At 71.1% G+C, this 56,115-nt stretch carries 53 protein-coding genes and 1 pseudogene (2 of these 54 running past the window's edge); 40 read left to right on the top strand and 14 right to left on the bottom strand.

Annotation, left to right across the window (positions count from 1 at the left end; genetic code table 11):
- Window position 1: a 1-nt sliver of an AbfB domain-containing protein gene (locus ACH4G3_RS26570; RefSeq protein ID WP_397626867.1), read on the bottom strand. Its footprint begins 830 nt before the window's first position; a 1-nt sliver of its 831-nt coding sequence is all that appears in the window; its start codon straddles the left edge of the window (only 1 of its three bases is visible, at window position 1); its stop codon lies off the left edge, out of view.
- Window positions 2-193: 192 nt separating this feature from the next.
- Between ACH4G3_RS26570 and ACH4G3_RS26565 the strand changes: the two genes are divergently transcribed.
- The 3 genes from ACH4G3_RS26565 to dapD all read left to right on the top strand — a co-directional run bounded on the left by ACH4G3_RS26565 (window position 194) and on the right by dapD (window position 2,171).
- A complete protein-coding gene (locus ACH4G3_RS26565; RefSeq protein WP_307174482.1) occupies window positions 194-514 on the top strand; it encodes a DMT family transporter in 321 nt (106 codons plus the stop codon).
- On the top strand, window positions 514-1,062 hold the full coding sequence (locus ACH4G3_RS26560; protein WP_397626866.1) for a TetR/AcrR family transcriptional regulator: 549 nt from the start codon (window positions 514-516) through the stop codon (window positions 1,060-1,062). The genes ACH4G3_RS26565 and ACH4G3_RS26560 overlap by 1 nt, the downstream gene beginning before the upstream one ends.
- A gap of 119 nt (window positions 1,063-1,181) precedes the next feature.
- On the top strand, window positions 1,182-2,171 hold the full coding sequence (gene dapD / locus ACH4G3_RS26555) for a 2,3,4,5-tetrahydropyridine-2,6-dicarboxylate N-succinyltransferase (protein WP_354739212.1): 990 nt from the start codon (window positions 1,182-1,184) through the stop codon (window positions 2,169-2,171).
- 142 nt (window positions 2,172-2,313) lie between these two features.
- Here dapD and ACH4G3_RS26550 read toward each other — a convergent pair whose 3' ends face one another.
- Window positions 2,314-2,793, bottom strand: a complete 480-nt coding sequence (locus tag ACH4G3_RS26550; protein ID WP_397626865.1) for a hypothetical protein — start codon at window positions 2,791-2,793, stop codon at window positions 2,314-2,316.
- A gap of 270 nt (window positions 2,794-3,063) precedes the next feature.
- Here ACH4G3_RS26550 and ACH4G3_RS26545 point away from each other — a divergent pair, with 270 nt between their 5' ends.
- The 3 genes from ACH4G3_RS26545 (at window position 3,064) to ACH4G3_RS26535 (ending at window position 5,223) form a co-directional block, all read left to right on the top strand.
- Window positions 3,064-3,294, top strand: coding sequence for a hypothetical protein (locus tag ACH4G3_RS26545; RefSeq protein ID WP_059419779.1), 231 nt, complete (start codon window positions 3,064-3,066; stop codon window positions 3,292-3,294).
- Between the two features lie 163 nt (window positions 3,295-3,457).
- Window positions 3,458-4,015, top strand: coding sequence for a SigE family RNA polymerase sigma factor (locus ACH4G3_RS26540; protein WP_397626864.1), 558 nt, complete (start codon window positions 3,458-3,460; stop codon window positions 4,013-4,015).
- Window positions 4,012-5,223 carry a WD40 repeat domain-containing protein gene (locus ACH4G3_RS26535; RefSeq protein ID WP_397626863.1) on the top strand — a complete coding sequence of 404 codons (1,212 nt, stop codon included), beginning with the start codon at window positions 4,012-4,014 and terminating at the stop codon, window positions 5,221-5,223. The genes ACH4G3_RS26540 and ACH4G3_RS26535 overlap by 4 nt, the downstream gene beginning before the upstream one ends.
- Here ACH4G3_RS26535 and dapA read toward each other — a convergent pair whose 3' ends face one another.
- Window positions 5,224-6,108 (bottom strand): 4-hydroxy-tetrahydrodipicolinate synthase, encoded by an 885-nt coding sequence (gene dapA, locus ACH4G3_RS26530; protein ID WP_397626862.1) that lies wholly within the window; start codon window positions 6,106-6,108, stop codon window positions 5,224-5,226.
- A gap of 175 nt (window positions 6,109-6,283) precedes the next feature.
- Here dapA and ACH4G3_RS26525 point away from each other — a divergent pair, with 175 nt between their 5' ends.
- From ACH4G3_RS26525 to ACH4G3_RS26515, 3 genes are all read left to right on the top strand, one after another.
- Complete coding sequence (locus tag ACH4G3_RS26525) at window positions 6,284-6,703, top strand: phage holin family protein (protein WP_397626861.1); 420 nt, start codon at window positions 6,284-6,286, stop codon at window positions 6,701-6,703.
- Window positions 6,700-7,104, top strand: a complete 405-nt coding sequence (locus tag ACH4G3_RS26520) for a DUF3618 domain-containing protein (RefSeq protein ID WP_397626860.1) — start codon at window positions 6,700-6,702, stop codon at window positions 7,102-7,104. The genes ACH4G3_RS26525 and ACH4G3_RS26520 overlap by 4 nt, the downstream gene beginning before the upstream one ends.
- A gap of 305 nt (window positions 7,105-7,409) precedes the next feature.
- Complete coding sequence (locus tag ACH4G3_RS26515; protein ID WP_397626859.1) at window positions 7,410-8,096, top strand: antibiotic biosynthesis monooxygenase; 687 nt, start codon at window positions 7,410-7,412, stop codon at window positions 8,094-8,096.
- A gap of 58 nt (window positions 8,097-8,154) precedes the next feature.
- Here ACH4G3_RS26515 and ACH4G3_RS26510 read toward each other — a convergent pair whose 3' ends face one another.
- Window positions 8,155-9,984, bottom strand: a complete 1,830-nt coding sequence (locus tag ACH4G3_RS26510) for an endonuclease/exonuclease/phosphatase family protein (protein WP_397626858.1) — start codon at window positions 9,982-9,984, stop codon at window positions 8,155-8,157.
- A 305-nt stretch (window positions 9,985-10,289) separates the two neighbouring features.
- On the opposite strand from ACH4G3_RS26510, the gene ACH4G3_RS26505 reads away from it, so the two are divergent.
- From ACH4G3_RS26505 to ACH4G3_RS26460, 10 genes are all read left to right on the top strand, one after another.
- Complete coding sequence (locus tag ACH4G3_RS26505) at window positions 10,290-11,708, top strand: hypothetical protein (protein WP_397626857.1); 1,419 nt, start codon at window positions 10,290-10,292, stop codon at window positions 11,706-11,708.
- 156 nt (window positions 11,709-11,864) lie between these two features.
- Entirely contained in the window at window positions 11,865-13,310 is a 1,446-nt protein-coding gene (locus ACH4G3_RS26500; RefSeq protein WP_397626856.1) for an alkaline phosphatase PhoX, read from the top strand.
- Between the two features lie 338 nt (window positions 13,311-13,648).
- The gene (locus tag ACH4G3_RS26495) at window positions 13,649-15,235 is read left to right on the top strand and encodes a TROVE domain-containing protein (protein ID WP_397626855.1); all 1,587 of its coding nucleotides are present in this window, start codon (window positions 13,649-13,651) and stop codon (window positions 15,233-15,235) included.
- A 90-nt stretch (window positions 15,236-15,325) separates the two neighbouring features.
- Entirely contained in the window at window positions 15,326-15,967 is a 642-nt protein-coding gene (locus ACH4G3_RS26490) for a GntR family transcriptional regulator (protein ID WP_397626854.1), read from the top strand.
- Window positions 15,968-16,004: 37 nt separating this feature from the next.
- Window positions 16,005-17,045, top strand: coding sequence for a 1-aminocyclopropane-1-carboxylate deaminase (locus tag ACH4G3_RS26485; protein WP_397626853.1), 1,041 nt, complete (start codon window positions 16,005-16,007; stop codon window positions 17,043-17,045).
- Window positions 17,046-17,144: 99 nt separating this feature from the next.
- Entirely contained in the window at window positions 17,145-17,549 is a 405-nt protein-coding gene (locus tag ACH4G3_RS26480) for a VOC family protein (RefSeq protein ID WP_020274036.1), read from the top strand.
- A gap of 57 nt (window positions 17,550-17,606) precedes the next feature.
- On the top strand, window positions 17,607-18,644 hold the full coding sequence (locus tag ACH4G3_RS26475; RefSeq protein ID WP_397626852.1) for a LacI family DNA-binding transcriptional regulator: 1,038 nt from the start codon (window positions 17,607-17,609) through the stop codon (window positions 18,642-18,644).
- Window positions 18,645-18,872: 228 nt separating this feature from the next.
- Entirely contained in the window at window positions 18,873-20,165 is a 1,293-nt protein-coding gene (locus ACH4G3_RS26470; RefSeq protein ID WP_397626851.1) for an ABC transporter substrate-binding protein, read from the top strand.
- A gap of 1 nt (window position 20,166) precedes the next feature.
- Window positions 20,167-21,186, top strand: coding sequence for a carbohydrate ABC transporter permease (locus ACH4G3_RS26465; RefSeq protein ID WP_397626850.1), 1,020 nt, complete (start codon window positions 20,167-20,169; stop codon window positions 21,184-21,186).
- The gene (locus ACH4G3_RS26460) at window positions 21,176-22,048 is read left to right on the top strand and encodes a carbohydrate ABC transporter permease (protein WP_397626849.1); all 873 of its coding nucleotides are present in this window, start codon (window positions 21,176-21,178) and stop codon (window positions 22,046-22,048) included. Before ACH4G3_RS26465 ends, ACH4G3_RS26460 begins: the two co-directional genes overlap by 11 nt.
- A 34-nt stretch (window positions 22,049-22,082) precedes the next feature.
- Here the strand turns inward: ACH4G3_RS26460 and ACH4G3_RS26455 are convergent.
- Window positions 22,083-23,200: pseudogene (locus ACH4G3_RS26455) on the bottom strand (RNA-guided endonuclease InsQ/TnpB family protein).
- Window positions 23,201-23,530: 330 nt separating this feature from the next.
- Between ACH4G3_RS26455 and ACH4G3_RS26450 the strand changes: the two are divergent.
- Complete coding sequence (locus ACH4G3_RS26450) at window positions 23,531-24,106, top strand: TetR/AcrR family transcriptional regulator (protein ID WP_397626848.1); 576 nt, start codon at window positions 23,531-23,533, stop codon at window positions 24,104-24,106.
- Between the two features lie 103 nt (window positions 24,107-24,209).
- Here ACH4G3_RS26450 and ACH4G3_RS26445 read toward each other — a convergent pair whose 3' ends face one another.
- The 8 genes from ACH4G3_RS26445 to ACH4G3_RS26410 form a co-directional block, all read right to left on the bottom strand.
- Window positions 24,210-25,421 carry a TerD family protein gene (locus tag ACH4G3_RS26445; protein ID WP_397627238.1) on the bottom strand — a complete coding sequence of 404 codons (1,212 nt, stop codon included), beginning with the start codon at window positions 25,419-25,421 and terminating at the stop codon, window positions 24,210-24,212.
- A gap of 86 nt (window positions 25,422-25,507) precedes the next feature.
- On the bottom strand, window positions 25,508-25,729 hold the full coding sequence (locus ACH4G3_RS26440) for a hypothetical protein (protein ID WP_306968023.1): 222 nt from the start codon (window positions 25,727-25,729) through the stop codon (window positions 25,508-25,510).
- Between the two features lie 64 nt (window positions 25,730-25,793).
- On the bottom strand, window positions 25,794-26,783 hold the full coding sequence (locus tag ACH4G3_RS26435) for a zinc-dependent alcohol dehydrogenase family protein (RefSeq protein WP_397626847.1): 990 nt from the start codon (window positions 26,781-26,783) through the stop codon (window positions 25,794-25,796).
- Window positions 26,780-27,631, bottom strand: coding sequence for a carbohydrate ABC transporter permease (locus ACH4G3_RS26430; RefSeq protein WP_354739251.1), 852 nt, complete (start codon window positions 27,629-27,631; stop codon window positions 26,780-26,782). The genes ACH4G3_RS26435 and ACH4G3_RS26430 overlap by 4 nt, the downstream gene beginning before the upstream one ends.
- Entirely contained in the window at window positions 27,628-28,569 is a 942-nt protein-coding gene (locus ACH4G3_RS26425; protein WP_397626846.1) for a carbohydrate ABC transporter permease, read from the bottom strand. The genes ACH4G3_RS26430 and ACH4G3_RS26425 overlap by 4 nt, the downstream gene beginning before the upstream one ends.
- Window positions 28,566-29,939, bottom strand: coding sequence for an ABC transporter substrate-binding protein (locus ACH4G3_RS26420; RefSeq protein ID WP_397626845.1), 1,374 nt, complete (start codon window positions 29,937-29,939; stop codon window positions 28,566-28,568). Before ACH4G3_RS26420 ends, ACH4G3_RS26425 begins: the two co-directional genes overlap by 4 nt.
- Window positions 29,940-30,028: 89 nt before the next feature.
- Window positions 30,029-30,796, bottom strand: a complete 768-nt coding sequence (locus ACH4G3_RS26415) for a DeoR/GlpR family DNA-binding transcription regulator (protein ID WP_397626844.1) — start codon at window positions 30,794-30,796, stop codon at window positions 30,029-30,031.
- A 290-nt stretch (window positions 30,797-31,086) separates the two neighbouring features.
- On the bottom strand, window positions 31,087-31,896 hold the full coding sequence (locus tag ACH4G3_RS26410) for an NAD-dependent epimerase/dehydratase family protein (protein WP_397626843.1): 810 nt from the start codon (window positions 31,894-31,896) through the stop codon (window positions 31,087-31,089).
- 222 nt (window positions 31,897-32,118) lie between these two features.
- On the opposite strand from ACH4G3_RS26410, the gene ACH4G3_RS26405 reads away from it, so the two are divergent.
- Window positions 32,119-33,060: a 5-dehydro-4-deoxyglucarate dehydratase gene (locus ACH4G3_RS26405; protein WP_397626842.1), complete on the top strand. Its 942-nt coding sequence runs from the start codon at window positions 32,119-32,121 to the stop codon at window positions 33,058-33,060.
- Window positions 33,057-34,223 carry a hypothetical protein gene (locus ACH4G3_RS26400; protein WP_397626841.1) on the top strand — a complete coding sequence of 389 codons (1,167 nt, stop codon included), beginning with the start codon at window positions 33,057-33,059 and terminating at the stop codon, window positions 34,221-34,223. Before ACH4G3_RS26405 ends, ACH4G3_RS26400 begins: the two co-directional genes overlap by 4 nt.
- Here ACH4G3_RS26400 and ACH4G3_RS26395 read toward each other — a convergent pair.
- Complete coding sequence (locus tag ACH4G3_RS26395) at window positions 34,160-35,398, bottom strand: MFS transporter (RefSeq protein ID WP_397626840.1); 1,239 nt, start codon at window positions 35,396-35,398, stop codon at window positions 34,160-34,162. The genes ACH4G3_RS26400 and ACH4G3_RS26395 overlap by 64 nt on opposite strands.
- Window positions 35,399-35,529: 131 nt before the next feature.
- Between ACH4G3_RS26395 and ACH4G3_RS26390 the strand changes: the two genes are divergently transcribed.
- The 18 genes from ACH4G3_RS26390 to ACH4G3_RS26305 form a co-directional block, all read left to right on the top strand.
- Window positions 35,530-36,123 (top strand): TIGR03086 family metal-binding protein, encoded by a 594-nt coding sequence (locus tag ACH4G3_RS26390; RefSeq protein ID WP_397626839.1) that lies wholly within the window; start codon window positions 35,530-35,532, stop codon window positions 36,121-36,123.
- A gap of 739 nt (window positions 36,124-36,862) precedes the next feature.
- A complete protein-coding gene (locus tag ACH4G3_RS26385) occupies window positions 36,863-37,615 on the top strand; it encodes an MBL fold metallo-hydrolase (protein WP_397626838.1) in 753 nt (250 codons plus the stop codon).
- A gap of 149 nt (window positions 37,616-37,764) precedes the next feature.
- The gene (locus tag ACH4G3_RS26380; RefSeq protein ID WP_354739271.1) at window positions 37,765-38,424 is read left to right on the top strand and encodes a GntR family transcriptional regulator; all 660 of its coding nucleotides are present in this window, start codon (window positions 37,765-37,767) and stop codon (window positions 38,422-38,424) included.
- A complete protein-coding gene (locus ACH4G3_RS26375; protein ID WP_397626837.1) occupies window positions 38,421-39,332 on the top strand; it encodes a dihydrodipicolinate synthase family protein in 912 nt (303 codons plus the stop codon). The genes ACH4G3_RS26380 and ACH4G3_RS26375 overlap by 4 nt, the downstream gene beginning before the upstream one ends.
- Window positions 39,329-41,059: an L-arabinonate dehydratase gene (gene araD, locus ACH4G3_RS26370; RefSeq protein WP_397626836.1), complete on the top strand. Its 1,731-nt coding sequence runs from the start codon at window positions 39,329-39,331 to the stop codon at window positions 41,057-41,059. Before ACH4G3_RS26375 ends, araD begins: the two co-directional genes overlap by 4 nt.
- Before the next feature lie 127 nt (window positions 41,060-41,186).
- Window positions 41,187-42,122: a carbohydrate ABC transporter permease gene (locus tag ACH4G3_RS26365; RefSeq protein ID WP_354739277.1), complete on the top strand. Its 936-nt coding sequence runs from the start codon at window positions 41,187-41,189 to the stop codon at window positions 42,120-42,122.
- Window positions 42,119-43,015: a carbohydrate ABC transporter permease gene (locus ACH4G3_RS26360; protein ID WP_397626835.1), complete on the top strand. Its 897-nt coding sequence runs from the start codon at window positions 42,119-42,121 to the stop codon at window positions 43,013-43,015. The genes ACH4G3_RS26365 and ACH4G3_RS26360 overlap by 4 nt, the downstream gene beginning before the upstream one ends.
- Entirely contained in the window at window positions 43,012-44,298 is a 1,287-nt protein-coding gene (locus ACH4G3_RS26355; protein ID WP_397626834.1) for a pectate lyase family protein, read from the top strand. Before ACH4G3_RS26360 ends, ACH4G3_RS26355 begins: the two co-directional genes overlap by 4 nt.
- A complete protein-coding gene (locus tag ACH4G3_RS26350; protein ID WP_397626833.1) occupies window positions 44,295-45,482 on the top strand; it encodes a Gfo/Idh/MocA family protein in 1,188 nt (395 codons plus the stop codon). Before ACH4G3_RS26355 ends, ACH4G3_RS26350 begins: the two co-directional genes overlap by 4 nt.
- Window positions 45,479-46,327, top strand: coding sequence for a DUF6807 domain-containing protein (locus ACH4G3_RS26345; protein ID WP_397626832.1), 849 nt, complete (start codon window positions 45,479-45,481; stop codon window positions 46,325-46,327). Before ACH4G3_RS26350 ends, ACH4G3_RS26345 begins: the two co-directional genes overlap by 4 nt.
- Window positions 46,324-47,832, top strand: coding sequence for a glycoside hydrolase family 43 protein (locus tag ACH4G3_RS26340; protein ID WP_397626831.1), 1,509 nt, complete (start codon window positions 46,324-46,326; stop codon window positions 47,830-47,832). Before ACH4G3_RS26345 ends, ACH4G3_RS26340 begins: the two co-directional genes overlap by 4 nt.
- Before the next feature lie 33 nt (window positions 47,833-47,865).
- On the top strand, window positions 47,866-49,857 hold the full coding sequence (locus tag ACH4G3_RS26335) for a pectinesterase family protein (RefSeq protein WP_397626830.1): 1,992 nt from the start codon (window positions 47,866-47,868) through the stop codon (window positions 49,855-49,857).
- Between the two features lie 48 nt (window positions 49,858-49,905).
- The gene (locus tag ACH4G3_RS26330; RefSeq protein ID WP_397626829.1) at window positions 49,906-51,255 is read left to right on the top strand and encodes an ABC transporter substrate-binding protein; all 1,350 of its coding nucleotides are present in this window, start codon (window positions 49,906-49,908) and stop codon (window positions 51,253-51,255) included.
- A gap of 131 nt (window positions 51,256-51,386) precedes the next feature.
- Window positions 51,387-52,184 carry a rhamnogalacturonan acetylesterase gene (locus ACH4G3_RS26325; protein ID WP_397626828.1) on the top strand — a complete coding sequence of 266 codons (798 nt, stop codon included), beginning with the start codon at window positions 51,387-51,389 and terminating at the stop codon, window positions 52,182-52,184.
- Window positions 52,185-52,216: 32 nt separating this feature from the next.
- A complete protein-coding gene (locus tag ACH4G3_RS26320; protein WP_397626827.1) occupies window positions 52,217-53,536 on the top strand; it encodes a pectate lyase family protein in 1,320 nt (439 codons plus the stop codon).
- Between the two features lie 114 nt (window positions 53,537-53,650).
- A complete protein-coding gene (locus ACH4G3_RS26315; RefSeq protein WP_397626826.1) occupies window positions 53,651-54,781 on the top strand; it encodes a pectinesterase family protein in 1,131 nt (376 codons plus the stop codon).
- Entirely contained in the window at window positions 54,782-55,813 is a 1,032-nt protein-coding gene (locus ACH4G3_RS26310) for a pectinesterase family protein (protein WP_397626825.1), read from the top strand.
- Window positions 55,806-56,115: the 5' end (the start) of a pectate lyase family protein gene (locus ACH4G3_RS26305; RefSeq protein ID WP_397626824.1), read on the top strand. 956 nt of this gene lie beyond the right edge of the window; only the first 310 of its 1,266 coding nucleotides appear in the window; its start codon is at window positions 55,806-55,808; the stop codon falls past the right edge of the window. The genes ACH4G3_RS26310 and ACH4G3_RS26305 overlap by 8 nt, the downstream gene beginning before the upstream one ends.

Here is a 56,115-nt window from a genome sequence, read left to right as displayed (position 1 = left end):
TGCGCTTTTTCCTCCGGCGGGCACCCTTGACGGCGGCGCAGTTGTGGTGGCCCGGTGTGTGATCGGGTGACACCGTAGTGGACCAGTGGGATTCCTGTGGGGCGTTTGTTGAAAGCGGTATCTCTTCTCTCGATGCGTCCTCGTCGCGTCCCCGTTGCGTACGGGTGTACAGATGTTGTGTACGCTCGTACATATGGGTTATCTGCTGCTGGCCGGGGCCATCGCCGCCGAGGTGGGTGCGACGACCGCCATGAAGTACAGCGAGGGCTTCAGCAGGCTCGGACCCTCGCTGCTGACGCTCCTCGGCTACCTCGTCTCCTTCGCGCTGCTCGCGCAGACACTGAAGACCGTCTCCGTCGGAACGGCCTACGCCATCTGGGCCGGCGTCGGCACCGCCGCCATCGCCACGATCGGGTTCGTCTTCCTGGGAGAGGGCATGACCGTCGCCAAGGCCGCCGGGATCGCGCTGATCATCGTCGGGGTCGTGGTGCTGAACCTGGGAGGTGCCCACTGATGCCCCGGCGTCACGACCCCGAGCGGCGGCAGCGGATCATCGACGCGGCGATCCGGGTCGTCGGGGCGAAGGGCATCGCCGGGCTGAGCCACCGCACCGCCGCCGCCGAGGCCGATGTGCCGCTCGGCTCGACGACGTACCACTTCAAGACCCTCGACGAACTGCTGGTCGCCGCCCTGCGGCAGGCCAACGAAGGCTTCGCCAAGGTCGTCGCCGGGCGGGGCGCGCTGGAGGATCCCCGGACCGATCTGGCCGCCGAGCTGGCCGCGTGGATGGGGGAGTGGCTCGCGGGCGACCGCACGGGCGTCGAGCTGGAGTACGAGCTCTACCTCGCCGCCCTGCGCCGGCCCGCCCTGCGGCCCGTCGCCGCCGAGTGGGCCGAGGGGGTCGCCGAGCTGCTGTCCCGGCGTACGGATCCGGTGACCGCGCGGGCGCTGGTGGCGGTCGTCGACGGCATCTGTCTCCAGGTGCTGCTGACCGGGGTGCCGTACGACGAGGCGTATGCCCGCGAGGTGCTGGGGCGGGTGGTGGCGGGGGCGGGGGAGTGAGGCCGGTGGGTGGGGACGTCGCTGGGTGCCGTCGACCTGCACCGAGACGTACCGCCCGGCACGTGAGACGTCCCCGCACCGGTTCGCATCGACCGCTGTCCGCCGGTTAGGTTGCCCTCATGACCGACACGACTGCTCCTCGTACCACCGGCGCCGTGGCCGCCGGCCTCGCCACGGTCGCCGCCGACGGCACCGTCCTCGACACCTGGTTCCCCGCGCCCGAACTGGCCGCCGAGCCCGGCCCGTCCGGCACCGAGCGGCTCTCCGCCGAGCAGGCCGCCGAGCTGCTCGGCGGCGGTGCGACCGCGGCGATCGGCCCGGACGCCCGCCGGGGCGTCGAGGTGGTCGCGGTCCGCACGGTCATCGCCTCGCTCGACGAGAAGCCGATCGACGCGCACGACGTCTACCTGCGCCTGCACCTGCTCTCCCACCGCCTGGTCAAGCCGCACGGCCAGAGCCTGGAGGGCATCTTCGGCTTCCTCGCCAACGTCGCCTGGACCTCGCTCGGCCCGGTCGCCGTCGACGACCTCGAGAAGGTGCGGCTGAACGCGCGCGCCGAGGGCCTGCACCTCCAGGTGACCTCCGTCGACAAGTTCCCGCGCATGACCGACTACGTGGCCCCCAAGGGCGTCCGGATCGCCGACGCCGACCGGGTCCGCCTCGGTGCGCACCTCGCCGAGGGCACCACCGTCATGCACGAGGGCTTCGTCAACTTCAACGCCGGCACGCTCGGCACGTCGATGGTCGAGGGCCGTATCTCCGCGGGCGTCGTGATCGGCGACGGCTCGGACATCGGCGGCGGCGCCTCGACCATGGGCACGCTGTCCGGCGGCGGCAACGTCATCATCTCCATCGGCGAGCGCTGCCTGGTCGGCGCCGAGGCGGGCGTCGGTATCGCCCTCGGCGACGAGTGCGTCGTCGAGGCCGGCCTCTACGTCACCGCCGGCACCCGCGTCACCATGCCCGACGGCCAGATCGTGAAGGCCCGCGAGCTGTCCGGCGCCTCCAACATCCTCTTCCGCCGCAACTCGGTCACCGGCACCGTCGAGGCCCGGCCGAACAACGCGGTGTGGGGCGGACTGAACGAGATCCTGCACAGCCACAACTGACCATCGACGGCCGTGACCTGCGGCCGCCTTGTCGATCAACGTCCTGACCTGCTGCTGAGCTGTCGGTAGCCGTCGACGTCGGTCATCGTTGAGCGCCCTTCCACAGCCCATGGCGGGCTCGGGAGGGCGCTCATGCATTGACTCACGTGCCTCGCTGAGCGTCCGAGGGGTCAGAGGCGGGCGGGAAGAGTGGCTCCACTTCGCCCGTCCAGACGCGATAGAGGTGACGGATAGCCGTGATGTCGGCGTGATCCTTGGGCCTGGCAGCGGCGATCTTCCACCGCAGGATGTCACCCAAGCGCATGAAGGGGACGCCATCGATGACGTCCGCATCATCGATGAGCCGGTCCGTTGACCAACCCGGGGTCCAACGGTCCATGATCTCTATCGAGGCAGTCGGGTGGACGACTCTGAGTCCGTACCCGGAGACGGTGGGCTCCGGTGCGCCGAGACGAAGGGCGCACTGCCAGGCCTCGCCGCGTGCGAGGACATCAAGGTCGCCCATGCGCGCGCGTAACCCACGTACGTAGAGGGCCGCAGAGCCGCACACCACGTAGTCGCTGCGGGGGAGTTTCAGAGCAGCCAAGGCAGCGAAGAGCCCATCGGCATCGCTGAGAAGCAACTGTTCTCCTCGGATGGACGGAAGGAGCTGTGGCTCGAAGGCGGCCCACAGACAGTGACGCTTACATCGTGTACGACAGCGCACTGCCCAACAGGGGAGACTGAGAAAATCAGACCTCGAGGAGTGCCTGTCGGCGGCGAGCGAGGTCGGTGCCCGGTTGTCATCGGCCACGTACGAGTTACCCGGCGTGACCTCGTGGTGGCTTTTGCAGATGAACGGGTGGACGCCGTGTCCGATCAGAAGCCGAAGCTACGAAACGAGGACCGGGGCATGAGGAACGAGCGGGGGCGGGCCGTGGCGCGCTGTCTGGCCGGGGCGGTCACGGCGCTGGTGGTGTGCTGGCTTCCGGCGGGGGCCGCGCACGCCGACGAGACCAACACGGGCTCGCACAACGGCCACCGGGTCGGGCTGGTCAACGTCAACGTCGGCCAGGTCGACGACCCGGCGGAGGACGTGCTGGAGCACACGCTGCTGTTCGGTGACGGGTACGCCTGGAACTGAGCCGGCAGTTCGACGGGCCGGGGCCCGTACCGCACACACTTGCGGTACGGGCCCCGGCCCGTTTTTCGTGTCCGGCAGGTGGCATAGCGGGAGGCTCCCGCGCGCGTCACAAGGGGTACGGGGGCGGACAGCGGGTCTGCCCCGGGGGAAAGCGAAGGTGACGATGGATGCCGAAGCGCAGGAGAGCTTCCGGGAATTCGTGGCGAACAGATCGTCCGCGCTGCTGAAGACCGCGGTCCTGCTGAGCGGCGGCGACCGGCACACCGGCGAGGACCTGCTCCAGAACGCGCTGCTCAAGGCGGCGGGCCGCTGGCACCGGATCGACGAACCCGAGGCGTACGTCCGGCAGATCCTCTACCGCCAGCAGGTCAGCCGCTGGCGGCTGAAGTGGCCGAGGCGCGAACTGAGCGTCGCCGAACCGCCGGAGACCTCCGCCGCCCCGGACGCCTCCGGCGCGGCCGAGCTGCGCCTGGTGATGCGGGGCGCGCTGGCCCGGCTGACCGCGCGGCAGCGCACCGTGCTCGTGCTGCGCTACTTCGAGGACCTGCCCGAGGCCGAGGTGGCCCGCATCCTGGGCTGCTCCGTCGGCACCGTACGGTCCGCCACCCACCGCTCCCTGGCCCGGCTGCGCGCCCTCGCGCCCGAGCTGGCCGCCCTGGGTCCGGCCGCCGCGGAACAGCGGCCGTCCCATGACTACTCGCCCGTGGAGGTGCGTCAGTGAACGTCGACGAACTCGTGCGCGACGCGCTGCGCGACCAGGCCGACGGGCAGCCGCCGGCGGCACCCGGCTTCGCCGACCGGGTGCTCGCGGTCCGCCGGCGCCGCCGCAGCCGCCGGCTCGCCTCCGCCGCCGCGGCGGCCGCCGCCGTGGTCGCCGTCGCTGTGGCCGTGCCGATGCTGGACTCGGGCAAGCAGGACGTGCGTCCCTCGGGCGGCGTGGAGCAGACCGGCATCACCGCCCGTCCGGACCAGTCGCCGCCGCGCGATCTGATCGCCGCCGGCCGGGTCGCCCTGGCCGCGTACTTCACCAGATCGATCGTCGAGCAGTCCGCCGACCGGGCCGTTTCCAAGCGCACGTACTGGCTGCTGAACCCGAAGACCAACAAGTATGTGAAGGACGACCGGTGGTCGTACGTCGCCGTCGCCCCCGGGATGACGACCGCCGCCGTTCTCGAACGGGACCTGCCCGTGCCGCGTATCGGGCTGCTCGACCTGGCGAGCGGTCAGGTCAAGCGGTGGATCCCGGTCGACCGGCCCGTGGCGGGCGTGGAGTTCTCCACCGACGGCAGGAAGCTCGTCGCGACGACGTACAGCGAGAACCCCGACCGCCGGGTGAAGATCGACGGGTCAGAGGGCTGGGACGCCCCCTTCATGGAGTCGGACCGGACCGGGTTCCACGTCATCGACGTGGCCTCCGGAAGCAGTTCCTGGGCGGGGGTGGAGATCGGCGGGGGTGCGCACAACCCCGATGTGTTCATCAACTCGCGCCAGGACTTCGCGTTCACCCGCGACGGCCGTCTCGTCTGGTCGGGGATGCCCACCGAACCCGGCAAGGAGTTCTACGACTTCACCGGCAGGGAGGTTCCCGCGCCCGCGCTGGAACGGTACCGGGACTGGTCCGTCGAAGCGGGCGTGTCCCCGGACGGGCAGCTCGTCGCCGGCCCGTTCGCGGGACAGAGGTGGAAGACGTCCTCCTTCGTGCTCGACGCGCGCACCGGGAAGCAGCGCGAGGTACGCGGGCAGCAGTTGCTCGCCTGGGCGGACGGGAACTCGCTCGTCGCCTGGGACATCGGGCCGGACGGGAACGAGTACCACCAGCGGCTGGTGCTGGTGTCCATCGGCGGCGAGAAGACGACCCCGCTCAGTGATTTCCGGTCGCCCAAGGACAACACCGAGGGGCGGTGGGAGCCGGTGTTCGCGGAGCGGTGATCAGGTCCGGGTGAGGTCCGCGTGGAGCGCCAGCAGGGCGTCGGTCGTGGCGGGGCCGGCCGGCCGGAGCGGGGCGCGGACCGGGCCCGCGGGGAGGTCCAGGGCGGTGAGGAGCGCCTTCGTCGTCACCGTGCCCGGGAGGCCTGCCGACATGATCGCCTCGATGAGCGGGGTGGCCTGCTGCTGGAGGCGGGCCGCCCGGGTCGTGTCGCCCGAGTCGAACGCGTCCAGGACGGCTCGCAGCCGGGCCGGAATCACGTTCGACACCGTGCTGACGTAGCCGGACCCGCCCACCGCGTACAGGGCGAGGTTGTGCTCGTCACAGCCCGCGTAGTACGCCAGGTCCGTGCGGGCCAGCACCTTCTGGGCGGCCAGGAAGTCGTAGGAGCAGTCCTTGACGGCCACGATCCTGGGGTGCGCGGAGAGGCGGAGGATCGTCTCCGCTTCGACTCGGACGCCGGTGCGGTTCGGGATGTCGTAGAGCATGAGCGGGAGCTCACTGGCGTCGGCGATCTCGCGGAAGTGCGCCTCGATCGCGTCCTGCGGGGGTCTGCTGTAGTACGGCGCCACCACCAACAGGCCGTCCGCGCCCGCCTTTTCCGCCTCCCGGGCCAGGTCGACGGTGTGGCGGGTGTCGGGCGTGCCGACGCCCGCGACGATCGACGCCCGGTCGGCCACGGCCTCGCGGACGGCTGTGATCAGGGCCGACTTCTCGGCGTCCGTGGTGGTGGGTGACTCGCCCGTCGTGCCGGACAGGACGAGGCCGTCGCATCCCTGTGCGACCAGGTGGGCGGCGAGGCGCTGGGCGCCGTCGAGGTCCAGTGCGCCGGACGTCGTGAACGGGGTGATCATGGCGCACAGGGCGCGGCCGAAGGGGGTCGTCATGTGAGTAGTGTCGGCAGCGCGACTGTGTAGCTCTAGTTAATTCTGCTACCTGGTATTCCTAAGGGATGCTTTCCGGCCGTGCCGACTCCGGGGATCGCAGCCAGGCCGTCTGCAGGGGTAGCCGGGGAGGGGCCGGGTACTCGGGGGTTCCTACTTCGAGAGGAGGCGGAACACCGTGACCGGGACCATCGATCATCGGGCCGTGCACGACGAGCACCGCTCAGTGGGCGAACTCGTCTCACAGGCCACCGAGCAGCTCTCCCGGCTCCTGCGGCAGGAAGTTGCTCTGGCCAAGGAAGAACTGGCCGAGAAGGGGCGGCGTGCGGGGCGTGGCGGTGGGCTGCTCGGTGCGGCGGGTGCCGTCGCATACGCCGGGCTGCTCGCGCTGGCCGGGACGGGGGTCGCCGCCCTCTCGCTGGTGCTGTCCGTCTGGGCCGCGGCGCTCATCGTGACGGGAGTGCTGTTCGTGATCGCGGCCGTGCTGGGTGCTGCCGGCCGGGCGCAGTTGCGCCGGGCCACGCCTCCCACGCCTGAGGCGGCTCTGGGCAGTGTCAAGGCGGACGTGGAGGAGATCAAGGAAAGGGCACATCGATGACGGAAGCGACGGGTGGAGCCAAGGGGCCCGATGAGCTGCGGCAGCAGATCGAGCGGACCCGTGGTGAACTCGGGAACACGGTGGAAGAGCTGGCGGGGAAGGCGGATGTGAAGGGACGTGCGCGGGCGCGGGCGGCCGATCTGCGGGACAAGGCCGGGGCGATGACCGTGCAGTTGCGCAGCAGCGCCGCGCAGGCCGGGCATACGGTGCACGACAAGGCGACCCATGTGACGCATGCGGGGCCTCGGCCGGTGCGGGGTGTCGTTCAGGCCGGGGTGAAGCATCCCAAGCCGGTGCTGGTTGCCGGGGCGGCTGCGGGGGCTGTGGTGGTGACCGTCGGGGTGCTGCGGCGTCGGCAGCAGGCTGCTCACGGGCGTCTCTGGCATCTCGTGCATCGCTGAGCGGTGTCCGCGTGCGCCGTTTGCGCCTGACGCCGGGTGGTGGGTCGGGGCCGCGCCGGGGGGTGTCCGTCCTCGGAACGGCGCGATGGGGTTGCGTACCGGCTGACCGTCCGTTGACGCGCCAACCGCTGCGGGCGGACACCCCCCGACACGTCCCCTTTCTCGCCGTCGGCGGGTGCGCGTACGTCTCGGCCGCCGTAGCTGCCGGCCGGCCGCTGCGTCGGTGTAACCCTCGCTTGACCTCAAGCTTGGTCGAGGTTGAAAGGTGAGGGTGCAGCAACCGGCGCATACGACTGGAGTGCTCAATGAGCCTTCAAACCGAGCAGCACCCCGACCTCACCGACCCCCGGATCGGTGCTCCCTTCTTCAGCACCTGGCGAGTCGGCACACCCGAGCGGCAGCAGCAGACCGTGGAGGTGATCGGGCGGACGTGGGAGCGGCGGCCCTGGCCCGCCGGTGATCTGCTGGGCTACCACGTCTACACGGGGCACGACGGCTCCACGCTGATGCACCACTCGCAGTGGAGTAGCGAGCAGGGATACGAGGCCTTCGTCAAGACTCATCGGCAGGAGCGGGTCGACGAGATCGACACCGCCGTGCCGGGGATCGAGCGGGTGGGGCTCGGGCGGTACCGGCGGTATCGCAGCCTGGAGCGGAGCATCGCGGACGTGCGGGTGCCGGGAGTGATCGTCACCGTGCGGATCGACTTCGAGGAAGGAGGCGGGGAGCGGCGCGAGGAGTGGGTCGATCTCGTGCTCAAGGCCCTGGGTGACGATCCGGTGGGCCATGCCGGGCTGATCTCCGCCCATTTCCATCTGAGTACCGATGGCGGGCACGTGCTGAACTACGCCGAGTGGGAGAGCGATCAGGCCTATGACGAGGCCTTGGCGGCGCCCGGGACCGGCACGTGGGAGCGGGTGCGGACGTACCCGGGGGTGGGCGCGGTGAGCGGGAGCCGGTGCCGGCATGCCTTGGGGCTCGTGCCCGGGTGAGAGGGGTGTGCCGTGGGGCCGGCTGGACCCATGGTGCAGCCGGCCCCTGGGGCCGTGATTACGGGCGGAAGCGCAGGACCTGCGGGTCGTGGTCGCTGATCTGGTCGTTGAACTCCGCGTTGACGTGCACGCTGTCGTACGCGAAGTCGCAGTCGCGGCGGACCGAAGGACTGATCAGGATCTGGTCGAGGACCTGGCTGTTGCCCTGGTAGACGTACGAGTAACGCTCGCTCCTGGGCAGCGACTTGATCGCCGACCAGAGTTCGCCGCGGCCTTCGAGGAGCCGGGTGGTCTGCGAGAACTCGAAGTCGTTGATGTCGCCCAGGGCGATGACGTCCGCGTTCTTCTGGGTGTCGAGGATGTCCTTGACGAAGGCGTTCACCAGCGTGGCCTGCCGGTGGCGCTGGGTCTCGGAGCTGCGGACCGGCGGCTGGTACTGGGAGGTCAGGCCCTGGTCGCCGCCCTTGGAGTTGAAGTGGTTGGCGATCACGAAGACCGTGCGGCCGCGGAAGGCGAACTCGCCGGCCAGCGGCTTGCGGCTGTTCTTCCAGGCCTCGTCGGCGGGCGCGATGCGGCCGGGGCTGAGGGTCAGGTGCGCCTTGCCGTGGATCTTCGTCACGCCGGTCGCCGTCGTGGCGTCGCCGCCCGCGCGGTCCGTGAAGGAGACCCGCTCCGGGTTGAAGAGGAAGGCCTGGCGGATGTTGCCGCCGGGCTCGCCGCCGTCCGTGTTGTCGGCCGGGTCGATCGAGCGCCAGTCGTACCTCGGGCCGCCGGCCGCGACGATCGCGTCGATCAGCTTGCCCATGGTCTGGTCGGCGGCGACCGTACCGTCGTTCTTCGCGCCGTTGTTGTCCTGGATCTCCTCCAGGGACACGATGTCCGGCGACTTCAGGTTGTTCACGATCGCGGAGGCGTGCTCGGCGAAGGTGTCGTCGGTCGGGTCGAGGTTCTCGACGTTGTAGGTGGCGACCGCGAGTTCCGAGGAGCGCTGCTTGCGCGTCGTCTCGCGCTCCAGGCCAGCGGACTTGAGGCTGCCGAGTTCGCTCGCGACCAGGGTGTAGCCGCCGAACTGGTTGTAGTCCAGCGGGCCCGCCGTCGTGCCGGTGAGCGTGTCGCCGACGTTCGCCTTCGGGAAGTCCGCCGTCGAGCCGAGGGACTGGATCTGGAGCCGGCCGGTGTTCTGGGCGTCGTAGGAGCCGTAGACCGTGCCGCCGTGGCGGTTGGGGTTCTCGTGCGGCTTCACCGTCACCCAGAGTTCGGTGTACGGGTCGGTGGCGCCCACGACACGGGTGTCGCTGACGCGGACGGTCATGCCCTCCAGCGCCTCGTAGTGGTCCAGGGCGTACTTCGAGGGCTTGAGGGGGAGGGCGTTGACCGAGCCGTTCGCCGTGGTGTCGCCGGCCGGTGCGTAGGCGGCGGGGACCGACCTGGCGTCGATCGTCGTGGCGGCCGGGAGCTGGTTGCCGCTGGAGACGACCGTGGTGGTCGGCTTGGTGATCTCCGTCAGGGACTGGTTGCCGGAGGCGGTGCCGCCGGGGACGTACTCCGAGACGGTGCCGCTGACGGTGACGGAGTCGCCGACGGCGACCCCCTTCGGCGTCGAGCTGGTGAAGACGAAGACGCCTTCACTGGTCGCCGGGTCGGCGTCCGGGTTCGGGTCCTGGATCCAGAACCCGCGGGACGAGCCGTAGGTCCGGATGCCGGTGACGATTCCGGTCACATCCGTGACCTGCTTGCCCGCGTACGGGGATATCCGGGTGCTGCCCTGGATGTCGTGGATGCGGACCGAGTCCGCGTGGGCAGGGGTGGTGAGGACGATCGTGGATGCCGCGGAGCACACGGCGGCGACGGTGAGCGCGGCGAGGCGCGCGGACGACTTGCTCGGCAACGGGAATCCCTCCGGGGACGTGACAGGGCGCCGGGACGAGGGTGGTGCGTGGACTGTCTGCCGCTACCTGTGGGGCGGGCGGTGTGACGCGCGTAGAGGACGGTGGACGGCGGGACTGGTGGGGCCGGCCCGGTAAACAAGTGTCCGCCGACTTCTACGCGCGTCAATCTCCAGCCTGCTCAGGTCACTTGTCAAGGTTTCGGCCATGTACAGCACCTGACGGGGACATGAAGTAGGCGGCATGGGTGTAAATCCGTCTAGGCTGAGCGGCTGAGTCGTATGAGGCGCCCTAGGAGAAACCCCCGATGTCAGACAGCTCCCCCCTGCCGCCGGTGCGGCTGACTTCCGAAGCGGAGCTGGCGCGCGACGCGCTGTCCACGCCGTTGCTGTCCCGGGCCGCCCGGCTGGCCCGCTGGGCCGGGCCGGAGACCCGGGTCGACGCCGGGGGAGGGCTCGTCGACGAGCAGTTGCCCGCAGCCGCCGAGGTGCTCGGACTGAGCGGGGACGACGCCGCCGCCGACGCCAGTGAGGCGTGGCGGGTGGCCGTGGACACCGGGCTCGTCGAGATCGTCGACGAGGAGGAGGGCACCGTCACGGCGGGCGAGGACCTCGCGTTGCTCACCGGCGGTTCGCCGCAGGACGTGCTCGCGGTGTGGCTCGCCGCCCTGGAGACGGTGCTCGCCGACGCGAGCGTGCCCGACCTGGACGGACTCGTGGCCGAGGACGGCGAGGTCGACCTCTCCGCCCTCGACTGGGACCCGGAGGCCGAGGCCGAGTTCCTCGACGGTGTGCTCGGCAACCTCTACCTGCTGACCGTCGGCGAGGACACGCCCGCCGGGGCTCCCGTGCCGCTGCCCGCGCTGGCCGCGTCGGTGATCGTGCCCAGCGACATGAGCGAGCCGACCAACGACGTCCTGGAGCAGGTGTCCGACGCGATGATGCGGCTGGACGGCCAGTTCCGGATGCTGGAGCCGGTGGGGCTCGTGGCGTACCGGCCCGTGGACGAGGCGCTCATGGCCGATGCCGACGAGGAGCCCGCGGCGCCCGTCGACGACACCGACGTCTCCCGGTACGGCATGGTCCGGCTCACCCCGCTCGGGCTCTACGGCCTGCGGGCCCGGCTGCTCGAGGCCGGGTTCGAGGCGCCGGCCGTCGGGGACCTCGCGGACAAGGGAGCCGACGCGCTGCTCGACGGCACGGCGGCGTTCCCGCCCGGTGCTGCGCAGGCGGAGACCGAACAGTGGCTTCAGCACCGGGAAGCGCTCGCCGCGGCACGCGAGCTGCTGGCGGCGGCGCGGGGCGCGGATGCCGGGGCGCCGTTGCGGCGACTGCGGTGCCAGCAGGCCTTGTCGCTGGTGGGTGCTTCGGCCGAGCCGGCGTTGCGGGAGGTGCTCGACGACGCCGAGCTGGGCGGGCTCGCCCGGGTGTGGCTGACCGAGCACGGTGCGGCGGACGTGCCCGCGCCGTCGGAGGCGATGGTGTACTGGCTGACCATCGACACGGTGGCGGCGCAGCTCGCGGCGGAGGGCAATTCCGAGGAGTTGCGGGCGTTGGTCGAAGGGCTCGCACGGCAGCACGGTGGGTTTTTCGAGGCTGTGTGGCGGGTTGATCATCCCGCTACCGCTGATGTGCTGGAGGCGATGGGGCGGTTGCATCCCGACAAGAGGGTTGCGAAGGAGGCGCGGAAGGCTGCGTTCAAGGCGCGGTCGCAGCAGGGGGGCTGAGCCCGGCTCGCGGGTGCGGGTCCGTTGTGGCTGGTTGCGCAGTTCCCCGCGCCCCTGTTGGGCGTTGTTCAACCCTCGTTCATATATGAGCGGGACGGTTTCGCCGAACGAGGTCCGCCACCCTCCACGGCATATCCACCGTCACAGGAGACACCCATGTCGCTCACCCGCAGGGACTTCGCCAGAACCTCCGCGATCACCGGTGCCGGTGTCGCGCTGGCGGGCAGCGTCGGCGCCCTCGCCACCGCGCCGAACGCCCTCGCGTCCTACGACACCGACAGTGCGGAGGGCGCGGCGGACGCCCGGCACGGGGTCGGCTACGGGCCGCTCGTCCCGGATCCCAAGGGGATCCTCGCCCTGCCCGCGGGTTTCACGTACCGCATCATCACCTACAGCGGAAAGACCAAGCTGGAGTCCGGTGAGTTCACGCCGTCCAACCACGACGGCACCGCCACCTTCGACGGCCCCCGCGGAACCACCCTGCTCGTCAACAACCACGAGCTGAAGGGCCCGCGCGCCAACTGGAAGTACCCTGTTCCGCTCACCGAGGGCCTCGTCTACGACCCGGCCGCCGCCGGCGGCTGCACGGTCGTCGAGGTACGCCCCGACGGACGGGTCGCGGAGTGGGTCGGCATCGCGGGAACCTCCACCAACTGCGCCGGTGGCAGCACGCCGTGGGGCACCTGGCTCACCTGTGAGGAGAACTCCGACAAGGCCGGCGTCAACGGCATGACCAAGGACCACGGCTACGTCTTCGAGGTCGACCCGAGCGACCGGCGCGCCAACCGCAGCCCCAAGCCGCTGAAGTTCTTCGGCCGTTACGACCACGAGGCCGTCGTCATCGACCCCAGGCGCGGCCACGCCTACCTCACCGAGGACGCCGCCGGCCCCAACGGCCTCTTCTTCCGCTGGACCCCGCCCAAGGGCTTCGAGTACGGCCCCGGGAAGTTCCGCGAGCTCGCCGACGACGCCGGTGTCCTCCAGGCGCCCAAGTGCTTCGACTCGGGCGGGAAGTTCGTCGACGACCTGTCCCGCGCCACGAAGATCGGCACCGTCTACGGCGTCGACTGGGTGGACGTACCCGACCGCGACGCCCGCACCACGCCGGTCCGCAAGCAGTTCGCCGCCGACGAGGTCACCCGCGCCCGCAAGCTGGAGGGCATGTGGTGGGGCGACGGGGGCGCCTACATCGTCTCCTCGTACGCCCGCGAGGAGAGCCCCGGCCGGCACGACGGCCAGGTCTGGTTCTACGACCCCAGGCGCCGGACGCTGACGTTGAAGGTCCTGCTCGGTGTGAACCCCGACCCGTCGAAGGACGGCGCGTTCGACGGCCCCGACAACATCACCGTCTCCCCGTACGGCGGCATCGTCCTGGCCGAGGACGGCGAGGGCGTCTCGCACCTCTTCGGCGCCACCGAGAGCGGCCGCACGTACCCGATCGCCCGCAACGACCTGAACGTCGGCACCGAAGAGGAGCCGGAATACAGCGAGTTCGCCGGCGTCACCTTCTCGCCCGACGGCAAGACCCTTTACGCCAACATCCAGACCCCGGGCATTCTGCTCGCCATCACCGGCCCCTGGAAGCGGCAGAAGCGTAATTAATTCGCTCGCAGGGCCCGCGCTGCGCCTCCTACAGTGAGATCACAACGTCACGCACCTCCCGGTGCGATGGCAGCGGCTACTTCTCTTCCAAAGAATCCGACGCCGCCGCCGACTTGATCTCGGGAGGCGCAGCATGTGGTGGGTGCCCGGTGCGCAGGCAACGGTTACTTCCTTTGATCGGAATGTTGCGGGTTCGAGTCCCGTCAGCGACTTCGGGTCGCTGTAGCTCAATCGGCAGAGCATCCGGATGAGTCCGTCGCCGACTTCTGTTCTCGGGCACCCACCTTTCTCATGCGCGCTTCCCTCGGAAACCGGTAAAGAATTCGGGGGAATTCATCATGGCGCGATTCAACAGCAAGGCGGCGCGGGCGCGTCCCGTCTCCCGTGTGACGTCCACCGGGCGAGTGCTGCGCACCTACGAGGGCGGCCGGGGCCGGGAGCGCGACGCCCGCTCGGAGCTCTTCCTGCTCGCGGTGTCGAACTTCGTGTCGCAGCAGACCTTCTACGAGACCGGCGCAGACCGAGACGACCGCTTCGCGAAGCTCGTGCGTGAACTCGCCGTCACCGACCCGGCGTGGACGGCCGGCCTGCTCGGCTGGCTGCGCGGCGAGGGCAACCTGCGGACGGCCTCCGTCGTCGGCGCCGCCGAGTACGTCAAGGCCCGCCTGGACGCGGGCGTGACCGGCGACGGCCCGACGGGACGGCAGGTCGTCGCCTCCGTGCTCCAGCGGCCCGACGAGCCCGGCGAACTGCTCGCGTACTGGACGGCGACGTACGGCCGCAACGTGCCCAAGCCGGTCAAGCGCGGCATCGCCGACGCCGTGCGCCGGCTCTACCACGGCAAGGCGCTGCTGAAGTACGACACCGCCTCCAAGGGCTACCGCTTCGGCGACATCCTCAACCTCGTGCACGCCGCGCCGGACCCGGACAAGCCCTGGCAGGGCGAGCTGTTCCGGTACGCCCTCGACCGGCGGCACCACCCCGACACCGCGGTGCCGCCCGCGTCGGACCGCGTCTTGACCGCCCACCGCGAGTTGATGGCGCTGCCGGTGGCTCAGCGGCGCGCGGTCGTGACCGCCGAGGGCGGTGCCGAGCGGCTGGCCGAGGCCGGGATGACGTGGGAGACGCTGGCGGGCTGGCTCCAGGGGCCGATGGACAAGGCGGCCTGGGAGGCCGTGATCCCGTCCATGGGCGTCATGGCGCTCGTGCGCAACCTGCGGAACTTCGACGAGGCCGGGGTGTCCGACGAGGTGGCCGAGCGGGTCGCCGCGCGGATCAGCGACCCGGCGGAGGTCGCGCGCTCGCGGCAGTTCCCCTTCCGGTACCTCGCCGCCTACCAGCACGCGCCGTCGCTGCGCTGGTCGTACGCGCTGGAGCGGGCGCTCGGCCACTCGCTGGCCAATGTGCCCGCGCTGCCCGGCCGGACGCTGGTGCTCGTGGACCGCTCGGGCTCGATGTTCTGGTCGCGGCTGTCCGACCGCTCCGAGCTCACCCGTGCCGACGCCGCCGCGATCTTCGGCACGGCGCTCGCGCTGCGGGCGGAGCGCGCCGACCTGGTCGAGTTCGGATCGACGAGCGACCGCGTTAGGTTCCGCGGGGGCGAGTCGGTGCTCAAGATCCTCGGCCGCTTCGGCGACCTGGGCGGCACCGACACCACCGAGGCGGTGCGCCGGCACTACCGGAAGCACGACCGGGTGCTGATCGTCACCGACGAGCAGTACACGCACCACCACCGCGGTGACCCGACCGAGCAGGTCCCGGCCGACGTGCCGGTCTACACCTGGAACCTCGCCGGATACCGGGCGGGCCACGGCCCGTCGGGAACGGGGAATCGGCACACCTTCGGAGGCCTCACGGACGCGGCCTTCCGGATGGTTCCGCTGATCGAGGCCTCCCGGGACGCCGACTGGCCCTGGGCGGCCTGAGGGACCGTGGCCCGCACCGCGAGGGGAGTGCGGGCCACGATCGTGTCCGGGCCCTTGTTCTCATTGAGGCTGACATCTAACATTTCAGTTATGGAGGCCATCCGGCCCGTGCCCCGGACCCTGCTCAGGGACCGGGCGTACGAGGCGATCCGGGACGCCATCGTGGCCGGGGAGATCGAACCCGGCGCGGTGGTGCGGGACGCCGAGCTCGCGGAGCGGCTGGGGCTGTCCCGGGCGCCGGTGCGGGTGGCGTTCTCCCGGCTCGTGGACGAGGGGCTGCTGGAGAGCAAGCCGCAGAGCTACACCCGGGTGACCCCGCTCGTGGCCTCCGACGTCCGGGACGCCGCCGCCGTGGTCGGCGCCATGCACGAGCTGGTGACGCGGGTCGCCGTGCCCCGGCTGGGTGCCGCGGACATCGAGGCGATGCGCGCCGCCAACCAGCGGTTCGCCGCCGCCGTCGGCACCGGAGACGTGGACGGGGCCCTGCGTGCGGACGACGGGCTGCACGACGTCCTCGTCCGGGTGAGCGGCAACAGAGCGGCGGCCGCGACCGTCGCCCGCTACACCCCGCTCATCCGCCGCCTGGAGCGACAGCGCTTCGGCGAGGGCGGCAGCTGCCGTTCGGCCGGACTGCACGAGCGGCTGATCGAGGCCTGCGCGGCCGGTGACGTGGCCGAGGCGGTCCGCGTCACGGCGGAGATCTGGCGAGGGCTCGAAGAGCTCGCCGACTGAGACCGATCCCCATCCCGTCCCGACCCCGGGAGGACCCATGTCCCTTTCCCCGTCCCCTTCCCCGTCCCTTGCCTCGTACGAGCGTTACCCCCTGCTCTTCGGGCCCTCGCCCGTCCACCCCCTGGAGCGGCTGACCGCGCACCTCGGCGGTGCCGCCCTGTGGGCCAAGCGCGAGGACTGCAACTCCGGTGTCGCCTACGGCGGCAACAAGACCCGCAAGCTGGAGTACCTGGTCGCCGACGCGCTCGCCCAGGGCTGCGACACCCTCGTGTCGATCGGCGGGGTGCAGTCCAACCACACCCGCCAGGTCGCGGCGGTCGCCGCCCGGGCCGGGCTCAGTTGCGTCGTCGTGCAGGAGAGTTGGGTGGAGTGGCCGGACGCCGTGTACGACAAGGTCGGCAACATCCTGCTCAGCCGCCTCGCCGGGGCCGACGTACGGCTGGTGAAGGCCGGGTTCGGGATCGGGTTCAAGGAGAGTTGGGAGCAGGCGCTCAGGGAGGTCGAGGATGCGGGCGGCAAGCCGTACGCCATCCCGGCCGGGGCTTCCGACCATCCGCTCGGCGGCCTCGGTTTCGCCGGATGGGCGTACGAGGTCGCCGAGCAGGAGCGTGAGCTGGGCGTCTTCTTCGACACCGTGGTCGTGTGCTCGGTGACCGGCTCCACCCAGGCCGGCATGGTCGCCGGGTTCGCTGCGCTGGAGGAGGCGGGCGGGCGGCCCCGGCGCGTGCTCGGCGTCGACGCCTCGGCGAAGCCGGCCGCGACCCGCACCCAGGTCGCCCGGATCGCGCACCGGACCGGGCAACTCATCGGCGTCAAGCGTGAGTTGACCGAAGCCGACGTCGAACTCGACGAGCGGTACCACGCGGGCACGTACGGCATCCCCGACGAGTCCACCCTGGCGGCGATGCGGCTCGCGGCCCGGACGGAGGGGATGGTCACCGACCCCGTGTACGAGGGGAAGTCCATGGCCGGGATGATCGACCTGGTCTCGCGGGGCGAGATCGGCCGCGACTCCACGGTGCTCTACGCCCACCTGGGCGGACAGCCCGCGCTGAACGCGTACAGCGCGCTGTTCTGACTCCTGACGGTGGGGGCTCCTTCCCCCGGCCGGGCCCGGGAATCAACCGTCCGTCCCCCGGGTTGTCTGCGGTTACCCGAGACCCCGAAGGAGCCCCCCATGCCCGACGAACCAGCCGTGCGAGAACTCCGCCTGGTCGTCACCGCGGACGACTACGACGCCGCGCTGCACTTCTACCGGGACGTGCTCGGCCTGACCGAGCAGGGCGCGTTCGCGTCGGAGGACGGGCGGGTCACGATCCTCGACGCCGGGCGGGCCACCCTGGAGCTGACCGACCCGAACCACGCCGCCTTCATCGACGAGGTCGAGGTGGGGCGGCGGGTCGCCGGACATGTCCGGGTCGCCTTCCAGGTGGACGACTCCGTCGCCGTCACGGCGAAGCTGGCCGCCGCCGGAGCCGAGGTGGTCGCCGAGCCCACGCGCACCCCCTGGAACTCGCTGAACTCCCGGCTCGAAGCCCCGGGCGCCCTCCAGCTGACGCTGTTCACGGAGCTCGACGGCTGAGGCGCCCGCTCGGTCGCCCCTGCCGGACGGCCTCCCCCGCCGGATAAGGTGCTCAGCGTGTGGACCGACAATCAGGGCGCCGAGCCGGGTGCCGAGCGGCCCGGCAGTGCCCGGCGCCGGGCCACGATCCACGACGTCGCACGACTGGCGGGGGTGTCACGGCAGACGGTCTCCCGGGCGGTCAACGACAAGGGTGAGATCGACCCGGCCACCAAGGAACGGGTCCTGGAGGCGGCCCGGCTCCTGGACTACCGGCCCAGCCGTTTCGCGCGCGGACTCGTCCAGAAGGGGGCGGTGACGGCGGGCCTGGTCATCCCGGACCTGCGCAACCCCTTCTTCCCCGAGGTGGCCGCCGGAGTGCTGGAGGCGGCCGAGCAGCGCGGCTGGCAGGTGGTCGTGTGGGACTCCCGCATCGACGAGGCCAGGGAGCGGCAGGCGCTCGACGTGCTCTCCCACCAGGCGGACGCGGTCGTGGGCTACTTCAAGGACCCGGACGATGTCCTCACCCGGCACCTCGGGGGCGTGCCGCTGGTGCTCCTGGAGCGCGGCCCGCAGCAGACCCGGTTCGCGGCCGTCGGCATCGACGCCGCCACCGGAGTCGAGCAGGGCATGAACCACCTGTTCCGCGCGGGGCACCGCAGGATCGGCATGCTGGACGGCGTGCACGGCCCCGGCCCCCGCAGGCTGGCCTTCCTGGAGCAGGCGCGGCGGCTCGGACTGCCGGCCGACGAGGACTGGGTCACGGTGTGTCCCGAGCACAGCGTGGCAGGCGGCGAGGCCGGCATGGAACGGCTCCTGGCCGCGCGGCCCGAGATCACCGCGGTCTTCGGCTTCAACGACCTGATCGCCGTCGGGGCGATGCGCGCCGCCCGCCGCCGGGGCCGGAGTGTCCCGGACGACCTGGCGGTGCTCGGCTTCGACGGTCTCTCCCTGGGCGAGCTGGTGGACCCCGCCCTGACCACCCTGCACATCGACAAGCGGCGGCTGGGACGGCTGGCCGTGGAGCAGGTGGCCCGGCTGCGCGCGGGTGAGGAGCCGCTGCGGGGCGCGGACGCCTGGGTGGTGCCCGAGCTGGTGATCCGCGCCTCCGCCTGACCCGTCCGGCCTTGGTCCGTGCAGCTCCCTTGACACCGGTTTTCGGGCGTGCCGATACTCGACGGCAACGTTCACGTGAACGTTCACGAGCCCCAGAACCCCCACACCGCGAGACTGTCGGCCCGACCACCACGCACCCGCCGACATCGTTGTCTTCACTTCCCTCACGAGGGGAAGCCTCCCCCCCATCCCCGTGAGATGCGAGTGCGCGCCATGGAACACCGAACGATGTCCCGCAGACGCTTTCTGGGGGCCTCCCTGGGCGGTGCGGGCGCGGGCCTGCTCGGACTGACCGGATGCGGGTCCGCGCAGGGATCGGCCTCCGCCGGCACCGACCACCTGAGCCTCTGGTACTGGAAGGGCTCGCTGAGCGACAAACTGCTCGCCACCGCCAGGCGGGGCGTCCCCGGGGTGCCGGGGCTGAAGGTGCGGGGCTCGCAGATCCCCGACGGCGACATCGACTCGAAGGTGCGCACCAGCCTCGCCGCGCGCGCCTACGTGCCGGACGTGACGGTCGTGAACAGCGACAACCTCGCCACCTTCTTCCCCGACGAGAACGAGTTCCTCGACCTGCGGGAGCTCGGCGCCCAGTCCGTCCGCGACCAGTACCTCGACTGGAAGTGGAAGGCCTGCTTCACCCCGACGGGCAGGATGATCGGCTTTCCGCTGGACGCCGGCCCCACCGCGCTCTACTACCGCAGGGACCTCTTCCGGGAAGCCGGACTGGCCCACGAACCGGCGGACGTCGCCGAGGAGCTCCCCACCTGGGAGAGGTTCATCGCCGCCGGGCGGACCCTGCGGGCGAAGGGGCCGGGCAAGCCCTACCTGGTCAGCAACATCGGCAACGTCTTCCAGCAGGTCCTGCTGCAGAGCTCCCGGCAGTTCGTGGACGCCGACAACCGCTTCATCGGCGACCAGGAGCACATCCGGCGTGCCTGGGACCTGTCCGTGGACATCCTCCGCCAGGGACTCAGCGCCAAGATCACGGACGGCACCCCCGACTTCAACGCGGCCATGAGCGGAGGCCGGATCGCCACGATGACCACGGCGGTGTGGGCCATCAACGGCCTGAAGGACACCGCCCCGAAGACCGCCGGCTCCTGGCGGCTCACCACCATGCCGGACGGCCCCGCCAACTACGGCGGCTCGTACATGACGCTGACCCGCTACTGCCGGGACCCCGAGGCGGGCTTCGCCTTCCTGAAGTGGCTGCTCAGCCCGGCGAACCAGCTGAAGAGCTACCAGGAGATGGCCCTGTTCCCCACCACTCCGGCCGCGTACACCGACCCGGCGATGCACAGGCCCGACCCTTTCTTCGGCGGTCAGCAGCCCATCGACGTCTTCGGCCCGGCCGCCGAGAAGGCCCCGGTCGTCTACTTCAGCCCCTACGAGGAATCCGCCAACACCCCGTTCTTCCAGGAGCTGACCAACGTGGAAATGCTCGGCAAGAACCCCGACCGGGCCTGGCGGGACGCCGTGCACACCGCCGAGACCACGCTGTCCCGGGTGGGGGTGAGCTGACATGGCGACCGTGCTCGAACCGGCCGGAGCACCGGCGGCGAACGAGAAGCCGCCCGCCGGCCGTACGAAACCCACCACCCCGGGCGGACGCCGGCGGCACCTCCCGCCGCTGCTCGCCATCTCCCCGTTCTACGTGCTGTTCGCCGTCTTCGGCGCCTTCCCGATCCTCTTCTCCGTCTACCTGTCCTTCCAGGACTGGGACGGCATCGGCGACATGCGCTACGTCGGGCTCAAGCAGTACGGCTGGCTGCTCCAGGACTCGGTGTTCTGGCACGCGGTGCTCAACACCTTCGAGATCTGGTTCCTGTCCACGGTGCCGATGCTGTTCCTGGCCCTGGTGCTGGCGTTCCTGCTGCACTCTCAGGTCCGCTTCGCCGGTGCCTACCGGGTGGCGTACTTCGTCCCCAACGTCACCTCGATGGTCGCCATGACCGTCGTCTTCGGCTCGGTCTTCGCCCAGGCGGGCCTCGCCAACTCGGCGCTGCGGGCGATCGGGCTGGACGGGGTCGGCTGGCTGTCCTCGGAGTGGGGCATCAAGTCGTCCGTCTCCATCATGATCATCTGGCGGTGGGTCGGCTACAACGCGCTGATCTTCCTCGCGGGCCTCCAGGCCATCCCCACCGAGCACTTCGAGGCCGCCCGCGTCGACGGCGCGAACAGCAGGCAGACCCTCTTCCGGGTCGTACTGCCGCAGCTGCGCCCGGTGGTGCTCTTCGCCGCCGTCACCTCCACCATCAACGGCCTGCAGATCTTCACCGAGTCACAGGTGCTCTTCCAGTCGACCGACGTCGGAACCACGGGCGGGCCGGGACAGGAAGGGATGACCATCGTGCTCTATCTGTGGCAGAAGGCCTTCAAGGAGCACCAGTTCGGCTACGGCGCCGCCATGGGCTGGGTCCTCTTCGCGATCATCGCGGTCTTCACCGTCATCAACTGGCGTCTGGTCGCCGGCTCGGACGACGACCGCCGGCCGGGCATCGCCGGTCTGCTGCGCCGCAAGGGGGCTCGCCGTGGCCGCTGAACAGAGGTCGACCGGGAGCGCGGGCCTGGCCATCGGCTCCGGCAGCAGGCTCAGCCGCATCTGCGTCCGTGCGGTGCTGCTGCTCGGTGTGCTGGTCTCGCTGTTCCCCTTCTACTGGCTGGTGGTGCTGGCCTCCGGCACCACACAGGACATCTACCGCTACCCGCCGAAGCTGGTGCCGGGGCCGCATCTGCTGGACAACATGGGGCGGGTGCTCGACACCGTCGACTTCTTCGGCTCGCTGTTCAACACCGTCGTCGTCGCCGTGCTCGGGACCGTGCTGGTGCTGTTCTTCGACTCGCTGGCCGCGTTCGCCTTCGCCAAGTACGAGTTCCCGGCGAAGAAGTTCCTCTTCGGCATGCTGCTGGTGACGTACATGATCCCTGCGCAGCTCTCCCTGGTGCCGCAGTTCGTGACCATGGCCGAGTTCGGCTGGGCGGGCTCCCTGAAGGCGCTGATCATTCCCGGCGCGGCGAACGCCTTCGGCATCTTCTGGATGCGCCAGTACGCGCAGAACTCGCTGCCGGACGAGCTGCTGGACGCCGGGCGGATCGACGGCGCCGGTTTCTTCCGCCTCTACTGGGCGGTCGTCCTGCCACTGTTCCGGCCGGCCCTCGCCTTCCTCGGCATCTTCACGTTCATCGGCCTGTGGAACGACTACATCTGGCCCCTGGTCGTCATGATCGACCCCGACAAGGTCACCCTCCAGGTCGCCCTGGCGAATCTCAACGTCCTCTACAACACCGACTATTCGCTGGTGATGGCCGGGGCGCTGATGAGCGTCGTCCCGCTGATCGTCGTGTTCCTGATCGGGGCGCGGCACTTCCTGCGGGACCTGGCGGCGGGGGCGATGAAGATTTGAATCCTCCCCTTCCTGAAGGAAGGGGATTCCTGGCTCAGGCTGCCTCCTGGAGCAGCGCTCCAGGAGGTCTTGCGCCATCAGCACCAGCCGGGTTGAGACCAGCCCGGACGAGCATCACGCGTGCGGAGTTCTTGTCCCTTGGGGACACGGCTCCGCATGTGGTGCAGGTGTAGGTGCGCTCACCCAGCGGCAGGGCATGCTTGGCTCTCGTCATGCACTGCGCGCAGTCCATCGTGGTGTGCGCCGGGTGGACCAGGCGGATGTCCCGCCCATGTTTGCGGCCCATCGAGATCAGAGCGGTCTTGGTGGCGCCGATGGCGGCGTCCGCCGCCTTGCGGGCCATGATGGTCTTGGAGAGGAACTTGGGACGGAAGTCCTCAACTGCTACGGCGTCGTGGTCGCGGACCACTTTCTTGGCCCACTTGCGGCCGGTGTCCTGGCGCTGCCGTGCGACCTTCTTGTACGCCTTCGCCCGCAGCTTCTTCGCCTCGCGGTATCCCTTTGACCCGGGCTGCCCCTTCTTCGGCCTGCGACGGGCCATCATGCGGTCATAGCGGGTCAGCTTCTTCTGGGCCTTCCTGCCGTGCCCGGTGTGTGGCAGGTCGTGCGCGTCGGATGTGGTCGTCGCAGTCTCCCTCACGCCCCAGTCGACACCGAGCACCCGGCCGGTCGGCGACAGGGGCTGTACCTCGGCGGATACGACGAAGGAGCAGTACCAGTGCCCGAGGCTGTCCTGGTACACGCGCACCGAGGACGGCTCAGCGGGCAGTTCCCGCGACCACACCACTCCCACGACGACGCCCCCAGCCAAGTGCAACCGGCCGCCCCGCAGGCAGAACCCACGCCGGGTGTAGTTCAGGGTCGGCAGTGTCTCGCGCTTTTTCTTGTGCGTGGGCATCCCCGCCCGGCGTGACCTGGGCAGGCGTTCCTTCATGTCCTTGAGGGCCTTGGCGCGGGAACGGCCGAAGTCGCGGATGCTCTGCTGCTGGACAACCGAGGAGCCCTCCCGTAGCCACGGAATCGTCCTCCGGGCCTCGGTCAACAACGGTCCCACTCCGCCACCAGCGCCCTGCGGGCGGCGGAGGACACACGCAGCCGGAAGGTAAAGCGGGCATGCCCGGCCGCCTCCGAGGCCGCGCCCACGTGCGCCATCCCTCCCCTCCGTAACGACAAGGCATCCCGAACCTTGCAAAAGACCATACGCACGATCTCCGCACACACATTCTGGATCCCGCAGTCACCACCCCGACCAGCGACAGCAGGCACGCGCGTTCGCATCACCACGGAAACACCGGTCAGCGACACGGGCACTCCGCGCCCTGCACAGGATGCGGCGACGTTCCGCGTCGCAACACCCGCATGCGACTCCTCCCCGGCGTGAACGTCGGGGCACCCTTGCGAGAAACAGATGAGGGGCCGGGCTCCTCGGGCTTCGTCTCGGTAAGGTGCGGAGAGGGTCCCCGGTTCGTGAGGAGTGGCTGCATGGCGCAGGTCAGGCCCATGCGGGCGGATGCTCGGCGCAACTATGAGCGGTTGCTGAGCGTGGCCGTGGAGGCTTTCGCCGAGCACGGGGAGGGCGCGTCGCTCGACGACATCGCCAAGCGTGCCGGGGTCGGCTCCGGCACGCTGTACCGGCATTTCCCGACCCGGCACGCGCTGCTGGAAGCCGCGTACCTCGACCGTGTCGAGGCGATCGCGGCCCGGGCCGACGAGCTCGCGGCGGAACTGCCGCCGGGTGAGGCGCTGGTGGAGTGGCTGTACGAACTCGGCGCCGGGATGCTCCGGATGCGCGGCCTCAGGGCCCTGCTGGGCCCGGCCGTCACGCAGAGCGGCCCGGCCGCGGCCACGACCTGCGGCGACTCGGTGAAGAGCGCGGCGGGGCGCCTGGTCCGGGCGGCACAGGAAGAGGGCACGCTCCGGCGGGACGTCGACCCGATCGACCTCCTGCGACTGGCGCACGGTGTGTCGACGGCGGCGGAGCTGGCCGACGGGGAGGGCGGGCACATCCGGCGGTATCTGGCGCTGCTGACGGAGGGCCTGCGGCCGCGGGGCGGGTGAGCGACGGGCCACGCCGGCGTGGCAGGACGGTGTCGCGTGCCCCCGGCGGTCCGGCTCGTGGGACGGGCCCGGGCCGGGGGCGTCGCTTCGTCGCGCGGGGCCGTTACAGAGACTGGGCCGCCGGCTTCACCATTCCCCTGACCGTGCGGGACTTCACGAAGTCGCCGATCGCCGTCATCTCCCACTCGCCGGAGAACTGGCGGATCAGCTTGGCCATCATCACGCCGGTCTGCGGCTCGGCGCTGGTGAGGTCGAAGCGGACCAGTTCCTCGCCGGTGGTGCCGTCCAGGAGGCGGCAGTAGGCCTTGGCGACCTCCGTGAACTTCTGGCCGGAGAAGGAGTTGACCGTGAAGACCAGGCCGGTGACCTCCTGCGGGAGGCGACCCAGGTCGACCGTGATGACCTCGTCGTCGCCACCGCCCTCGCCCGTGAGGTTGTCGCCGGAGTGCCGGATCGCGCCGCCGACGATCTGGAGCTTGCCGAAGTAGCAGCTGTCGATGTGGTTGCGCTGCGGCCCGTAGGCGATGACCGAGGCGTCCAGGTCGATGTCCTTGCCGCGGTAGGCCGGCTCCCAGCCGAGGCCCATCTTGACCGAGGCGAGCAGCGGGCGGCCGCCCTTGACCAGGGAGACGGTCTGGTTCTTCTGGAGGCTGACGCGGCCCTTGTCGAGGTTGATCTTCCCGGCGCCGGGTGCGGGCGGCGGAGGCGTGGCCGGAGCCGCGGGCGCCGCGGGCGTGGTGACGGGCGGGGCCGGCGGAGCCACCGGCGGCTGCGCCGGGGCCGGCGGCGGGGTCACCGGCTGGGCCGGGGCTGCCGCGGCCGGTTCCTCCACCGTGACACCGAAGTCCGTGGCGATGCCCGCGAGGCCGTTGGCGTATCCCTGGCCGACGGCCCGGGCCTTCCACTGGCCGTTGCGCAGGTAGATCTCCACGATCACCAGGGCTGTCTCGTCACCGAGCTGCGGGGGCGTGAACGAGGCCAGGACGGAGCTGTCGTCCGCGTTGCGGATCGTGGCCGTCGGTTCGATGCCCCGGAAGGTCTGGCCCGCGGCGTCCGGGCTCGCCGTGACGACGATCTTCTCGATGCCGGGGGGCACGGCCGTCGTGTCGACCACGATCGCGTCGGGCGTGGCGCCGCCGCCCGAGCGGTACGTCACGCCCGGGCCCGAAGGCTGGTTGTAGAAAATGAAGTCGTCGTCGGAGCGCACCTTGCCGTCGGCGGTGAGCAGCAGGCCCGATACGTCGAGCCGCACCGGGGCGGCGACGTCCACCGTCACGCGGGCGGCGGACAGGGGGATGTTCGAGCCGGGGGTCATAGCTGTCATGACCCGTGAACGAGCGAGGTGGTTTTGCCGTTCCCTTACCTTGCCGCCAATCGGGTCACCGGGCGATCGCGGGGGTCTCAGCGGCGATTGCGGGGGTGGTCCCGGGCGGTGCGTTCGTTGCCCCGCTTGTAGTTGCCGGTCCAGCGGGCCATGACGAGCTGCGGGTCGGAGGTCTCCACCTCGGCCAGGAACTGTGCGGCCCGGGGGCCGTTCAGCGTGGTGGCGGGGCGGCCGTGGTGGGTGATGCGGACGGTTCCGCCCGCGTGCTGCTCGTAAGCGAATCCGTGGGGTCTTGGCATGCCGTGAGCGTACGAGGGGGCGGGGGCAGGCGCCCAGCGGATTTCGCCTGCCCCCGCAGCGGTCCTACGGCACCACCACGATCTTGCGGCCGACCCCGGACGCGAACTGCTCCAGCGCCTGCGGGTAGCGCTCCAGCGGGATCCGGTCGCTGATGAAGATCTCGGGGTCGAGGACACCGTTCGCGAAGAGTTCCGCCGCCCGCTCGAAGCTGTGCAGCACCGCCATCGAACCCGTGATGGTGATCTCCTGGTTGTAGATGCGGTACGGGTCGATCGTCACGCGGGTCGCGTAGTCGGCCACGCCGAACTGGAGGAACGTGCCGGCCTTCGCCACCCGGTCCAGGCCGTCCTGGATCGCCGCCGCGTTGCCCGTGGCGTCGACGACCAGGTCCCAGCCCTGCGGGCGGTCCAGTTCGTCCGGACTCGCCGCCGACGCCGAGACGCCGAGGCGGCGGGCCGTCTCCAGACGGGCCGGGTTCACGTCGACGACGTCCACGCTCGCCGCGCCCGTGCGCTTGGCCAGCTCCAGCATCATCAGGCCCATCGTGCCGGAGCCGTAGATCAGGACGTGCGCGCCGAGGCGGGAGCGGAGCACGTCGTAGCCGCGGACCGCACAGGAGAGGGGCTCCACCAGGGCCGCGTCCTGCGTGCGGACGTGCTCGGGGAGCTTCACGCAGTTCGCCACGGGGGCGACCGCGTACTTCGCCGCGCCTCCGGCCGTCGTGACGCCGATCGCCGCCCAGCGTTCGCAGAGGTTGTTGTGGCCGGTACGGCAGTAGCGGCACTCGTAGCAGTACAGGGACGGGTCGACCGCGACCCGGTGGCCCACCGACACCTCGGTGACCTGGGTGCCGACCCCGACCACCTCGCCCGCGAACTCGTGCCCGGGCACGATCGGCAGCTTCGGGGCGAACTCGCCCTGGAGGATGTGCAGGTCCGTGCCGCACAGCCCGCAGGCCGCGACCTCGACGACGACCTCGCGCGGCCCTGGCGTCGGGTCCGGGACCTCGGCGACGACGGCCTTGCCCACGGACTCGATGACGGCGGCCTTCATTTGACGGCTCCCAACGACAGGCCCTGGACCAGCTTGTCCTGGGCGGCGAACCCCGCGGCGAGCACCGGCAGGGAGATGACGAGCGACGCGGCGCACACCTTCGCCAGGAACAGGCCCTGGCTGGTGATGAAGCCGGTCAGGAAGACGGGGGCGGTCTCGGCGACCACACCCGTGAGCACCCGGGCGAACAGCAGCTCGTTCCAGCTGAAGATGAAGCAGATCAGGGCGGTGGCGGCGATACCGGGGAGGGAGATCGGGGCGACCACGCGCGCGAGGATCGTGGGCAGCCGGGCCCCGTCCACCTTCGCCGCCTCGATCACCGCGACCGGGATCTCGGCGAGGAACGACTGCATCATCCACACCGCGATCGGCAGGTTCATGGAGGTGTAGAGGATGACCAGCAGCCAGATGTTGTCGAGCATCCCGGCGTTCTTGGCGAAGAGGTAGATCGGGAGCAGGCCCGCGACCGCCGGCAGCATCTTCGTGGAGAGGAAGAAGAACAGCACGTCCGTCCACTTGCGGACGCGGTTGATCGACAGCGCGTACGCCGCCGGGAAGGCCAGCAGCAGGACCAGCAGGGTCGAGGCCACCGACGCGACCGTGGAGTTGATCAGCGCCGGCCAGGGGCTCGCACCGCCGCCCGCGCCGAAGAACTCGCGGTAGCCGTCCAGGGTCAGGGCGGCGGCGAAGGACGGCGGGTTGGTCGCCGCGTCCTGCTCGGAGTGGAAGGACGTCAGCGCCATCCACGCGATGGGCAGGAAGAACGCGACGCCGAGCAGCCAGGCCAGCAGGCCCAGGCCCGCACCTTTGCCACGGACACGGCGGACACGCAGGGCGTTCGTGCTCATGCGCGGGACACCTCCTCGCGGAACAGGGACGACACCACGCGCAGGGCGAAGGTCGCGATGACGATCGAGCCGATGACCACCAGGACGCCCGCGGCCGAGGCGAGGCCGTTCTCATGGGCCTGGTAGAAGCTCTGGTAGACGGTGTAGGGGAGGTTGGCGGTGCCCAGGCCGCCGGACGTGATCGTGAAGACCGCGTCGAAGTTCTGGACGATGTAGATCGAGCCCAGCAGGGCGCCCAGTTCGAGGTAGCGGCGCAGATGCGGGAGCGTCAGGTGGACGAAGATCTGCCAGTCGCTCGCGCCGTCGACCCGGGCCGCCTCGATCTGCTCGTGGTCGCGGCTCTGCAGGCCGGCCAGCAGGATCAGCATCATGAACGGCGTCCACTGCCAGACGAGCGACGCCTCGACCGCGAGCAGCGGGGTGTTGGAGATCCAGTCGGGCTGTGGGCCGCCCACATAGTGCAACAGCCCATTGAACAGGCCGTATTCGGGGTTGTAGAGCACATGCTTCCAGAGCAGGGCCGCCGCCACCGGGACCACCAGGAACGGGGCGATCAGCAGCGTCCGTACGATGCCCCGCCCGCGGAACCTCCGGTCCAGCAGCAGGGCGAGCACGAGTCCCAGCACCAGGCTGGCCAGGACCACCGCCACCGTCAGCAGGACGGTCGTCCACACCGACTGGCGCAGGTCCGCGTCGGTGAGGACCTCCTGGTAGTTGCCGAGGCCCGTGAAGTGGCGGGCGTCGGGATAGAGGGAGTTCCAGTCGAAGAAGGAGATCACCAGCGTGGCCACGAAGGGCAGCTGGGTGACGACGATCATGAAGATCAGGGCGGGGAGCAGCGGGGCTCGGGTGGCCCAGGCGCGCAGGCGGGCGGAGGGCCGGCGGACCGGGGTGCGCGTCTCGGGAGCGGCCAGGGGGGCCGTTGTCATGGCGGTCATCGTCCCTCGTACTCCTCGGAGATCTTCTCGGCGAGCGCCTGCGACTTCTTCAGGGCCGACTCGACGGACTGGCGTCCGGCGATGGCCGCGCTGATCTCCTGCGAGACCTTGGTGCCGAGGTCGGTGAACTCGGGGATGCCGACGAACTGGATGCCGGGCGCGGGCCGCGGCTGCACGCCGGGATCATTGGGCCGGGCCCCCTCGATGGCCTCCTTGGTCATCTCCTGGAAGGCGGCGGCCTCCTTGCGGTAGTCGGCGTTGGCGTAGGTCGACGCCCGCTTGCCGGCCGGGACGTTGGACCAGCCGATCCGGTCGCCGACCAGCTGCTCGTACTTCTTGCCGGACGCCCAGGAGACGAACTTCCAGGCGTCGTCGGAGTTGCGGGAGGCCTTCTGGATGCCCCAGGCCCAGGTGTAGAGCCAGCCGGAGGACTTCGTCTTCTCGACGGGGGCCGGGGCGTAGCCGACCTTGCCCTTGACCGGGGAGTTCGCCGCCTCCAGGGATCCGGCCGCGGAGGTGGCGTCGTACCACATGGCGACCTTGCCCTGGGTCATGTTGTTCAGGCACTCGGCGAAGCCGGACTGGGCGGCGCCGGACTCGCCGTGCTCGCGGACCAGGTCGACATAGAACTTCGTCGCCTTCACGAAGGCGGGGGAGTCGAGCCGCGCCTTCCAGTTCTTGTCGAACCAGGTGCCGCCGAAGGTGTTCACGACGGTGGTCAGCGGGGCCATCACCTCGCCCCAGCCGGGCAGTCCGCGCAGGCAGATGCCCTTCATACCGGGCTCGGCGCCGTCCGCCTTCGCCGCGAGGTCCGCCACCTGCTGCCAGGTGGGGCGCGCGGGCATCGTCAGGCCCTTCTTCTCGAAGACGTCCTTGCGGTACATCAGGAACGACGACTCGCCGTAGAAGGGCTGGCCGTAGAGCTTGCCGTCGTCGCCGGTGAGGGACTGGCGCATCGGCTTCAGGACGTCCTGCTCGTCGTAGGCCGGGTCCTTGGCCACATAGCCGTTCATCTCGTGCAGCCAGCCGTTGCGGGCGTAGATCGGGATCTCGTAGTTGGAGAGTGTGGCGACGTCGTACTGGCCGGCCTGGTTGGCGAAGTCCTGGCTGATCTTGTCGCGGACGTCGTTCTCGGGCAGGACGGTGAAGTTGACCTTGATGCCGGTCTCTTTGGTGAAGTGGGCGCGGGTGAGCTTCTGGAGCTCGACCATCTGGGGGTTGTTCACCATCAGGACGTTGATGGCGTCGCCGCCGGATCCGGCCCCGCCCGCGCCGACCCAGCAGCCGGAGAGCAGCGGGGCGAGCAGCGTCCCTGCGGCGGCCATGGCGAGCGTGGCTCGCGGTGGCCGTCGTCGGCTCTGGGTTCGCATGGATCGCTCCTGGATGTATGGGGAGATAAGGGGCATCGCAGGGCGTGGAGGTGCCCTGTGGGGACAAGGGGTGAAGGGGCGGTGGGTGATCAGACCCGGATGACCTGCGGTCCGAGCAGTGAGTAGCGGTGGGCCTCGGCGGCCGGCAGCAGGGTGCTCGTCACGATCGTCTCCAGCGCGCCGACCTCGGCGAACCGGCAGAAGCTGACCGCTCCGAACTTGGTGTGCACGCCCGCGAAGACCGTGCGGCGGGCGGCCCGGATCGCCTGGGTCTTGACCTCGCTGACGGCCGGGTCGGGGGTGGTGAGGCCGTGTTCGCGGGAGATGCCGTTGGCGCCGATGTACGCCAGGTCGACGACGAAACCGGCCAGCATCTTGGTCGTCCAGTGGTCGACGGTGGCGAGGGTGCCGGAGCGGACCCGGCCGCCGAGCAGCAGCACGGACACACTGTCGGTCTCGGCGAGGGCGCCGGCGACCGGCAGGGACGCGGTGACCACGGTCAGCGGCCGGTCCCGGGGGAGTGCCTCGGCGATGAGCTGCGGGGTGAAGCCCTCGTCGACGAAGACGGTCTCGGCGTCGCCGAGAAGCTCGGCGGCGGCGGTCGCGATCCGGCGCTTCTCGGGGACATGGCTGGTGGCGCGGAAGGCGAGCGTCGTCTCGAAGCCGGCGCTCTCCACCGGGTAGGCACCGCCATGGGTACGGCGGAGCAGGCCGTGGTCCTCCAGGACGCGCAGGTCCCGCCGGACGGTCTCCTTGGCCACACCCAGTTCGGCGGCGAGGGCGGTGACGTCGACGGAGCCGGCACGCCGTGCGGTCAGCACGATCTCGCGCTGGCGTTCCTCCGCGGTTCTGGTCATGGCCGTCACCCGCCTTCCTGCTGTGCTGCCCGTTCGGACCCTCGGTGGGTCATGGGGGAAGTTCTACAGCGGGTGTTCCGCGGTGGCCAGGTCTGTTGCGGGCGCGATCCTGCCCGTGTGTGCCCGTTCGGTCGTGGGCGTGCGCGGGCGCTCGCGGGGAGGTCATGGCCGTCTGCGGGTGCGTTGTGGCTGGTCGCGCAGTTCCCCGCGCCCCTCAGGGCGTTGCCCGAATGACCGAGCGGGCAGGCCCGTGTCCTGCCCGCCCGCCCTGTCGCGACGACTCTTTCCGGTCAATACGGCCAGATCGGCGGGTCCGTCACGAAGTGGCCGCCCAGGTAGGCGTGCGCCTCGTTCTCCGGGTCGAGCTCGCCCTGCTCGGCGATGAGCTTCTCCGCCCACGGCTCGGAGTCGTCCTGCGGCTCGTAGCCGAGCGCCCGGGCGGTGGTGAGGTCCCACCACAGCCGGGTGTTGGCGGAGGAGCCGTGGACGACGGTGTGGCCGACGTGCTCGGCGGTCAGGGCCGCGTGGAAGAGGCGGGCGCCGTCGGCGGGGCTCATCCACACCGAGAGCATGCGCACGCTGGTCGGCTCGGGGAAGCAGGAGCCGATCCGCACCGAGACCGTCTCCAGGCCGTGCTTGTCCCAGTAGAGCTGCGCGAGGTCCTCGCCGAAGCACTTGGACAGGCCGTAGAAGGTGTCGGGGCGGCGCGGGGCGTCGACCGGGATCAGGGGGTCGTCACCCTGGGGGCGGGGGGTGTAGCCGACGGCGTGGTTGGAGGAGGCGAAGACGATCCGGCCGACGCCCTCCTCGCGGGCGGCCTCGTACAGGTGGTAGGTGCCCTCGATGTTCGCCTTGAGGATCTTCTCGAACGGGGCTTCCAGGGAGATGCCCGCGAGGTGGATGATCGCGTCGACGCCGCGGACCGCCTCGCGCACCGCGTCCCGGTCGGCGAGGTCGGCGGTGATCGCGTCCGGCGCGCCCTCGACGGGGCGCATGTCGAGCAGGCGCAGCTCGTAGCCGTAGTCCGGGAGCAGCTCCCGCATCAGGGTGCCGAGGCCACCGGCGGCGCCGGTGAGCAGGACGGTGCGGGGAGCGGGCATCCTCGGTCTCCTTGAATCTCCCACCGTGCAGATGGGTGCACGGCATTCATATTCGTGGACACGCTAAGGATCTGGAGCGGAGCCCGTCAAGTATGCCGCGGAAAGAGCGAATCCGCTGGTGCGTGGCGGGTTCGCGCGCTTGACCGGCGCCGAAGCGGCGCTTTAACGTGGGGTTGTTCAGAAATGTAGACGGCAATCATGAATATGGAACCGGGAGAGCTCGTGACGTCAGCCCCTCTCGCCGCTCGACTCGACATCCCCAGCGGACCGCTGTTCTTCCCGGTCACCGCCTACGGCCCCGACGGCTCCGTGGACCTCGACACCTACCGCACGCACGTGCGCCGCGGGGTCGAGGCCGGAGCCGCCGCCGTGTTCGCCTGCTGCGGCACCGGCGAGTTCCACGCGCTCACGCCCGAGGAGTTCGAGGCGTGCGTACGGGTCGCCGTAGAGGCGGCCGAGGGGCGCGTGCCGGTCGTCGCGGGCGCCGGGTACGGCACCGCGCTCGCCGTGCGCTACGCCCGGCTCGCCGGGGCGGCCGGGGCGGACGGGCTGCTCGCCATGCCGCCGTACCTCGTCGTCGCCGGGCAGGAAGGCCTGCTGCGGCACTACCGGGAGATCGCCGCCGCGACCGCCCTGCCGGTCATCGTCTACCAGCGGGACAACGCCGTCTTCACCCCGGAGACCGTCGTCGAACTCGCCCGTACCGACGGGATCATCGGCCTCAAGGACGGGCTCGGCGACCTCGACCTCATGCAGCGCGTCATCAGCGCCGTCCGCTCCGAGGGCCCCGGCGACTTCCTCTACTTCAACGGCCTGCCGACCGCCGAACAGACCCAGCTCGCCTACCGCGCCCTCGGCGTCACGCTCTACTCGTCCGCCGTGTTCTGCTTCGCGCCCGAGATCGCCCTCGCCTTCCACCAGGCGCTCCGCAGCGGCGACGACAGCACCGTGGAGAAGCTGCTGGACGGCTTCTACCGCCCCTTCGTCGAGCTGCGCGCGCAAGGGCGCGGCTACGCCGTCGCCCTCGTCAAGGCCGGCGTACGGCTGCGCGGACTGGACGTGGGGGAGGTGCGGCCCCCGCTGCACGAGCCGACCGAGGATCATGTCAAGCAGCTCGCCGAAGTGATCGAGCGCGGCTACGCGCTGCTTGAGGAGGCCAAGTGAAGGCGTCGGCATTCGTCTACCCCTGGGACGTCAACGGGGACCCGGAGGCGCCCGCGCGGATCGCGGCGCTCGGCGTCGAGCAGGTGACGCTCGCCGCCGCCTACCACTCCACGCGCGCGCTCACCCCCCGCCACCCGCGCCACCGCATCGTCACCGCCGAGCACGCCGCCGTGCTGTACCCGGCGGACGACCGCTGGGAGGGACGGGAGCTGCACCCCTACCCGGCCGGTGACTGGGCCCCCGGGGACGCCTTCGGCGAGGCCGCCGCCGCGCTCACGGACGCCGGCCTGGAGGTCCACACCTGGGTCGTCCTCGCGCACAACTCCCGCCTGGGCGCCGAGCACCCGGGCACCTCGGTCGTCAACGCCTACGGCGACCGCTACCCCTGGGCGCCCTGCATCGCGCAGCCCGCCACGCGCGCGTACCTGACCGACCTGGCGGCGGAGGCGGCCGTACGGCCCGGGGCGCGCGGCACCGAACTGGAGTCGCTCGGCTGGTACGGCCTGCAGCATCTGCACGCCCACGACAAGACCGGCGGCGTCGGCCTCGGCGACGCCGGGCAGTACCTGATGGCGCTGTGCTTCTGCCCGGCCTGCCGGGAGGGCTACGGCCGGCACGGCCTGGACGGCGACGAGCTGGCCGCCGCCGTACGGACCGCGCTGGAGCCGGTGTGGCAGGGGGTGACGCCCTCCGACGGAGGCTGGACGGGCGTCGAGAAGCTCCTGGGTGAGACGCTCGCGAACACCACGCGCGCGTACCGGGACGAAACCGCCCGCACACTCCAGGAGACGGCGGTCCGGGCCGTGCGCGAGGCCGCGCCCGAGGGCTTCCAGGTGCTGCTGCACGCGGACCCGGTGTCCTACCACGTCGGCGCGAACCCCGGGGTCGACCCGGCGCACATCCTGTCCGTCGCCGACGGTGTGGTCGTGCCCTGCGCGGGTGGCACCGGCACCCTGACGCCGTTCGCCCGGCAGGGCAGGCAGGGCGCGGTCATCGCCGCCAACTTCACCGTCGTCTCCGGCATGGGCGGCAGCCCCGGCACCCTCGCCGCCGACGCGTCCGAGGCGCGGCGGCTCGGCGCCACCGAACTGCGGCTGTATCACGCCGGGCTGGCGTCCGACGACGACCTGGAGACGGTCCGTTCCGCTCTCGCCGGGCGCTGAAACAGCGGGGCCGCCGTCACCAGCAGGGCCACGCCCAGGGCCACCAGCACCAGCCGGTGGCTCGCCAGCTCGACCAGGGCGGCCCCGGCGGCCAGTCCGACCACGTTCGGCGTGTACACGAGCGTCGTGGCCGTGGCGGTGACCCGGCCCAGAAGCGGCCCCGGCGTCTCGCGCTGCACCGAGGTCAGCGCGGCGATCAGCACCGCGGGCAGCCCCGCCCCGATCGCCGCGCTGCACACCAGCGCCAGGGGGTCGGACGGCACCGCCCGCAGGGCCACCGCGACGGCCAGCAGGGCGATGCCGTACGCCGCGAAGCGCCGCTCGCCCAGGCGGCGCAGGGCGGTGCCGGAGCACAGGCCGACCACGACCGACCCGGCGCCCTGCACGGCGTACAGCACACCGGCGTACGCGGGGGAGCGCCCGAGGTCGTCGACGACGGCGTAGGCCATCGCCCCGTTCAGGCCGGCGCACAGCATGGTGGCGCTGCCCGCCAGAACCAGAGGGCGCAGCACGGGGTGCGCCCACAGGTGGCGGACGCCCTCGGCGGTCCGCTCCCGACGGCTGCCGGTGGGCGGCGCGGGCTTGTCCTCCCGCACCCGCAGCAGCGCGTACAGGCCCGTGGCCAGGACGAACGTCGCCGCGTCCAGGAGGGCGACACTCGCGCCGCCGTACGCCGCGTACAGGCCCGCGCCCGCCAGCGGGGCCAGGAGCTTCATGCCCTCGGTGGCCGTCATGCGCAGGCCGTTGAAGTCGCCGAGCAGGGACGGGTCGACGGCGGTCGCCACTAGCGCCGACTCGGCCGCGTCGTGTACGACGCCCGCCGCGCCGTACACGAACAGAACCGCGTACAGCAGCCACAGATCGCCCGGGGCGTCGACGCCCACGAGGGTGAGCAGGAGGGTGGCCAGGAGCAGGTTCACGCCGATCAGCAGCGGCTTGCGGCGGCCCCGGTCGGCGAGGGTGCCCAGCAGCGGTCCGGCCAGGGTCGGCAGCCACATGGCGAGCATGCACAGCGCGGCCAGGCCGTCCGAGCCGGTGAGGTCCTTGACCCACACGCCGGACGCCAGCCACAGCGCCGAGGTGCCGAAGCCGGAGACCACCACGCCGAAGAGGTAGAGCCCGGCGTCGCGGTCGCGCAGGACACGCACCACGGGCCAGGTCGTTCTGGTCGTCATGCCTGGTCATCGTGGCGCTAAGGCCCGCGGGCCGGGATCGGGAAAGTGCCGTAGAAAGCGGGCGGCCGCGCGATGAGTTCCGCGGTCGCCGTCGGTCTACCTCCCAGGAACGAAACCAGGAGGCACAGCGGATGACCGACACCACCCCGACCCTCGACCTCGGACCGCAGACGGCGGTCCTGGCGCACCTGGCCGAAGGCGTCACCGACGAGCAACTGGCGGACCCGACGCCCTGCCCGGAGTACACGGTGCGCAACCTGCTGGGCCACCTGGTCGGGCTGACCGTCGCCTTCCGCGACGCCGGCCGCAAGGACCTGGGCGTCACGACCGACACCAGCCCGGGCTCCGCCCTCCCGGACCTCGGGCCCGGCTGGCGGGAGGAGTGGCCCAAGATCCTCGCCGAACTGGCCGAGGCCTGGCGCGACCCGGCAGCCTGGACCGGCATGACCCGGGCCGGAGGCGTGGACCTGCCCGGCGAGATCGCGGGGCTCGTCGCCACCGACGAGCTGGTGATCCACGGCTGGGACCTGGCCCGCGCGACCGGCCAGGCGTACACCCCCTGCCCGGCCGCGCTCCAGGTCTGCCACGACTTCCTCGCCGCGTCGGTCGACGACCCCGGCCGGGGCGAGATCTTCGCCCCCGTCGTCCCCGTCGAGCCGGACGCGCCCCTGCTGGACCGGGCGGTGGGGCTGAGCGGGCGGGAACCGGGCTGGACGCGGCGGTGATGAGGGCGCAGGGCCGGGCACCGGACTGAGCGGCCCCGCGGCCGCTGCCGCTCGCACCGGCGAGGCGGCGGGAGGCGGGCTGAGTGCGCGGCCGCGGGGTTTCGGCCGCTCGGGGAGTATGCCGGGGCGAGGGTGCGTGACGGGAAGCGGCCGGCCACGACCGGCCCGGGGTGGCGTCCCCGCCGGGCGGGCCGTCGGGATCGCCGAGGCCTCCCGCCCCGGGGGGCGTCCTAGCCGGGCGGGCCGTCGGCGCGGGTCCGGCAGGGCGGACGGATCGCCGAGGCCCCTGCCCCGGGGGTGGGTGGTGGTGGGCTGGGGGCCGGGCGTGGGGTTTCGGCCGCTCGGGGAGTATCGCGTGGCGAGGGGCGCGTGACGGGGAATGGCCGGCCGCGACCGGCCGGGGGTGGTGTCCCTGCCGGGCGGGCCGTCGGCGCGGGTCCGGCAGGGCGGGCGGATCGCCGAGGCTCCCGCCGCGGGGGTGGGTGGTGGTGGGCTGGGGGCCGGGCGTGGGGTTTCGGCCGCTCGGGGAGTGTCCCGGGGCGAGGGGCGCGTGATGGGAAGCGGCTGACCGCGACCGGCCCGGGGTGGCGTCCCCGCCGGGCGGGCCGTCGGGATCGCCGAGGCCTCCCGCCGCGGGGGTGGCCGGTGGTGGGCTGAGGGCCGGGCGTGGGACTCACCGTTCCGTATCCCCGGGAAAATCAGGCGGCGCGTACGGTGAGGCGGCACGTAGCCTCCCCGCATGTCCCTCACCCTCACCGTCCTCGGGACGGCCTCCCCGCACCCGCGGCCCGACCGTCCCTGCTCCGGATACCTGCTGCGCGGCGGGGGCGCCGAGGTGTGGGTGGACGCGGGGCCCGGGACCTTCGCCGAGTTGCAGCGGCACACCGATCCGGCGCGGCTCACCGCTGTGTGGATCTCGCACCTGCACGCCGACCACTGTGCCGACCTGCTGTCCGCGGTGTACGGCCTGGCGTACGGCGGGCTCACCCCGCCCGTACCCGTACCGGTGTACGCCCCGGCGGGGTGCGCGCAGCGTCTCGCCGGGTTCTTCGGGCGGCCCGACGTGGACTTCCTGAAGGGCATCCTGGACTTCCGGAGCCTGCACGACGGACACCGGGCGCACCACGGCGACCTGGTCCTCACGGCCCGGGCCGTCGATCACGACGTCGAGGCGTACGGCCTGCGTGCCGAGGCCGGCGGGCGGGTTCTCGCCTACTCCGGCGACAGCGGCCCCTGCCCGGGCCTGACCGGACTCGCCCGGGACGCCGACCTGTTCCTCTGCGAGGCAGACATCGACGAGCATCGCGAGGGCGAACAGGTCCATCTCACCCCTGAGGACGCCGGCACGACCGCCCGCCGGGCGGGCGCGAGGGAGTTGCTCGTCACGCACGTCGGGCCCACGCTCACCCCCGAGGAGGCGACCGCACGAGCCGCCTCCGCCTTCGGCGGGCCCACCGCCACCGCGCACCCGGGTCTCACCAGGAGCGTGTGAACGGCGGCACATCTTCTTCGTCAGAAGCATTGACGAAACAAACGCGCCCTCCTACCGTCATCGCGTCGTACTTCGTACGTCATATATGAGACGCGATACGCGAGATCCGATACGCGATCCCTCCGGGGCGCGAGATCCGAGAGGCGCGCATGACCTCTGTGCCCACGCCGATCCCCTCCCGCACGCAGTACGTGCTGGAGGGGATCAAACACCGCATCCTCACCGGGCAGTTGACGCCGGGCCAGGCCCTGGTCGAGACCGAGCTCGCCGCGCAGTTCGGGGTGTCGAAGACCCCGGTGCGCGAGGCGCTCAAGACCCTCGCCGGGACCGGGCTCGTCGTGATGAGCCAGTACAAGGGCGTCACGGTGCGCATGGTGGACGCGGACATGGCGCGCGAGGTCTACGACGTCCGGCTGCTGCTGGAGCCCGAGGCGCTGAAGCGGGCCGTGCACCGCGGGGCCTCCCTGGAGGCCGCCCGCACTGCGCTGACCAGGGCCGACGCCGCCACCGACACCGCCGAACGCTCCCTGGCCAACCGGGAGTTCCACCGCGCCCTGTACCTGCCGTGCGGCAACCCGCTGCTCGGCCGGATGCTCGACGAGGTCCGTGACCAGGCCGCCCTCGTCTCCGCCGTCGCGTGGGCCGCCTCGCCCTCCTGGGAGCGGGAGGCCGGCGAGCACCGCGAGATCCTCCGGCTCGCCCTCGACGGCGACGCCGACGGCGCGGCCCGCGCCCTGCACTCCCACATCGCGTCCTTCGTGCAGCGTGCTTTCCCCCAGGCAGGACTGGAACAGGAAGGTCAGGAATGAGCAGCGTGGCGTTCGAGACCCAGCGGGCGGCCCTGGCCGACGTGGTGGCGATCCCGGTGACGCCGTTCGCCGAGGACGGCTCCGTCGAGCAGGACACCTACCGGGCCCTGCTGCGCCGTCTGCTCGACGGCGGTGTCACCACCCTCACCCCGAACGGCAACACCGGCGAGTTCTACGCCCTGACCCCCGAGGAGCGCCGGCTCGTCACGGAGCTGACGATCGACGAGGCAGGAGAGCGGGCCGTCGTCCTGGTCGGTGTCGGGCACGACATCCCGACCGCCGTCGCCTCCGCCCGGCACGCCCGTGACCTCGGCGCCCAGATGGTGATGGTCCACCAGCCCGTCCACCCGTACGTCTCCCAGGCCGGCTGGGTCGACTACCACCGGGACATCGCACAGGCCGTGCCGGAGCTGGGCGTCGTCCCGTACATCCGCAACGCGCAGCTCCCCGGTGCCCGGCTCGCCGAACTCGCCGACGCCTGCCCGAACGTCATCGGCGTCAAGTACGCCGTCCCGGACGCCGCCAAGTTCGCCGCCTTCGCCCGGGACGCCGGGCTGGAACGGTTCGTGTGGGTGGCAGGACTCGCCGAGCCCTACGCGCCCTCCTACTTCTCCGCGGGCGCCACCGGCTTCACCTCCGGGCTGGTGAACGTGGCCCCGGCCGTCTCCCTGAACATGATCGAGGCGCTGCGCTCCGGCGACTACCCGGCCGCCATGAAGGTCTGGGAGCAGATCCGCCGCTTCGAGGAACTGCGCGCCGACAGCGGCTCCGCCAACAACGTCACCGTCGTCAAGGAGGCCCTCGCCTCACTCGGGCTGTGCCGCCGCGAGGTCCGCCCGCCGAGCCGGACCCTCCGGGAGGACGAGCGCGCCGAGGTAGCCGCGATCGCCGCGGGGTGGTCGATATGACCGGCCGACTGCGTCCCGAGGACCTCAGGAGCCACCAGTGGTACGGCGCCGAGGGCCAGCTGCGCACCTGGTCGCACAACGCCCGGATGCGCCAGCTCGGTTACGAGGCGGAGGAGTACCAGGGCCGCCCGGTGATCGCCGTCCTGAACACCTGGTCCGACATCAACCCCTGCCACGTCCACCTGCGCGAGCGGGCCGAGGCGGTCAAGCGGGGCGTGTGGCAGTCCGGCGGCTTCCCGCTGGAGTTCCCGGTCGCCACGCTCTCCGAGACGTACCAGAAGCCGACCCCGATGCTCTACCGCAACCTCCTCGCGATGGAGACGGAGGAGCTGCTGCGGTCGTACCCGATCGACGCGGCGGTGCTGCTCGGCGGCTGCGACAAGTCGACGCCCGCGCTGCTCATGGGCGCGGCCTCGGCCGACGTACCGGCCCTCTTCGTGCCCGCGGGGCCGATGCTGCCGGGCCACTGGCGCGGCGAGACCCTCGGGTCCGGCACCGACATGTGGAAGTACTGGGACGAGCACCGCGCGGGCAACCTGACCGACTGTGAACTGCGGGAGCTGCAGGGCGGGCTGGCCCGTTCACCCGGTCACTGCATGACCATGGGGACCGCGTCCACGATGACCGCGGCGGCGGAAGCCCTCGGCATGACCCTGCCGGGCGCCTCCTCGATCCCCGCCGTCGACTCCGGGCACGAGCGGATGGCCGCCGCCTCCGGACGCCGTGCCGTGGAGCTGGCCTGGACCGCGCTCAAGCCGTCCCGGATCCTGACCCCCGAGGCCTTCGAGGACGCCGTCACCACGGTGCTCGGGCTCGGCGGCTCCACCAACGCCGTCATCCACCTGATCGCGATGGCGGGACGCTGCGGGGTCGGCCTCACCCTCGACGACTTCGACCGCATCGCCCGCACCGTCCCGGTGCTCGCCAACGTCCGGCCCGGCGGACAGACGTACCTCATGGAGGACTTCTACTTCGCCGGCGGCCTGCCCGCCTTCCTCTCGCGGATCACCGACCTGCTGCACCTGGACCGGCCCACCGTCAACGGCACCCTGGGAGAGCAGATCGCGGGCGCCGTCGTGCACAACGACGACGTCATCCGGACCCGGGACAACCCGGTCGCGAAGGAGGGCGGGGTCGCCGTGCTGCGCGGCAACCTCTGCCCGGACGGCGCCGTCATCAAGCACATCTCCGCCGAGCGGCACCTGCTCAAGCACACCGGGCCCGCTGTCGTCTTCGACGACTACAAGACCATGCAGCGCACCATCAACGACCCGGCGCTCGGCATCACCCCCGACCACGTGCTCGTGCTGCGGAACGCCGGTCCCAAGGGCGGCCCGGGCATGCCCGAGTACGGGATGCTGCCGCTGCCCGACTACCTGCTCAAGCAGGGCGTGCGGGACATGGTCCGCATCTCCGACGCCCGGATGAGCGGCACGAGTTACGGCGCTTGTGTGCTGCACGTCGCTCCCGAGTCGTACGTGGGCGGACCGCTCGCCCTCGTCCGCACCGGCGACTCCATCACCCTCGACGTCGAGGCGCGCACCCTCCACCTCCACGTGGACGACGAGGAGCTGGAGCGGCGCAGGGCGGACTGGACGCCGCCGCCCACCCGGTACGAGCGCGGCTACGGCGCGCTCTACAACGAGCAGATCACGCAGGCCGACACCGGCTGCGACTTCGAGTTCCTGGCCCGCACGGGCAAGGTGCAGGACCCGTACGCGGGCTGAACCACCGCACCACCCCGGCACCACCTTTGCTCCTCAGCACGACCCGGCACGACCCTGCCCGGGAAGAAAGCGCTTCCCGTGCACCGACGCACGACGTACCACGACGTACTGAGAACGGAGAACAGTCATGGCCCAAGCCGCAGCCGTGGCGAAACCGCCCGCGCCACCCCGGCGGCGCCGTGCCTCCGCCACACCGCGCAGGCTCCCGTACCTGCTGATCGCACCGGCCGCCCTGCTCATGCTGGGCTTCATCGCCTACCCGGTCATCAGCGTCTTCTACTACAGCCTGCAGAACTACAACCCCACCAAGCCGTGGCGCAACGGATACGCGGGCCTCGACAACTTCGTCCACGCCTTCACCGAGGACCCGGTCTTCTGGGACACCCTCGTCTTCAGCGCCAAGTGGGTCTTCGTCGAGGTCGGCCTCCAGCTCCTGTTCGGTCTCGCGCTCGCCCTCATCGTCAACCAGACCTTCGTGGGCCGGGGCCTGGGACGCGCGATGGTCTTCTCCCCGTGGGCCGTCTCCGGCGTGCTCACCTCCGCGATCTGGGTGCTGCTCTACAACTCCCAGACGGGCATCACCCGTTACCTCGCGGACATCGGCATCGGCTCCTACGGGACCAGCTGGCTGTCGGACACCTCCACCGTCTTCCCGGCGGCGATCGTCGCCGACCTGTGGCGCGGGGTGCCGTTCTTCGCGATCCTCATCCTCGCCGACCTCCAGTCCGTCTCGAAGGACCTCTACGAGGCCGCCGAGGTCGACGGGGCCAGCCGCCTCAAGCAGTTCTGGCACATCACGCTGCCCCATCTGAAGGACGCCATCATCCTGTCCACGCTGCTGCGCGCCGTCTGGGAGTTCAACAACGTCGACCTGCTCTACACACTGACCGGCGGCGGCCCGGCGGGGGAGACCACGACCCTCCCGCTCTACATCGCCAACACCTCGGTCGACGCCCACAACTTCGGCTACGCGTCCGCCCTGACCACGGTCGCGTTCGTGATCCTGCTCTTCTGCTCGATGGTCTATCTGCGGCTGAGCAAGTTCGGAGGCGAGAGCAAGTGAGCGTCAAGGAAGCCACCAAGGCGGCGCCCGCTCCGGCGCCCACGGCCCCCGAACCGCCGCGTCCCTCCAAGGGGAAGCGCGCCTGGGACGAGGCGCCCCGCTGGCAGATCTACCTGCCCCTGGGGATCTACCTGGTCTTCACCCTCATCCCCTTCTACTGGATCCTGCTGTTCGCCCTGCGCCCGGCCGGCTCGACCTCGCTCGTGCCCTGGCCGATGACCTTCGACCACTTCGAGAAGGTCTGGACGGAGCGCAGCTTCGGCACCTACTTCGCCAACAGCGTCCTCGTCGGTGTCGCCACCCTGGTCATGACGACCCTCGTCGCCCTGGCCGGCGGCTACGCCCTCGCCCGGTTCGACTTCAAGATCAAGCGGGCGTTCATGCTCGCGCTGCTCTGCTCCCAGTTCGTGCCCGGCGCACTGCTGCTGGTTCCGCTGTTCGAGATCTTCGCCGAACTCCAGATGATCAACAGCCTCGGCAGTGTCATCCTCGCCGAGACGGTCTTCCAGCTGCCGCTGTCGATGATCCTGATCAGCAACTTCATCAAGAACGTGCCGTACTCCCTGGAGGAGGCGGCCTGGGTGGACGGCTGCAACCGCATGACGGCCTTCCGGATCGTCGTGCTGCCGCTGCTGCGGCCGGGCCTGATCGCCGTCGGCTCCTTCGCCTTCGTGCACTCCTGGAACCACTTCCTGTTCGCCCTGATGTTCCTCAACAACCAGGACAAGCAGACCATCCCGGTCGGCCTGAACACCCTGATGAGCGCGGACAGCGTCGACCTGGGCGCCCTCGCCGCGGGCGGCATCATCGCGGCCGTGCCGGTCGTGCTCGTGTTCGCCTTCATCCAGAAGTGGCTGATCACAGGCTTCAGCGCGGGGGCGGTGAAGGGATGAGACTGCGCCAACTCGCCGTCGCGGCAGGGCTGGTGGGCGTGCTCTGCGTCCCCGCGCACGCCGAGGCACGAGACATCGGCCGCGACACCCTGCCCGCGAACGACGGCTGGGCCTCCGAGGGGGCGGGCACCACCGGAGGGGCCGCGGCCGACGACGCCCACGTCTTCACCGTCTCCGACCGGGCCGAGCTGGTCCGCGCCCTGGACGGCGGCAGCGACACCCCGAAGATCATCAGGATCGCCGGGACCATCGACGCCAACACCGACGACGACGGCGACCGTCTCGACTGCTCCGACTACGCCACCGGCGGCTACAGCCTGAAGAAGTACCTCGCCGCCTACGACCCCCGCACCTGGGGCGCCGCCAAGCCCAGCGGCCCGCAGGAGGAGGCCCGCCAGGCCTCCGCCGCCCGGCAGGCCGAGCGGGTCGTGCTGCCCGTCGGCTCCAACACCACGATCGTCGGGCTCGGCGACTCGGCCGTCCTGAAGGGCGCGAGCCTCCAGGTGCGGAACGCGGACAACGTGATCATCCGCAACCTCGACATCCGCGACGCCTACGACTGCTTCCCCGTCTGGCAGCCCAACACCGGCGGCCTCGGCGACTGGAAGACGGCGTACGACACGATCTGGCTGGCCGGCGCAACACACGTGTGGGTCGACCATGTGACGCTGAGCGACAAGGGCCACCCGGACGCCGAGGAGCCCACCCACTTCGCCCGCAACTACCTGCGCCACGACGGACTGCTGGACATCACCAACGGTTCGGACCTGGTGACCGTCTCCTGGAGCCGGTTCGCCGACCACGACAAGGCGATGCTCATCGGCAACGGCGACACCGCCACCGGCGACCGCGGCAAGCTCCGGGTCACCCTGCACCACAACGAGTTCGAGTCGGTCGTCCAGCGCGCCCCGCGCGTCCGCTTCGGCCAGGTGCACCTCTACAACAACCGCTACGAGATCACCGGCGACGACTACCGCTACTCCCTCGGCGTCTCCACCGAGTCGAAGATCTACGCCGAGAACAACGCCTTCCACGCCCCCGGCCACGTCGAGGTCGCCGACCTGGTCAAGAGCTGGAACGGCAGCGCCCTGCACCAGAGCGGCACCCTCTTCAACGGCTTTCCGGTCGACCTGCTCACGATCTACAACGCCTACAACTCGGGCAGCGAGCGCGACCTGACGGGCGACGTCGGCTGGACGCCCGCCCTGCACGGGCCGGTCGACAGCGCCGCCGCGGCCGACCGGGCGGTGGCCCGCGGCGCGGGTGCGGGGAGGATCCCATGACCGGTCGCATGATCGACTCCATGAACACACCTCTGCCCGTCGTCCTCGCCGGCGCCCGGGGCCACGGCCGCTGGCACGTCGAGAACATCCGCCGCCTCCAGGAGCAGGGCCTCGTCCGGCTGGCCGGCGTCTGCGAACTGACGCCGCTGACCGAGGCGGAGCTCGACGGCCTGGGCACGCCCGAGCAGTCCGCCGACTTCGGCGCCCTGCTGGACTCCACCGGTGCCCGGATCGCCGTGATCTGCACACCGATCCCCACGCACACCGACCTGGCGCTCACGGCGGCCCAGCGGGGCGTGCACCTCCTGCTGGAGAAGCCGCCCGCCCCCTCGTACGCGGAGTTCCGCCGGATGGCCGACGGGGTCGCGGCGGCCGGGGTCGTCTGCCAGATCGGCTTCCAGTCGCTGGGCTCGCACGCCCTGCCCGCCATCCGCGAGCTGGTCGCCGAGGGCGCGATCGGCCGGCTGGTCGGGCTCGGCGGGGCCGGTGCCTGGGTGCGCGACGAGGACTACTTCCGGCGGGCGCCCTGGGCGGGCAAACGGCGGATGGGCGGCGTCGACGTGATCGACGGGGCGCTGACCAACCCGCTCGCCCATGCCGTCGCCACCGCCCTGGCCCTCGGCGGCAGCACCCGCGCCGAGGACGTCACCGAGATCGAGACCGAACTGCTGCGCGCCAACGCCATCGAATCCGACGACACCTCCTGCGTCCGGATCACCACCGCCCAGGGTCACCCGGTCACCGTCGCCGCGACCCTGTGCGCCGAGCGGGCGGACGAACCGTACGTCCTCGTGCACGGCAGCACCGGCCGGATCACCTTCTGGTACAAGCAGGACCGCGTGCTGCTCCAGCGCGCGGGGCACGGCCCGGAGGAGTTCGAGCACGGCCGCACCGACCTGCTGGAGAACCTCGTCGCGCACCTCACCACCGGCGCCGACCTGCTGGTCCCGCCGGAGGAGACCGGCGCCTTCATGAAGGTCGTGGAGGCCATCCGCACGGCTCCCGACCCGGCGCCGCTGCCCGACACCGCCTGGCACCGGATCCCCGGCGAGAACCGGCGGGTGGTCCCCGGCATCGACGGGCTCGTCGCGGCCGCCGCCGACACCCTCTCCCTCTACTCCGAGCTGGGCGCCCCCTGGGCACTGGGCGCGGAGCACCTGCCGAAAGAGGTGAGCACCAGATGACCAGCAGCAACGACACTGCGGTGCTGCGTGTCGCGGGACGGCCGGTCGGCCGGTACGTCACCCGGCCCGAGCTGCCGGCCCGGCTCTCCCCGCGGCCCTATCTGCACCCCGTCACCACCCTGGCCGGCACGGCGGTCACCGAGCTGACCCCCGCCGACCACGCACACCACCTCGGCGTCGGTGTCGCCGTTCCCGACGTCGAGGGGTTCAACTTCTGGGGCGGACGCACCTACGTCCGCGACCAGGGCCCGACCGAGCTGGACAACCACGGCGCCCAGCGGCACGTCGCCTTCCAGCTGCGCGACCCGGACGGCTTCGTGGAGGAGCTGCGCTGGGTCGCCGCGGGCGGCGAGCTGCTGCGCGAGCGCCGTACGGTCGCGGCCACCGAACTCACCGACCAGGCCTGGGCGCTGGACCTCACCTTCTCCCTCACCAACGTCACCAAGGACCCGCTGTCGATCGGCAGCCCCGCGACCAACGGGCGACCGGGTGCGGCCTACGGCGGATTCTTCTGGCGGGCCCGCAAGGAGTCCGCCGCGCCGGAGGTCTTCTCGGCCGGGGCCGAGGGCGAGGAGCAGGTCCACGGCCGGCCCGCCGACTGGCTCGCCCTGCGGGGCGGCACCTGGACGCTGGTCTTCGCCGGCGCCACCGAACAGACCCGCCGCGACCCGTGGTTCGTGCGCACCGAGGAGTACCCGGGCGTCGGCTCCTCGCTGGCTCACGGTGAACGGCTGCCCGTCCCGCCGGGCGAGACCGTCGTCCGCCGCGTGGTCACCGTCGTCGCCGACGGCCGGCTCGACCGGGACGCCGCGGCGGCCCTCGTCCGCAAGGCGGTGAGCCCGTGACCACCGAGACCTACCGCAACCCGGTCCTCGACGCCGACTGGTCCGACCCGGACGTCGTCCGCGTCGGCGACGACTTCTACCTGACGGCCTCCAGCTTCGGCCGCGCCCCCGGGCTGCCCTTACTCCACTCCCGCGACCTGGTGAACTGGACGCTGGTCGGCCACGCCCTCGAACGCCTGGAACCGGCTGAGGAGTTCGCCAGGCCCCGCCACGACTGCGGCGTCTGGGCCCCGTCCCTCAGGTACCACGACGAACGCTTCTGGATCTTCTGGGGCGACCCCGACCAGGGCATCTTCCAGGTCAACGCCCCGGAGATCAGAGGCCCCTGGAGCCGCCCGCACCTGCTGAAGGCCGGCAGGGGCCTGATCGACCCCTGCCCCCTGTGGGACGAGGAGACCGGCGAGGCCTATCTCGTCCACGCCTGGGCCAAGTCCCGCTCCGGCATCAAGAACCGCCTCACCGGGCACCGGATGCGCCCCGACGGCACCGAACTCCTCGACGAGGGCAAGGTGATCGTCGACGGCGACCGCATACCCGGCTGGTTCACCCTCGAAGGTCCCAAGCTCTACCGGCACGACGGCTGGTTCTGGATCTTCGCCCCCGCCGGGGGAGTCGAGACCGGCTGGCAGGGCGCCTTCCGCTCGCGCGGCTTCTTCGGGCCGTACGAGGAGCGGATCGTCCTGGAGCAGAAGGACACCGACGTCAACGGCCCCCACCAGGGCGGCTGGGTGCGCACCGCCTCGGGCGAGGACTGGTTCCTGCACTTCCAGCAGCGCGGCCCCTACGGCCGGGTCGTGCACCTGCAGCCGATGCGCTGGGGCGCGGACGGCTGGCCGGTGCTCGGGGACGACGGCGCCCCCGTCGCCGTACACAAGAAGCCCGGTCTGCCGCCGCAGCCGCCCGCCGCGCCCGCCACCGACGACGACTTCCCCGGCGGACGGTACGGCCGCCAGTGGCAGTGGACCGCCAACCCGGGCGACGGCTGGGCCACCCAGCACTCCGGGGACGGGCTCCGGCTGACCTGCGTCCGCTCGGCCGACGCGCAGGACCTGCGCACACTGCCGAACGTGCTCACCCAGCGGCTGCCCGGCACACCCTGCACGGTCGAGGTGGAGCTGCGGCTCGACAGCGACGAGCCCGGGGCCCGGGCCGGTCTCGCGGTCCTCGGGGACGCCTTCGGCTGGATCGGCCTCCAGCGGGGCGCGGACGGGACCGCGCACCTCGTGCACCGCTTCGCCGAGGCCGTCGCGGACGCCGAGCGCGACGCCGCCCACCCGCGGCTCGCACCCGGGGACCGGGCCCGGCTGCGGATCGAGATCGGCGCGGGCGCCCGCTGCCGCTTCTCGGCCGACGTCGGCGACGGCTTCCGGCCGTCGGGCCCGGTCTTCGCCGCCACCCCGTGGCGCTGGGTCGGCGCCCTGCTCGGCCTCGTCGCCCTCGCGCCCGCCGGTCAGGGACACGCCGGCGCGGCCACTTTCACCCAGTTCCGGATCAGCGCCTCGTAAAGCACCTCAGCCGTAAGCCTGTTGGGAGCCGCAATGACGCACCTCCGTAGCAAGCGCTTGTCGAGACCGGGGCACGGCAAGGTCGTGGCCGCCGTGCTCGGCCTCGTCGCCGCGCTGAGCCTCGGGACACTCGGGGACGCACAGGCCGCCCCGCATTCCCGGAAGACCGGGCCCGCCGCCGACCGCTGGACGGACCGACCGCACGGCTTCGCCTCCCTCGCCGGCGGCACCACCGGCGGGGCGGGCGGCAAGGTCGTCACCGTCACCGACCAGGCCGCGCTCGCCAAGTACGCGGCGGCCGAGGAGCCGTACGTCATCCGCGTCAAGGGCTCCCTGGACATGGACCCCTTCGGCACGGAGATACCCGTCGCCTCCGACAAGACCATCATCGGCGTGAGCGACACCGCCGAGATCGTGCACGGCGGCTTCACCCTCGACCCCGGCACGCACAACGTCGTGATCCGCAACCTCACCATCCGCGACACGGCCATCGAGGGCAACTGGGACTGCAAGGACACCGACTACGACGGCATCCGCCTCGACACCGCCCACCACGTGTGGATCGACCACATCCGTTTTTCGCGGATCTGCGACGGCCAGCTCGACATCCGCAAGGACAGCGAGTACGTCACCGTCTCCTACAACCAGTTCACGAACAACAACAAGACCTTCGGCATCGGCTGGACCCCGAACGTCAGGACGCAGATCACCGTCGACCACAACTGGTTCCGCGCCACCAAGCAGCGCAACCCGTCCGCCGACAACGTCGCCTACGCCCACCTCTACAACAACTACCTGTCCTCGCAGCTGTCCGACGGCGACCCCGTGTGGACGTACGGCAACTGGTCGCGCGGCCGGACGAAGATGGTCATCGAGAACAGCTTCTACGACGGCGTCCAGCACCCCTACCAGGCCGACGCCACCGCCGAACTGGTGCAGCGCGGCTCGGTCCTGCGCAACACCACGGGCCGGCACGACACGTGGGGCACGGCGTTCGACCCGGGCGCGTTCTACGCCTACCGGCTCGACCCGGCCGCCGCCGTGCCCGCGCTGGTGAAGCGGTTCTCCGGGCCGCAGAAGCGGATCGGCGGGCCTGTCACGCTGCACGTCCCGGGCGACTACCCGACCGTGCAGGCGGCTGTCGACGCCGTGCCCGATGGCAACGACACCGCCGTCGAGATCGCCATCGCGCCAGGCACCTACCGCGAGAAGGTGTTCATCCCGGCGAGCAAGCCGAACCTCGTGCTGCGGGGGACCGGACAGGACCGCTCCGACACCGTCGTCGTCTTCGACTCGCCCGCCGAGTACGGGGGTTCGACGGGGAGCGCCACCGTCCGGATCGCCGCGAACGACGTGACGGCTCGCAACCTCACCTTCAGCAACGACTTCGACGAGGCCGCGCACGAGCTGAAGGGCGAGCAGGCGCTGGCGATGAAGACGACCGGCGACCGGATCGTCTTCGAGGACACCGCGTTCCTGGGCAACCAGGACACGCTGATGACCGACAGCCCCAAGCTGACCACCCGCAGCCGGGTCTACGTCCGCGACTCCTACATCGAGGGCGACGTCGACTTCGTCTACGGCCGGGCCACCACGGTGATCGAGCGGTCGGTGATCCGGGCGCTGAGCCGGGGCTCGGACACCAACAACGGCTACATCACGGCGGCCTCGACCTGGAAGGGCAACCCGTACGGGTTCCTGATCACCCGGTCGAAGATCGTCAGCGACGCCCCTGCCGGGACCTTCCACCTGGGCCGGCCCTGGCACCCGGGCGGCGAGCCGGACGCGATCGCGCAGGTCCTGATCCGGGACACCGCGCTGCCGGCCGCGGTCAAGTCCTCGCCGTGGACCGACATGAGCGGGTTCTCGTGGAAGGACGCGCGGTTCGCCGAGTACCGCAACCACGGCCCGGGCGCGACGGTCACCGCCGACCGTCCGCAGCTGAGCGACCAGGAGGCCCGGTCCCACACCGTCGCCGCCTACCTCAGGGGCACGGATGACTGGGCACCCCACGCCCGCCACTGACCCCCACACCCTCAAGTTCCGCTGGATCCAGAAGAAGAGAGCCGACCAATGAAGATCAGCAATCGCAGAAGCAGGCGCGCCGCCACGGCCGTCGCCCTGGGGGCCGTACTCGCGCTGACCGCCACCGCGTGCGGCGACGACGGCAGCGGGGCGGGCGGCGACAAGGGCGCCGACGGCAGCGGCAAGGGCAAGATCGTCTTCTGGGACAACAACGGCGGTGTCCGCACCGAGGCCTGGAAGGCGATCATCGCCGACTTCGAGAAGGCCAACCCGGACATCAAGGTCGAGTACGTCGGGATCGCCTCCACCGAGTACCAGTCCAAGGTCGACACCGCCCTCCAGGGCGGCGGTCTGCCGGACGTCGGCGGTGTCGGCGCGGCGATGCTCGCCGGGTTCGCCGCGCAGGGCGCGCTGGAGCCGCTCGACGAGCGGCTCGAGAAGTCCTCGCTCAACGGCAAGCTCAACAAGGACATGGTCGAGTCGCTGAAGGCGGCCGGCGGTGGTGACGACAAGCTGTACTCGATCCCGACCTCCGCCAACAACGGTGTGCTGTACTACCGCACCGACCTGTTCAAGAAGGCGGGGCTCCAGGAGCCGACGACGTGGGAGCGGTTCTTCACGGCCGCCGACAAGCTCACCAACAAGGGCAAGAACGAGTTCGGCTACACGATTCGTGGCGGCGCCGGTTCCATCGCCCAGGCGCTGGACGCCATGTACGGGCAGTCCGGGATCACCTCGTTCTGGGACTCCAGCGGTGAGAAGACCACCGTCAACGACCCCAAGAACGTGGCGGCGCTGGAGAAGTACGCGGCGCTGTACAAGAAGGTCACCCCCGCGGCCGACCTCAACAACGACTTCACGAAGATGGTCGCGCAGTGGGACTCCGGCACGATCGGGATGCTGAACCACAACCTCGGGTCGTACCAGGACCATGTGAAGGCGCTCGGGGTCGACAAGTTCCGCGGTATTCCGCAGCCGACCGGGCCCGGCGGGAAGCGGGTCCAGGTCTCCAACCCGGTCGACGGCATGGGGCTGTTCAAGAGCTCCAAGAACAAGGCCGCCGCCTGGAAGTTCATCGAGTTCGCCACGTCCAAGGCGGAGAACTCGAAGTTCAACGAGTCGGCGGGGCAGGTGCCGGCGAACACGGACGCGGCGAAGGATGAGTGGATCTCGAAGGCCGAGCCCACGAAGCTGGCCGCCGGCGCGTTGTCGGACGGGTCGACGACGATTGTGCAGCTGCCGTACTACCTGCCGGACTGGAACACGATTTCCAAGGCCGACAATGAGCCGAACTTCCAGAAGGTGCTGCTCGGGAAGATGAGTGCGAAGGAATTCCTGGACACGTTGGCCGAGCAGCTGAACACCGCGCAGGAGGAGTGGAACCAGCAGAAGGGTTAGTGCTGGTTGCCGGGTTTCGCCGTGGGACGGCCTGTGGTTTGCCGGGTGCGGGCCGTCCCTGGCTGGGCGCGCAGTTCCCCGCGCCCCCAAGACAGGCACCTCCCCACCAGTCTCCCGGAAGGATCCCTGAGTTGCCTCTCAGTCGAAGACAAGTCGCCGTCGCAGCTGTCGCCTCCGTGCCTCTCGCGTTTTCCGTCACCGGTACGGCACAAGCCGGCGGTCGCCGTAATCGCACCCTCTACATCGCCGGTGATTCCACCGCCGCCCAGAAGTATGCGAACGCCGCGCCCGAGACCGGGTGGGGGATGGCGCTGCCGTTCTTTCTGCGCAAGGAGCTGGTTGTCGCCAACCATGCGGTGAACGGGCGTAGTTCCAAGAGTTTCGTCGACGAAGGGCGGCTGGAGGTCATTCTCTCCGCCATTCGGCCCGGGGACTTCCTGCTCATCCAGTTCGGTCACAACGACGAGAAGGCCGAGGACCCGACTCGGTACACCGAGCCCTGGACGACGTATCAGGACCATTTGCGGATGTACGTCGAGGGGGCCCGGGCCCGTGGGGCGCGGCCCGTCTTGGCCACCTCCGTGGAGCGGCGGAGGTTCGACGCCGGCGGGAAGGCCCTGCCGACGCACGGTGAGTACCCGGCGGCCATGCGGGCGCTGGCCGCCGAGGAGCGGGTCGCGCTGCTCGATGCGCAGGCGCTGTCGCTCGCCCTGTGGCAGGAGCTCGGCATCGAGGAGACGAAGAAGTACTTCAACTGGACCGCCACCGAGCAGGACAACACGCACTTCAATCCGCCGGGTGCGATCGCCGTGGCCCGGCTCGTGGCGAGGGAGCTGCTCCGGACCCGGGTGCTCGGGCCGCGCGATGTGCGCCGGCTGGACGAGCCGATTCCCGAGTCGTGGATCACCTGGCCGCAGGCCGCCGCGTAACACCCCCGACGCAGAAGGAAGAGAGCCGCACCATGAATGTTCCGAAGTGTCATGATCATGACAGAGTAGGCGCAGTGAAGGTCGCCGCGGTGGTCGGGTGTGCCGCGCTCGTGCTGTCCCTGAGCGGTACCGCCGCGCAGGCCGGGCCCCGGGACGTGGCCCGCCAGACGCTCGGGGCCAACGACGGGTGGGGCGCGTACGGCACCGGTACCACGGGAGGTGCCGCGGCCGATGCCGCGCACGTCTACACCGTCACCACCTGGGAGCAGTTCAAGGCCGCCCTGAAGGACGGCGGGACCGCGCCCAGGATCATCAAGGTGAAGGGGATGATCGACGCCGTCTCCCAGGGCTGCGAGGCGTTCGAGGCCGAGGGGTACGACTTCCAGAAGTACCTCGCCGCCTACGACCCCGCCGTCTGGGGGCACGACAAGCCGGTCAGCGGTGAGCAGGAGGACCTGCGGGCCGCGTCCGCCGCCCAGCAGGACAAGGCCATCAAAGCGACCGTGCCCGCCAACACCACCATCGTCGGCGTGGGCAAGAACTCCGGGATCCTCGGCGGCAGCCTCCAGATCAAGGGCGTCGACAACGTCATCGTCCGCAACCTCACCATCGAGGCCCCGGTCGACTGCTTCCCCCAGTGGGACCCGGCCGACGACAACAAGACCGGTGCCTGGAACAGCGAGTACGACGGGGTGGTCGTCTACGGCTCCACGCACGTGTGGGTCGACCACAACACGCTGACCGACGGCCGCTACCCCGACAGCTCCCTGCCGTCCTACTACGGCAAGACCTACCAGCAGCACGACGGGCTGCTCGACGTCGTGCGCGGCTCGAACCACGTGACCGTGTCCTGGAACTCGTTCAAGGACCACGACAAGACCATGCTGATCGGCAACAGCGACAGCGCCACCGCCGACGACACGGGCAAGCTGAAGGTCACGCTGCACCACAACCGCTTCGAGGGCATCGTCGAGCGGGCGCCGCGGGTGCGGTTCGGGCAGGTCGACTCGTACAACAACCACTTCGTGGTCACCAAGGGCCAGAAGTGGGGCTACGTCTACGGCATCGGCAAGGAGTCCCGGCTCGTCGCCGAGCACAACGCGTTCACGCTGGCACAGGGCATCAGCCCGGCGAAGATCCTCAAGAAGTGGAACGAGGCGCCGGTCACCGCCAACGCCAACTACGTCAACGGCAAGGCCGTCGACCTGATCGCCGTGCACAACGCGGAGATCCCCGGGGAGACGCTCCAGTCGGGCGCCGGCTGGACGCCGACGCTGCGGGCCGGCGTCGACCCGGCGAAGGCGGTCCCGGGCATCGTCGATGCCCGCGCGGGCGCCGGCCGCGTGTGCTGACCTGACCTGCACGTGAACCGGCCGGGGCGGAGGCATCGCATCCCCGCCCCGGCCCTTCCACCACCCCCCCGCACTGGCTACCCCGCATCAGCCGCACCGCGAAGGAGCAGCCGTATGCTCTCGCAGCCCCATGTCTCCCTCTCCCGCCGGAAGTTCCTCGCCGCGAGCGCCGCAGCGGGTGCCGTCGCCGGCCTCGCCGCCGTCCCCGCGCGGGCCGCAGGCACCCGGCCGCGCCCGTTCGGCCGGTACGGCGCACCGGCCGCCCGCCTGACGCCCAAGACCCTGTACGTCCACCCGGGTGGCGCCGGTGACTTCACCACCGTCCGGGACGCCGTGGCCGCCGCGAACGGCAGCGGATACACCCTCGTCATCGCCCCGGGCGTCTACCGGCAGACCGTCGCCGTCGACCCCGGCCGTACCGAGATGACCTGGATCGGGGCCAGCGAGAACCCCCGTGACGTCGTCATCGTGTACGACAACGCGGCAGGGACACCCAAGCCCGGCGGCGGCACCTACGGCACCACCGGCTCCGCCACCACCACCGTGCAGGCCGACGGGTTCACCGCCCGCTGGATCACCTTCGCCAACGACTGGCTGCGCGCCGACCACCCCGGCATCACCGGCACCCAGGCCGTCGCCCTCAAGGTCCAGGGCGACCGGTCCGCCTTCCACCACTGCCGGTTCCTCGGCCACCAGGACACCCTGTACGCCGACTCGATGGCGCTGGGCACCTTCGCCCGGCAGTACTTCGCCCACTGCTACGCCGAGGGCGACGTCGACTTCGTCTTCGGGCGGGCGACCGCCGTCTTCGAGCAGTGCCGCTTGCGGACCCTGAACCGGACCGACCTGCCGGCCGCCCCGTACGGCTTCGTCTTCGCCCCGTCGACGGCCGCCGCCAACCCGCTCGGGTACCTGGTGACCAGGAGCCGCGTCGACAGCGAGGCTCCCGACGGCTACTACAAGCTCGCCCGCCCCTGGGTGCCCAGCTCCGACATCACCGCCCGCCCCATGCTCACCGTCCGGGACACCTGGCTCGGCCCGGGCATCGACGCGGTCGCGCCCTACACCAACATGTCGAACGCCCACCCCTGGCAGTCGATGCGGTTCGCCGAGTACCGCAACACGGGACCGGGCGCCGCCGTCTCCGTTCCGGACAACCGGCCCCAGCTCACCCCCCGGCAGGCCCGTTCGGCGACCCGCGCCGGCTACCTCGGCGACTGGGAGCCGTGGAAGGAGGCGTGCTGAGTGCACCGGCGCACCCTGCTCACCGGAATCGCCGGCGGCCTCGTCGCCACCGGCGCCGCACCCGCCTTCGCCGCGGCCGGCCGTCACCGCGTCCTCCACGTCCGCCCCGGCGAGTCCGTGCAGGCCGCCGTGGACGCCGTGGAGGGCCCGGGCTGGACCGTCGTCGTACACCCGGGGACGTACCGCGAGGTCGTCGGCGTCCCGGCGGAAAAGGCCGGACTGACCCTCAGGGGGGCCACCCGGGACCCGCGGGACGTCGTCATCGTCTACGACAACGCCAACGGCACCCCGAGGCCCGACGGCTCGGGCACGTACGGCACGGCCGGCTCCGCCACCTTCACCTCGGCGGCCCCCGGGCTGACCGTCCGCGACCTCACCCTGGCCAACGACTGGCTGCGCGCCGACCATCCCGACATCACCGGCACGCAGGCGGTCGCGGCGTACACGTACGGCGACCGCACCCGCTTCGAGAACGTCCGGCTCCTGGCCCACCAGGACACCCTCTTCGTCGAGACCACCGCGCTCGGCGCCTTCGACCGGCAGTACTTCCGGCACTGCTACATCGAGGGCGACGTCGACTTCGTCTTCGGGCGGGCGACCGCCGTGTTCGAGCAGTGCCACTTCCGCACGCTGGCGCGGGCCGTGGACTTCACCCCCAAGGGCATGGTCTTCGCGCCCTCCACGGCCCGGGCGAATCCGTACGGCATCCTCGCCGTCCGCTGCCGCATCACCTCCGGAGCCGAGGACGGTGCCTACAAGCTGGCCCGGCCCTGGGTGCCGTCGTACGAGACCACGGCCTGGCCGTCGCTGGTGGCGCGGGAGACCCGGATCGGGCCGGGCATCGACGCGGCGGCCCCGTACACCAACATGCGGGAGGCCTACCCCTGGCAGTCGATGCGGTTCGCCGAGTACCGCAACACCGGGCCGGGCGCCGCCGTCCCCGTTCCGGAGAACCGGCCTCAGCTCGGCCGCGCGCAGGCCGCGCTGCACACCAGGGAGACGTACCTCGGCGACTGGCGGCCCTATGCGTAGGGCCGCCGTGCTCCTCCTCGGCCTCTGCCTGCTCTGGCCGGCCTCGCCTGCCTCCGCCGCCGAACGCGCCCCCGTCGGCTGGGCCTCGGCCGGCTCCGGCACCAGCGGCGGGGCGGGCGGCAGGACCTGGACGGTGGACACCCGCGCCGAACTCAAGACCGCCCTCGCGAACGACGGCGATCCCACCGCGCCCAAGGTGATCCGGGTCGTCGGCGACATCAACGGCCACGAGAGCGACGACGGTTCCCTGCTCGGCGAGCAGGACTACGCGCCCGGATACGACCTCGGCACGTACATGTCCT

The organism is Streptomyces afghaniensis (genome assembly GCF_044327915.1).
Lineage (GTDB): Bacteria > Actinomycetota > Actinomycetes > Streptomycetales > Streptomycetaceae > Streptomyces > Streptomyces afghaniensis.
The sequence above is the reverse complement of the archived record's forward strand: the minus strand, read 5'-3'. Positions and strand labels throughout refer to the sequence as shown.

Coding starts and splice junctions, on each gene's coding strand:
- ACH4G3_RS26565 (WP_307174482.1), top strand. CDS start 194: ATGGGTTATCTGCTGCTGGCCGGGGCCATCGCCGCCGAGGTGGGTGCG.
- ACH4G3_RS26560 (WP_397626866.1), top strand. CDS start 514: ATGCCCCGGCGTCACGACCCCGAGCGGCGGCAGCGGATCATCGACGCG.
- dapD (WP_354739212.1), top strand. CDS start 1,182: ATGACCGACACGACTGCTCCTCGTACCACCGGCGCCGTGGCCGCCGGC.
- ACH4G3_RS26545 (WP_059419779.1), top strand. CDS start 3,064: ATGAGGAACGAGCGGGGGCGGGCCGTGGCGCGCTGTCTGGCCGGGGCG.
- ACH4G3_RS26540 (WP_397626864.1), top strand. CDS start 3,458: ATGGATGCCGAAGCGCAGGAGAGCTTCCGGGAATTCGTGGCGAACAGA.
- dapA (WP_397626862.1), bottom strand. CDS start 6,108: ATGACGACCCCCTTCGGCCGCGCCCTGTGCGCCATGATCACCCCGTTC.
- ACH4G3_RS26520 (WP_397626860.1), top strand. CDS start 6,700: ATGACGGAAGCGACGGGTGGAGCCAAGGGGCCCGATGAGCTGCGGCAG.
- ACH4G3_RS26515 (WP_397626859.1), top strand. CDS start 7,410: ATGAGCCTTCAAACCGAGCAGCACCCCGACCTCACCGACCCCCGGATC.
- ACH4G3_RS26505 (WP_397626857.1), top strand. CDS start 10,290: ATGTCAGACAGCTCCCCCCTGCCGCCGGTGCGGCTGACTTCCGAAGCG.
- ACH4G3_RS26500 (WP_397626856.1), top strand. CDS start 11,865: ATGTCGCTCACCCGCAGGGACTTCGCCAGAACCTCCGCGATCACCGGT.
- ACH4G3_RS26495 (WP_397626855.1), top strand. CDS start 13,649: ATGGCGCGATTCAACAGCAAGGCGGCGCGGGCGCGTCCCGTCTCCCGT.
- ACH4G3_RS26490 (WP_397626854.1), top strand. CDS start 15,326: ATGGAGGCCATCCGGCCCGTGCCCCGGACCCTGCTCAGGGACCGGGCG.
- ACH4G3_RS26485 (WP_397626853.1), top strand. CDS start 16,005: ATGTCCCTTTCCCCGTCCCCTTCCCCGTCCCTTGCCTCGTACGAGCGT.
- ACH4G3_RS26480 (WP_020274036.1), top strand. CDS start 17,145: ATGCCCGACGAACCAGCCGTGCGAGAACTCCGCCTGGTCGTCACCGCG.
- ACH4G3_RS26470 (WP_397626851.1), top strand. CDS start 18,873: ATGTCCCGCAGACGCTTTCTGGGGGCCTCCCTGGGCGGTGCGGGCGCG.
- ACH4G3_RS26465 (WP_397626850.1), top strand. CDS start 20,167: ATGGCGACCGTGCTCGAACCGGCCGGAGCACCGGCGGCGAACGAGAAG.
- ACH4G3_RS26450 (WP_397626848.1), top strand. CDS start 23,531: ATGGCGCAGGTCAGGCCCATGCGGGCGGATGCTCGGCGCAACTATGAG.
- ACH4G3_RS26445 (WP_397627238.1), bottom strand. CDS start 25,421: ATGACCCCCGGCTCGAACATCCCCCTGTCCGCCGCCCGCGTGACGGTG.
- ACH4G3_RS26440 (WP_306968023.1), bottom strand. CDS start 25,729: ATGCCAAGACCCCACGGATTCGCTTACGAGCAGCACGCGGGCGGAACC.
- ACH4G3_RS26435 (WP_397626847.1), bottom strand. CDS start 26,783: ATGAAGGCCGCCGTCATCGAGTCCGTGGGCAAGGCCGTCGTCGCCGAG.
- ACH4G3_RS26430 (WP_354739251.1), bottom strand. CDS start 27,631: ATGAGCACGAACGCCCTGCGTGTCCGCCGTGTCCGTGGCAAAGGTGCG.
- ACH4G3_RS26425 (WP_397626846.1), bottom strand. CDS start 28,569: ATGACCGCCATGACAACGGCCCCCCTGGCCGCTCCCGAGACGCGCACC.
- ACH4G3_RS26420 (WP_397626845.1), bottom strand. CDS start 29,939: ATGCGAACCCAGAGCCGACGACGGCCACCGCGAGCCACGCTCGCCATG.
- ACH4G3_RS26415 (WP_397626844.1), bottom strand. CDS start 30,796: ATGACCAGAACCGCGGAGGAACGCCAGCGCGAGATCGTGCTGACCGCA.
- ACH4G3_RS26410 (WP_397626843.1), bottom strand. CDS start 31,896: ATGCCCGCTCCCCGCACCGTCCTGCTCACCGGCGCCGCCGGTGGCCTC.
- ACH4G3_RS26395 (WP_397626840.1), bottom strand. CDS start 35,398: ATGACGACCAGAACGACCTGGCCCGTGGTGCGTGTCCTGCGCGACCGC.
- ACH4G3_RS26390 (WP_397626839.1), top strand. CDS start 35,530: ATGACCGACACCACCCCGACCCTCGACCTCGGACCGCAGACGGCGGTC.
- ACH4G3_RS26385 (WP_397626838.1), top strand. CDS start 36,863: ATGTCCCTCACCCTCACCGTCCTCGGGACGGCCTCCCCGCACCCGCGG.
- ACH4G3_RS26380 (WP_354739271.1), top strand. CDS start 37,765: ATGACCTCTGTGCCCACGCCGATCCCCTCCCGCACGCAGTACGTGCTG.
- ACH4G3_RS26375 (WP_397626837.1), top strand. CDS start 38,421: ATGAGCAGCGTGGCGTTCGAGACCCAGCGGGCGGCCCTGGCCGACGTG.
- araD (WP_397626836.1), top strand. CDS start 39,329: ATGACCGGCCGACTGCGTCCCGAGGACCTCAGGAGCCACCAGTGGTAC.
- ACH4G3_RS26365 (WP_354739277.1), top strand. CDS start 41,187: ATGGCCCAAGCCGCAGCCGTGGCGAAACCGCCCGCGCCACCCCGGCGG.
- ACH4G3_RS26355 (WP_397626834.1), top strand. CDS start 43,012: ATGAGACTGCGCCAACTCGCCGTCGCGGCAGGGCTGGTGGGCGTGCTC.
- ACH4G3_RS26350 (WP_397626833.1), top strand. CDS start 44,295: ATGACCGGTCGCATGATCGACTCCATGAACACACCTCTGCCCGTCGTC.
- ACH4G3_RS26345 (WP_397626832.1), top strand. CDS start 45,479: ATGACCAGCAGCAACGACACTGCGGTGCTGCGTGTCGCGGGACGGCCG.
- ACH4G3_RS26335 (WP_397626830.1), top strand. CDS start 47,866: ATGACGCACCTCCGTAGCAAGCGCTTGTCGAGACCGGGGCACGGCAAG.
- ACH4G3_RS26330 (WP_397626829.1), top strand. CDS start 49,906: ATGAAGATCAGCAATCGCAGAAGCAGGCGCGCCGCCACGGCCGTCGCC.
- ACH4G3_RS26320 (WP_397626827.1), top strand. CDS start 52,217: ATGAATGTTCCGAAGTGTCATGATCATGACAGAGTAGGCGCAGTGAAG.
- ACH4G3_RS26315 (WP_397626826.1), top strand. CDS start 53,651: ATGCTCTCGCAGCCCCATGTCTCCCTCTCCCGCCGGAAGTTCCTCGCC.